The organism is Afipia sp. GW823-FHT06G09 (genome assembly GCF_058794875.1).
Genome location: NZ_JBXAHF010000001.1, coordinates 55939 through 113609, shown reverse-complemented (window position 1 = coordinate 113609; position 57671 = coordinate 55939). Strand labels below are relative to the sequence as shown.

Annotated in this window: 51 protein-coding genes and 1 pseudogene (2 of these 52 only partly in view); 37 read left to right on the top strand and 15 right to left on the bottom strand. The window is 63.2% G+C overall.

The genetic code is table 11. The features are described from left to right. The 3 genes from proS to AC1Q67_RS00520 all read left to right on the top strand — a co-directional run. Positions 1-1098 carry the 3' portion of a proline--tRNA ligase gene (gene proS / locus AC1Q67_RS00530; RefSeq protein WP_492235588.1) on the top strand. 225 nt of this gene lie to the left of the window's left edge, so 1098 of the gene's 1323 nt are visible here — the last part of the coding sequence; its start codon lies off the left edge, out of view; it ends in the stop codon at positions 1096-1098. 96 nt (positions 1099-1194) lie between these two features. After that, a complete protein-coding gene (locus tag AC1Q67_RS00525) occupies positions 1195-2463 on the top strand; it encodes a lipoprotein-releasing ABC transporter permease subunit (RefSeq protein WP_024575309.1) in 1269 nt (422 codons plus the stop codon). Positions 2464-2471: 8 nt separating this feature from the next. After that, a complete protein-coding gene (locus tag AC1Q67_RS00520; RefSeq protein ID WP_492235724.1) occupies positions 2472-3170 on the top strand; it encodes an ABC transporter ATP-binding protein in 699 nt (232 codons plus the stop codon). 9 nt (positions 3171-3179) lie between these two features. On the opposite strand, the gene AC1Q67_RS00515 is transcribed toward AC1Q67_RS00520, so the two are convergent. Next, positions 3180-3449, bottom strand: coding sequence for a DUF3551 domain-containing protein (locus AC1Q67_RS00515; protein WP_492235589.1), 270 nt, complete (start codon positions 3447-3449; stop codon positions 3180-3182). Positions 3450-3986: 537 nt separating this feature from the next. On the opposite strand from AC1Q67_RS00515, the gene dnaE reads away from it, so the two are divergent. The 16 genes from dnaE to lpxB all read left to right on the top strand — a co-directional run bounded on the left by dnaE (position 3987) and on the right by lpxB (position 25170). After that, positions 3987-7514, top strand: coding sequence for a DNA polymerase III subunit alpha (dnaE, locus tag AC1Q67_RS00510; protein ID WP_492235590.1), 3528 nt, complete (start codon positions 3987-3989; stop codon positions 7512-7514). Between the two features lie 104 nt (positions 7515-7618). Continuing rightward, complete coding sequence (locus tag AC1Q67_RS00505) at positions 7619-9958, top strand: caspase family protein (protein WP_492235591.1); 2340 nt, start codon at positions 7619-7621, stop codon at positions 9956-9958. A 246-nt stretch (positions 9959-10204) separates the two neighbouring features. Further along, on the top strand, positions 10205-11197 hold the full coding sequence (locus AC1Q67_RS00500) for a 30S ribosomal protein S2 (RefSeq protein WP_492235592.1): 993 nt from the start codon (positions 10205-10207) through the stop codon (positions 11195-11197). A 131-nt stretch (positions 11198-11328) separates the two neighbouring features. After that, positions 11329-12252, top strand: a complete 924-nt coding sequence (gene tsf, locus AC1Q67_RS00495; protein ID WP_492235593.1) for a translation elongation factor Ts — start codon at positions 11329-11331, stop codon at positions 12250-12252. 95 nt (positions 12253-12347) lie between these two features. Then, positions 12348-13064, top strand: coding sequence for a UMP kinase (gene pyrH, locus AC1Q67_RS00490; RefSeq protein ID WP_024575316.1), 717 nt, complete (start codon positions 12348-12350; stop codon positions 13062-13064). 101 nt (positions 13065-13165) lie between these two features. Further along, positions 13166-13729 (top strand): ribosome recycling factor, encoded by a 564-nt coding sequence (gene frr, locus AC1Q67_RS00485; RefSeq protein ID WP_024575317.1) that lies wholly within the window; start codon positions 13166-13168, stop codon positions 13727-13729. A gap of 10 nt (positions 13730-13739) precedes the next feature. Continuing rightward, a complete protein-coding gene (locus AC1Q67_RS00480) occupies positions 13740-14498 on the top strand; it encodes an isoprenyl transferase (protein WP_492235594.1) in 759 nt (252 codons plus the stop codon). Continuing rightward, positions 14495-15349 (top strand): phosphatidate cytidylyltransferase, encoded by an 855-nt coding sequence (locus tag AC1Q67_RS00475; RefSeq protein ID WP_492235595.1) that lies wholly within the window; start codon positions 14495-14497, stop codon positions 15347-15349. Before AC1Q67_RS00480 ends, AC1Q67_RS00475 begins: the two co-directional genes overlap by 4 nt. A gap of 4 nt (positions 15350-15353) precedes the next feature. After that, positions 15354-16577, top strand: coding sequence for a 1-deoxy-D-xylulose-5-phosphate reductoisomerase (gene dxr, locus AC1Q67_RS00470; RefSeq protein ID WP_492235596.1), 1224 nt, complete (start codon positions 15354-15356; stop codon positions 16575-16577). Between the two features lie 45 nt (positions 16578-16622). After that, positions 16623-17771, top strand: coding sequence for an RIP metalloprotease RseP (gene rseP, locus AC1Q67_RS00465; RefSeq protein ID WP_024575321.1), 1149 nt, complete (start codon positions 16623-16625; stop codon positions 17769-17771). A gap of 172 nt (positions 17772-17943) precedes the next feature. Next, on the top strand, positions 17944-20484 hold the full coding sequence (gene bamA / locus AC1Q67_RS00460) for an outer membrane protein assembly factor BamA (protein ID WP_492235597.1): 2541 nt from the start codon (positions 17944-17946) through the stop codon (positions 20482-20484). A 144-nt stretch (positions 20485-20628) separates the two neighbouring features. Then, a complete protein-coding gene (lpxD, locus tag AC1Q67_RS00455) occupies positions 20629-21714 on the top strand; it encodes a UDP-3-O-(3-hydroxymyristoyl)glucosamine N-acyltransferase (protein WP_492235598.1) in 1086 nt (361 codons plus the stop codon). Further along, positions 21714-22172: a 3-hydroxyacyl-ACP dehydratase FabZ gene (gene fabZ, locus AC1Q67_RS00450; protein ID WP_492235599.1), complete on the top strand. Its 459-nt coding sequence runs from the start codon at positions 21714-21716 to the stop codon at positions 22170-22172. The genes lpxD and fabZ overlap by 1 nt, the downstream gene beginning before the upstream one ends. Before the next feature lie 144 nt (positions 22173-22316). Continuing rightward, the gene (lpxA, locus tag AC1Q67_RS00445) at positions 22317-23147 is read left to right on the top strand and encodes an acyl-ACP--UDP-N-acetylglucosamine O-acyltransferase (protein ID WP_492235600.1); all 831 of its coding nucleotides are present in this window, start codon (positions 22317-22319) and stop codon (positions 23145-23147) included. Then, a complete protein-coding gene (locus AC1Q67_RS00440) occupies positions 23144-23998 on the top strand; it encodes an LpxI family protein (RefSeq protein WP_492235601.1) in 855 nt (284 codons plus the stop codon). The genes lpxA and AC1Q67_RS00440 overlap by 4 nt, the downstream gene beginning before the upstream one ends. Continuing rightward, positions 23995-25170, top strand: a complete 1176-nt coding sequence (gene lpxB, locus AC1Q67_RS00435) for a lipid-A-disaccharide synthase (RefSeq protein WP_492235602.1) — start codon at positions 23995-23997, stop codon at positions 25168-25170. The genes AC1Q67_RS00440 and lpxB overlap by 4 nt, the downstream gene beginning before the upstream one ends. 66 nt (positions 25171-25236) lie before the next feature. Here the strand turns inward: lpxB and gltA are convergent, their stop codons facing one another. Both gltA and gltX read right to left on the bottom strand, forming a co-directional pair. Next, complete coding sequence (gene gltA, locus AC1Q67_RS00430; protein ID WP_024575328.1) at positions 25237-26541, bottom strand: citrate synthase; 1305 nt, start codon at positions 26539-26541, stop codon at positions 25237-25239. Positions 26542-26702: 161 nt separating this feature from the next. Continuing rightward, positions 26703-28133, bottom strand: coding sequence for a glutamate--tRNA ligase (gene gltX / locus AC1Q67_RS00425; protein ID WP_492235603.1), 1431 nt, complete (start codon positions 28131-28133; stop codon positions 26703-26705). Positions 28134-28344: 211 nt separating this feature from the next. Between gltX and AC1Q67_RS00420 the strand changes: the two genes are divergently transcribed. The 5 genes from AC1Q67_RS00420 to AC1Q67_RS00400 all read left to right on the top strand — a co-directional run bounded on the left by AC1Q67_RS00420 (position 28345) and on the right by AC1Q67_RS00400 (position 34575). Further along, positions 28345-30009, top strand: coding sequence for a glutamine--tRNA ligase/YqeY domain fusion protein (locus tag AC1Q67_RS00420; RefSeq protein WP_492235604.1), 1665 nt, complete (start codon positions 28345-28347; stop codon positions 30007-30009). 96 nt (positions 30010-30105) lie between these two features. Beyond that, positions 30106-31041: a LysR family transcriptional regulator gene (locus AC1Q67_RS00415; RefSeq protein ID WP_492235605.1), complete on the top strand. Its 936-nt coding sequence runs from the start codon at positions 30106-30108 to the stop codon at positions 31039-31041. A gap of 145 nt (positions 31042-31186) precedes the next feature. Next, positions 31187-31897: an SDR family NAD(P)-dependent oxidoreductase gene (locus AC1Q67_RS00410; protein ID WP_492235606.1), complete on the top strand. Its 711-nt coding sequence runs from the start codon at positions 31187-31189 to the stop codon at positions 31895-31897. A gap of 11 nt (positions 31898-31908) precedes the next feature. Continuing rightward, positions 31909-32145: a tautomerase family protein gene (locus AC1Q67_RS00405; RefSeq protein WP_006020721.1), complete on the top strand. Its 237-nt coding sequence runs from the start codon at positions 31909-31911 to the stop codon at positions 32143-32145. 135 nt (positions 32146-32280) lie between these two features. Further along, the gene (locus AC1Q67_RS00400) at positions 32281-34575 is read left to right on the top strand and encodes a ComEC/Rec2 family competence protein (RefSeq protein WP_492235607.1); all 2295 of its coding nucleotides are present in this window, start codon (positions 32281-32283) and stop codon (positions 34573-34575) included. A 13-nt stretch (positions 34576-34588) separates the two neighbouring features. On the opposite strand, the gene lexA is transcribed toward AC1Q67_RS00400, so the two are convergent. Together lexA and AC1Q67_RS00390 are read right to left on the bottom strand one after the other, a co-directional pair. Next, positions 34589-35296, bottom strand: coding sequence for a transcriptional repressor LexA (gene lexA / locus AC1Q67_RS00395; protein ID WP_006020719.1), 708 nt, complete (start codon positions 35294-35296; stop codon positions 34589-34591). Between the two features lie 176 nt (positions 35297-35472). After that, complete coding sequence (locus AC1Q67_RS00390) at positions 35473-36393, bottom strand: AraC family transcriptional regulator (protein WP_492235725.1); 921 nt, start codon at positions 36391-36393, stop codon at positions 35473-35475. A 97-nt stretch (positions 36394-36490) separates the two neighbouring features. On the opposite strand from AC1Q67_RS00390, the gene AC1Q67_RS00385 reads away from it, so the two are divergent. Then, the gene (locus tag AC1Q67_RS00385; protein ID WP_492235608.1) at positions 36491-37234 is read left to right on the top strand and encodes an SDR family oxidoreductase; all 744 of its coding nucleotides are present in this window, start codon (positions 36491-36493) and stop codon (positions 37232-37234) included. Between the two features lie 53 nt (positions 37235-37287). Here AC1Q67_RS00385 and AC1Q67_RS00380 read toward each other — a convergent pair whose 3' ends face one another. From AC1Q67_RS00380 to AC1Q67_RS00360, 5 genes are read right to left on the bottom strand one after another with little or no spacing between them, the layout of a single operon-like run. Beyond that, the gene (locus AC1Q67_RS00380) at positions 37288-38496 is read right to left on the bottom strand and encodes a molybdopterin molybdotransferase MoeA (RefSeq protein WP_492235609.1); all 1209 of its coding nucleotides are present in this window, start codon (positions 38494-38496) and stop codon (positions 37288-37290) included. Positions 38497-38506: 10 nt separating this feature from the next. Continuing rightward, positions 38507-39016, bottom strand: a complete 510-nt coding sequence (moaC, locus tag AC1Q67_RS00375; protein WP_492235610.1) for a cyclic pyranopterin monophosphate synthase MoaC — start codon at positions 39014-39016, stop codon at positions 38507-38509. A gap of 3 nt (positions 39017-39019) precedes the next feature. After that, positions 39020-39841 carry an indole-3-glycerol phosphate synthase TrpC gene (trpC, locus tag AC1Q67_RS00370; RefSeq protein ID WP_492235611.1) on the bottom strand — a complete coding sequence of 274 codons (822 nt, stop codon included), beginning with the start codon at positions 39839-39841 and terminating at the stop codon, positions 39020-39022. Between the two features lie 13 nt (positions 39842-39854). After that, complete coding sequence (gene trpD / locus AC1Q67_RS00365) at positions 39855-40868, bottom strand: anthranilate phosphoribosyltransferase (protein ID WP_492235612.1); 1014 nt, start codon at positions 40866-40868, stop codon at positions 39855-39857. A 34-nt stretch (positions 40869-40902) separates the two neighbouring features. Then, entirely contained in the window at positions 40903-42798 is a 1896-nt protein-coding gene (locus AC1Q67_RS00360; RefSeq protein WP_492235613.1) for a peptidylprolyl isomerase, read from the bottom strand. Positions 42799-43029: 231 nt separating this feature from the next. Here AC1Q67_RS00360 and tpiA point away from each other — a divergent pair, with 231 nt between their 5' ends. The 3 genes from tpiA to pyrG all read left to right on the top strand — a co-directional run bounded on the left by tpiA (position 43030) and on the right by pyrG (position 46113). Next, positions 43030-43785 carry a triose-phosphate isomerase gene (gene tpiA / locus AC1Q67_RS00355; protein WP_492235614.1) on the top strand — a complete coding sequence of 252 codons (756 nt, stop codon included), beginning with the start codon at positions 43030-43032 and terminating at the stop codon, positions 43783-43785. Between the two features lie 135 nt (positions 43786-43920). Beyond that, on the top strand, positions 43921-44307 hold the full coding sequence (gene secG / locus AC1Q67_RS00350; RefSeq protein ID WP_024575338.1) for a preprotein translocase subunit SecG: 387 nt from the start codon (positions 43921-43923) through the stop codon (positions 44305-44307). A 174-nt stretch (positions 44308-44481) separates the two neighbouring features. Continuing rightward, the gene (pyrG, locus tag AC1Q67_RS00345) at positions 44482-46113 is read left to right on the top strand and encodes a CTP synthase (protein WP_492235615.1); all 1632 of its coding nucleotides are present in this window, start codon (positions 44482-44484) and stop codon (positions 46111-46113) included. Here the strand turns inward: pyrG and AC1Q67_RS00340 are convergent. From AC1Q67_RS00340 to AC1Q67_RS00330, 3 genes are all read right to left on the bottom strand, one after another. Continuing rightward, positions 46072-46746, bottom strand: a complete 675-nt coding sequence (locus tag AC1Q67_RS00340; protein WP_492235616.1) for a class I SAM-dependent methyltransferase — start codon at positions 46744-46746, stop codon at positions 46072-46074. The genes pyrG and AC1Q67_RS00340 overlap by 42 nt on opposite strands. A gap of 207 nt (positions 46747-46953) precedes the next feature. Next, the gene (locus AC1Q67_RS00335; protein WP_492235617.1) at positions 46954-48330 is read right to left on the bottom strand and encodes a sensor histidine kinase; all 1377 of its coding nucleotides are present in this window, start codon (positions 48328-48330) and stop codon (positions 46954-46956) included. Then, entirely contained in the window at positions 48327-49001 is a 675-nt protein-coding gene (locus tag AC1Q67_RS00330) for a response regulator transcription factor (protein WP_492235618.1), read from the bottom strand. The genes AC1Q67_RS00335 and AC1Q67_RS00330 overlap by 4 nt, the downstream gene beginning before the upstream one ends. Before the next feature lie 205 nt (positions 49002-49206). Between AC1Q67_RS00330 and AC1Q67_RS00325 the strand changes: the two are divergent. Continuing rightward, positions 49207-49311 (top strand): annotated as a pseudogene (locus tag AC1Q67_RS00325) (ClpX C4-type zinc finger protein); the annotation flags it as partial. Positions 49312-49561: 250 nt separating this feature from the next. Next, the gene (locus AC1Q67_RS00320) at positions 49562-50374 is read left to right on the top strand and encodes a COG3904 family protein (RefSeq protein ID WP_492235619.1); all 813 of its coding nucleotides are present in this window, start codon (positions 49562-49564) and stop codon (positions 50372-50374) included. Between the two features lie 11 nt (positions 50375-50385). Here AC1Q67_RS00320 and AC1Q67_RS00315 read toward each other — a convergent pair whose 3' ends face one another. Beyond that, positions 50386-50724: a PAAR domain-containing protein gene (locus AC1Q67_RS00315; protein ID WP_492235620.1), complete on the bottom strand. Its 339-nt coding sequence runs from the start codon at positions 50722-50724 to the stop codon at positions 50386-50388. Positions 50725-50856: 132 nt separating this feature from the next. On the opposite strand from AC1Q67_RS00315, the gene AC1Q67_RS00310 reads away from it, so the two are divergent. The 4 genes from AC1Q67_RS00310 (at position 50857) to AC1Q67_RS00295 (ending at position 54220) form a co-directional block, all read left to right on the top strand. Beyond that, positions 50857-51189 carry an NIPSNAP family protein gene (locus AC1Q67_RS00310; protein ID WP_492235621.1) on the top strand — a complete coding sequence of 111 codons (333 nt, stop codon included), beginning with the start codon at positions 50857-50859 and terminating at the stop codon, positions 51187-51189. Positions 51190-51210: 21 nt separating this feature from the next. Then, positions 51211-52083 carry a VOC family protein gene (locus AC1Q67_RS00305; RefSeq protein WP_492235622.1) on the top strand — a complete coding sequence of 291 codons (873 nt, stop codon included), beginning with the start codon at positions 51211-51213 and terminating at the stop codon, positions 52081-52083. Positions 52084-52151: 68 nt separating this feature from the next. Beyond that, positions 52152-53003, top strand: coding sequence for a 3-deoxy-8-phosphooctulonate synthase (gene kdsA / locus AC1Q67_RS00300; protein ID WP_492235623.1), 852 nt, complete (start codon positions 52152-52154; stop codon positions 53001-53003). Between the two features lie 41 nt (positions 53004-53044). Then, positions 53045-54220 carry an MFS transporter gene (locus AC1Q67_RS00295; protein WP_492235624.1) on the top strand — a complete coding sequence of 392 codons (1176 nt, stop codon included), beginning with the start codon at positions 53045-53047 and terminating at the stop codon, positions 54218-54220. Between the two features lie 55 nt (positions 54221-54275). Here the strand turns inward: AC1Q67_RS00295 and queF are convergent, their stop codons facing one another. After that, positions 54276-54755 carry a preQ(1) synthase gene (gene queF / locus AC1Q67_RS00290; RefSeq protein WP_492235625.1) on the bottom strand — a complete coding sequence of 160 codons (480 nt, stop codon included), beginning with the start codon at positions 54753-54755 and terminating at the stop codon, positions 54276-54278. Between the two features lie 139 nt (positions 54756-54894). Between queF and eno the strand changes: the two genes are divergently transcribed. The 3 genes from eno to AC1Q67_RS00275 form a co-directional block, all read left to right on the top strand. After that, positions 54895-56178 carry a phosphopyruvate hydratase gene (eno, locus tag AC1Q67_RS00285; protein ID WP_024575351.1) on the top strand — a complete coding sequence of 428 codons (1284 nt, stop codon included), beginning with the start codon at positions 54895-54897 and terminating at the stop codon, positions 56176-56178. Between the two features lie 130 nt (positions 56179-56308). Then, positions 56309-57433 (top strand): CaiB/BaiF CoA transferase family protein, encoded by a 1125-nt coding sequence (locus AC1Q67_RS00280; protein WP_492235626.1) that lies wholly within the window; start codon positions 56309-56311, stop codon positions 57431-57433. 104 nt (positions 57434-57537) lie between these two features. After that, a protein-coding gene (locus tag AC1Q67_RS00275; protein ID WP_492235627.1) for an NADPH-dependent FMN reductase crosses the window boundary here: on the top strand, positions 57538-57671 show its beginning. It continues 418 nt past the right edge of the window; only the first 134 of its 552 coding nucleotides appear in the window; its start codon is at positions 57538-57540; the stop codon falls past the right edge of the window.

Here is a 57671-nt window from a genome sequence, read left to right as displayed (position 1 = left end):
CTTGCGGACCTGTGGCGCGAGAGCGGACGCTACGACGCCTACGGGCCGGAGATGCTGCGCATCCAGGATCGCCACAAGCGCGAGTTGCTCTATGGTCCGACCAACGAGGAAATGATCACGGAAATCTTCCGGTCCTACGTGAAGTCTTACCGGAGCCTTCCGCTCAATCTCTATCACATCCAATGGAAATTCCGCGACGAGCAGCGTCCGCGTTTCGGCGTGATGCGCGGCCGCGAATTCCTGATGAAGGATGCGTATTCGTTCGACATCGACGAAGCGGCGGCGCGGCTGTCCTACAACCGCATGTTCGTAGCTTACCTGCGCACCTTCGCGCGCATGGGCCTGAAGGCGATTCCGATGCGGGCCGAGACCGGTCCGATCGGCGGCGATCTGTCCCACGAGTTCATCGTTCTGGCGGAAACCGGCGAGTCCGGCGTGTTCTGCAACAAGGACGTTCTCGATCTGCCGGTGCCGGGCGCGGACGTGGACTACAACGGCGATCTCACGCCAATCATCAAGCAGTGGACCGATCTCTATGCGGCCACTGAGGATGTCCACGACGCGGCGCGCTACGAGAGCGAAGTGCCCGCCGACAAGCGGGTGCAGACCCGCGGCATCGAGGTTGGGCAGATCTTCTACTTCGGCACCAAGTATTCCGAAACGATGAAGGCTCTGGTGTCCGGCCCGGACGGCGCGGAGAAGCCGATCCATGGCGGCTCCTACGGCGTCGGCGTCTCGCGTCTGGTCGGCGCGATCATCGAGGCCTGCCACGACGAGAACGGCATCAAGTGGCCGGAGGAAGTCGCGCCATTCAGGGTCGCGGTCCTCAATCTCAAGCAGGACAGCCCGGAGACCGGGGCGGCCTGCGAGAAGTTTTATGCGGCGCTGAATGCCAAGGGCGTCGACGTACTTTACGACGACACCGACCAGCGGCCGGGGGGCAAGTTCGCCACTGCCGACCTGATCGGTATCCCTTGGCAGGTATTGATCGGCCCTAAGGGGCTCGCCGAGGGCAAGGTGGAAATCAAGCGCCGCAGCGACGGATCGCGCGAGTTCATGAGCCTGGATGAGGCGATCAACCGCTTCACCCAGTCCTGATCCGTCCACTGAATAATCTTCGGTAAGGTCGCGGTCGCAGCGGGCCGCGACTAGAATTAGCCCGATTCGTGTGAAAATCCGGACTATGGAACCAACATGAGCGAGCCAGTTCGGACCCCACCTTTCGCGCCATTCGAATGGATGCTGTCGACCCGTTATCTGCGGGCGCGCCGCAAGGAAGGCTTCATTTCCGTCATCGCCGGCTTTTCGTTTCTCGGCATCATGCTCGGGGTTGCGACACTCATCATCGTGATGGCGGTGATGAACGGCTTCCGCAAGGAACTGCTCGACAAGATTCTCGGCCTGAACGGCCATATCGTTGTTCAGCCGCTGGAATCGCCGCTGACGGACTGGAAGGACGTCGCCGAGCGGATCAGCAAGGCGGACGGCATTCGCCTTGCGGCGCCGGTGGTCGACGGACAGGGCCTCGGGTCGTCGCCGTTCAATGCCGCCGGTGTCTTTATCCGGGGCATTCGCGCACAGGATCTCAACGCGGTCACGTCGATCGCCAAGAACATCAAGCAGGGCACCCTGGAAGGCTTCGACGAGGGACAGGGGGTCGCGATCGGCCGCCGGCTTGCGGACCAGTTGTCGCTGCGCGCCGGGGACAGCATCACGCTGGTTTCCCCGCGCGGCGCGGTCACGCCGATGGGCACGACGCCGCGCATCAAGCCTTACAAGGTGGCGGCGGTGTTCGAGATCGGTATGTCGGAATACGACGCGTCGTTCGTGTTCATGCCGCTGACGGAAGCGCAGGCCTATTTCAACCGCGCCAATGACGTTACCGCCATCGAGGTTTTTACGACCAACCCCGACAGGATCGACGTCTTCCGCAAGTCGGTGACGGAGGCGGCGCAGCGGCCGATCTTCCTTGTCGACTGGCGGCAACGCAATTCCACGTTCTTCAATGCGCTGCAGGTCGAGCGCAACGTCATGTTCCTCATCCTGACGCTGATCGTGCTGGTGGCGGCGCTGAACATTGTCTCCGGCCTGATCATGCTGGTGAAGGACAAGGGGCAGGACATCGCGATCCTGCGCACCATGGGCGCGTCGCAGGGCTCGGTGATGCGGGTGTTCCTGATTACCGGAGCGGCCATCGGCGTGGTCGGAACGCTTGTCGGCTTCCTGCTGGGACTGGTGATCTGTCTCAACATCGAGACCATCCGGCAGTTCATTTCATGGATGACCAACACCGAACTGTTCTCGCCCGAGCTTTACTTCCTCTCCAAGCTTCCGGCTGAAGTCGATGTCGGAGAAACCGCCGCGGTGGTGATCATGGCATTGACGCTGTCGTTCCTGGCGACGCTGTACCCGTCATGGCGGGCGGCCCGTCTCGATCCTATCGAAGCGCTCAGGTACGAATGAGCGCACAGATGGAGCAAGGGGAAAATGGCGTTCCGGTCGTTTATCTGCACGACGTCCGCAGGCGCTACAAACAGGGCGAAGCCACGCTGACCATTCTCGACGGCGCCAGTCTGGCGCTATGGGAGGGTCAGTCCGTTGCGCTGGTGGCGCCGTCGGGCACCGGCAAATCGACGCTGCTGCACATCGCCGGTCTGCTGGAGCAGGCCGACGAGGGCGAAGTCTATGTCGGGGGCACTGCGACCTCGGGGCTGTCCGACGTCGAGCGCACGCAAATCCGCCGCACCGATATCGGCTTCGTCTACCAATCCCACCGGCTGTTGCCGGAGTTCTCGGCGCTTGAGAACGTGATGTTGCCGCAGATGATCCGCGGCCTGCCGAAAAAGGAAACCGTCAAGCGGTCGAAGGAAATCCTGGCCTATCTCGGATTGGCGGAACGCGTGACCCACCGGCCCGCGGAATTATCGGGCGGTGAGCAGCAGCGCGTGGCGATTGCGCGCGCGGTGGCCAACGCGCCCCGGGTCCTGCTCGCGGACGAGCCGACCGGAAATCTCGATCCGCATACCGCGGATCATGTCTTCAACGCCCTGACCCAGCTTGTGAGGGCGACGCGCGTCGCGATGCTGATCGCGACGCACAATATGGATCTGGCTGCGCGGATGGATCGCCGAGTCTCGCTCCAGGACGGTCACGTCATCGAGCTCGACTGATCCCGCAGCTCAGGAGTACGGCCGCGGTGCAGGGCGGCGGCGCGGCTGATAGACCCGCTCTTCGTCATACACGTAGTACGGATTGGCGTAGCAGCCCGCGTAGGTCCCTGCCGCCGTGGCCTGGCACTGCTGATAGGTCGCAAAGCTGCAATCGCCCTGGCCGGTGGAGATGTCACGGCCCTGAAGGCAGAACGGATAATTTCCCCCGGCTTCCGCAGGAGCGGACTGGACGGCGAAGCCGGCGCCGAGCACGGCGAGGGCCAAAAGGTAGCTGCGCATGGTGTTCTCCTGCCGGGTCGATCCCCGGATTTCTTGGTGGTGAAGCCAGACCGTTTCCAGCTGCGTCCGTCAACTCACGTTACTGCGTAGCTGTTGATGGATTTACGAAAGTCGCGGGCCGTTTACGTTTCGTTAGCATTGCTCTTCAGGGCGGATTCCCGACCCTTGACTCTGAGAACAAAAAAGGAACAATGTTCTTATTGCGTTCTCATAGAGTCGATAGAGCGTCGATAGGGAGTTCGGTCATGTTGAAGACATTCGTTGAAGAAGCTGCTGCGCTGACCTCGGTTGTGCTTTTCGTCGGAATGATTGCGATCTGGGCGCAGGTCATTCCTCAGATGTAGGAACTTGCCCGGCTCCGGAACAGCCGGGGCTGGGGAAAACGATGATGGACCCGGCATTGTCGGACGGGTCCGCGTCTTCTGCGTGGACACCCATAGTACAAGGCACCACCATCGACGCTTAATGAGTCGTTCTTTTATCGCAGTCGGTTCATTGGTTCGATGAATCAGACCTGCGAAGGTTGCCAAGGTCCGTATGTCCAAAACCGCTTCGCCGAAGTCGTCCGCACTCGATCCCGGATTCGTGCATCTGCACGTGCATTCGGCTTATTCGCTGCTGCAGGGGTCGATGACCATCGGCAAGCTGCTGGAATTGGCCAAGGCTGACCATCAGCCTGCGCTGGCGCTGACCGACAATGACAACATGTTCGGCGCGCTGGAATTTTCCGACAAACTCGCCGGTTACGGCATCCAGCCGATTACCGGCTGCGCGATGACAACCGATTTCGGCGATCAGGATCCGAGTGCGCGTAATGCACTGGCGCCGGCGCGGCTCGTTCTCCTCGCGACCAGCGAGGACGGCTACCGCAGCCTGATGAAGCTCAACTCCCGTGCGTTCCTGGAAACGCCGGTCAACGAGACCCCGCACATCAAGATCGCGTGGCTGGAAGGCGAGAGCGCCGGACTGATCGCGCTGACCGGCGGACCGGAAGGGCCGATCGGGCAGGCGATCAATGCCGACCAGCCTGCGCTGGCGCAGGCGCGCTGCGACATCCTCGCGAAACTGTTTGGCGACCGCCTCTACATCGAATTGCAACGGCACGGACTTGAGAGCGAGCGCCGCGTCGAGCCTGCGCTGATCGACATGGCCTATGCCATGGGTCTGCCGCTGGTCGCGACCAACCAGCCGTACTTCGCCACCGCCGACGACTACGAGGCGCACGACGCGCTGCTTTGTATCGCAGGCGGGCGGCTGGTGTCGGAAACCGACCGCGATCAGCTGACGCCGGATCACCGTTTCAAGACGCGCGCCGAGATGGCTGTGCTGTTTGCCGATTTGCCCGAGGCGCTGGCGTCCACCGTCGAGATCGCGCGGCGCTGCGCGTTTCGTCCCAAGACGCGCAAGCCGATCCTGCCGCGCTTTACGGTGGCAAGCGATAACTCGGCTGATGGCGAAGGCGGCGAGGCCGAGGAACTGTGCCGTCAGGCCGAGGAGGGCTTGGCCTGGCGTCTGCAAAAGTACGGTCTTGCTCCGGGTACCACGGAAGAAGACTACGCAAAGCGTCTGGCGTTCGAGATCGACGTCATCACACGCATGAAATATCCCGGCTACTTCCTGATCGTGTCGGACTTCATCAAGTGGGCGAAGTCGCACGGCATTCCGGTGGGGCCGGGCCGTGGTTCGGGCGCGGGTTCGCTGGTGGCCTATGCACTCACCATCACCGATCTCGATCCGATCCGGTTCGGCCTGCTGTTCGAGCGCTTCCTCAATCCGGAGCGTGTCTCGATGCCGGACTTCGACATCGACTTCTGTCAGGACCGCCGCGGCGAGGTGATCCGCTACGTGCAGGAGCGCTACGGCCGCGAGCAGGTCGGGCAGATCATCACGTTTGGTACCTTGCAGGCGCGCGGCGTGCTGCGCGACGTTGGCCGCGTCTTGCAGATGCCCTACGGACAGGTGGACCGGCTCACCAAGCTGGTGCCGCAAAATCCGGCGGCGCCCGTGACCCTCGCGAAGGCCATCGAAAGCGAACCCAAGCTGCAGGCGTTTCGCGACGAAGACCCTGTTATCGCGCGCGCGTTCGATATCGCACAACGCCTCGAAGGTTTGACGCGCCACGCCTCGACCCACGCGGCGGGCATCGTGATCGGCGACCGGCCGCTCTCCGAACTGGTGCCGATGTATCGCGATCCGAAATCGGACATGCCGGTCACCCAGTTCAACATGAAATGGGTCGAGCCTGCGGGCCTCGTGAAGTTCGACTTCCTTGGCCTCAAGACTTTGACGGTTCTCGATGTGGCGGTGAAACTGCTCAAGCAGCGCAATACAGATGTCGATCTGGCGCATCTACCGCTCGACGACAAGAAAAGCTACGAGATGCTGGCGCGCGGCGAAGTGGTCGGCGTGTTCCAGGTTGAAAGTCAGGGCATGCGGCGCGCGCTGGTCGACATGCGGCCGGACCGGCTGGAGGACCTGATCGCGCTGGTGGCGCTCTATCGTCCCGGTCCGATGGCGAACATCCCGACCTATTGCGCGCGCAAGCACGGCGACGAAGAGTCGGACTACATGCATCCGATGCTCGAGCCAATCCTGAAGGAGACCTTCGGCGTCATCATCTATCAGGAACAGGTGATGCAGATCGCGCAGGTGATGGCGGGCTATTCGCTCGGCGACGCCGACCTGCTGCGCCGCGCGATGGGCAAGAAGATTCGCGCGGAAATGGACAAGCAGCGCGAGATCTTTGTTGCCGGCGCGACCAAGAACAGCGTGCCGAAGGGGCAGGCGCAGACGATCTTCGAATTGCTCGCAAAGTTCGCGGACTACGGCTTCAACAAGAGCCACGCGGCGGCCTACGCACTGGTGTCGTTCCAGACCGCCTACATGAAGGCGCATTATCCGGTGGAGTTCATTGCGGCGTCGATGACGCTCGACATGAACAACACCGACAAGTTGTCCGAATTCCGCGCAGAAGCGCAGCGGCTCGGCATCAAGGTCGAACCGCCGTCGATCAATCGCTCGGGCGCGACATTCGAGGTCAGCGAGAACACGATCTATTACGCGCTCGCCGCGCTCAAGGGTGTCGGCCAGCAGGCTGTCGAGATGATTGTGGAAGCGCGGGGCGACCGGCCCTTTACCTCGCTTGCCGATTTCGCCTCGCGCGTCAGCCCGCGCGCGATCAACAAGCGTGTGGTGGAAAGCCTTGCGGCGGCGGGTGCATTCGACACCATCGACGCCAACCGCGCGCGCGTGTTCGCCGGCGCCGATGCCATCGTCGCGGCCTGCCAGCGCAGCCACGAAGCCGCCACCAGCGGTCAGAACGACATGTTCGGCGGCATGGCGGATGCGCCGAGCATCGTGCTTCCGAATCTCGAGCCATGGCTGCCGGCAGACCGGCTGCGCCGCGAATACGACGCCATCGGCTTTTTCCTCTCGGGTCATCCGCTGGACGATTATTCCGCCGCGCTCAAGCGTCTGCGGGTGCAATCCTGGACCGAGTTCTCGCGCGCGGTGAAGACCGGCGCGACCGCCGGGCGCGTCGCCGCGACGGTGGTGTCGCGGATGGAGCGCCGCACCAAGACCGGCAACAAGATGGGCATTATCGGACTGTCGGACCCGACCGGACATTTCGAGGCCGTTCTGTTCTCGGAAGGGCTTGCGCAATACCGGGACGTGCTTGAACCGGGTTCGGCGGTTCTGATGCAGATCGGCGCGGAGTTGCAGGGCGAGGATGTGCGCGCGCGGATCCTGCACGCCGAGCCGCTCGACGATGCCGCCGCCAAAACCCAGAAGGGTCTGCGCATCTTCGTGCGCGACGACAAGCCGCTGGAGTCGATCGCCAAGCGTCTGGAAGGTCATCAGGCCGCGGCCGGCGGGGGCAACAAGCTCCAGCCGGCGAGGGCCTCATCCGGGCCGCCCGCGGGCGACGGCGAGGTCACGCTGATCATGATGCTCGATCTTCAGACCGAGGTCGAAATGAAACTGCCGGGCAAGTTCAAGGTGTCGCCCCAGATCGCCGGCGCGCTCAAGGCGGTCGCCGGCGTGGTGGATGTGCAAACGATCTGACGTTTGCTGTTTGGGCATCCGCCTTATTCCGACTATCTTTCGTTCAAACAATGTTCATGCGGCGCAGGGTTGACTGCGCCGTTGGGCTGAACGGGAATGGTGTCATGCGCGGAATGAGCAGGTTCTTCGGCGTCGCGGCGGTACTGGCCTTCACGGCGACGGCGTTGCCGCTTCACGCACAAACCCCGCCGCCCGCACAGGGCCAGCAGAGCCGCATTGCACTCGTGATCGGCAACGGCAACTACCAGAAGGCGCCGTTGGCGACCGCAGCCAACGATGCCGGTCTGATCGCGCAGACGTTGCAGGCGGCGGGCTTCGATGTGGTCGGCGCGCGGGACCTCGACGGTGAGACGCTGCGCCAGACCTTCGGCGACTTCATCAAGAAGGCACAGGCGGCGGGTCCGGATACCGTGGCGTTCGTTTATCTCGCAGGTTACGGCCTTCAGCTCGCGGGCGAGAACTACTTCGCGCCGGTCGACGCCAGCATGGTGCGTGACACCGACGTTCCGGTCGAGGGCCTGCGCGTCGGCGACTATATCCGGCAGTTGTCGTCGCTGCCCCTGAAGGGCACCGTTGTGGTGCTCGACACGGCCTACAATCAGCCGTTCGCGAAAGAAGGCCAGCCGCTGGCAGGTGGCCTTGCGCTCATCGAACCCGACCCCAAGAGTCTGATCGCGTTCAACGCCGCGCCGGGCACGGTGGCGCCGAACTCCACCGGCAACTACGGCCCCTATGCGCAGGCGCTGGCGGAGATGATGCGTACCGGCGGCATTTCGCTCCCAGAAGTATTCAACCGCGTGCGATTGCGCGTGAATGACGTGACCAAGGGCGCGCAGGTGCCGTGGGATGCGCAGAAGTTCGAAGGCGATTTCGTCTTCTTCGAGCGCGCGCCGGACGCTCCGGCGCTTCAAGCCAATCAGGACGCCGCTGCGCGCTCGAAGCCCATTCGCGATTTCAGCGCGCAGGAGGCTTACACGGCGGCGCTCGAACGCGACACCATTGCCGACTATGAAGCCTTTCTCGCGGCCTATCCGGACGATCCGATGGCAAAGCGGGTGAGGGCGATCATCGCCGCGCGCCGCGAGGCGATCACATGGCGGCAGACCTATCGCGCGAACACGCAGCAGGCCTACTGGTCCTATCTGAAGCGCTATCCGCGCGGTCCGCATGCGGCCGACGCGCGCCGCAGGCTCGCCAATATCGCTGCCGCGCTGGAGCCGCCGCCGAGCTTCGACGCGTACGCCTATGATGTGCCGCCGCCGCCGGAATACGAATACGAGTATGTCGACCGGCCGTACCTGATGTTCGACGATCCGGCGTTTGCGTTCGCGGCGCCGCCGCCGCCGCCGATCTTCTTCCTGCCGCCGCCGCCGGAAGACTTCGTCGTGCTCGATCCGCCGATCTACTACGCGGATGCGTACTACCTGCCGCAGCCGGTGTTTGTTCCGATCCCGATCTTCATCCGGCCGCCGATCTATGTGCGTCCGCCGGTGAACCGTTTCCTGTTCACGAACATCCACAACCGGGAGGTCATCAACACCGTCATCAACCGGCGTCCGCCGCCCGGAGCAATCGGAGCGGGCAGGCCCGGCGGCCAGTTCGGGCAAGGCGGTCAGTTCAGGCCGGGACGTCCGGGCACCGGACCAGGTGGCGTCGCGGCGACCCGTCCCGCATTTGCGCCGGCGTTGCCACCGTCGGCGACACGGCGCGCGAATCTGATCAATCAGGGCAAGGTTGCCGCACCTCCGGGCGTTCTGCCGGGAGCGGGCCGTCCGGGTGGTCCGGGACAAGTGCAGCCGGGTCAAGTGCAGCCGGGCGTTGTCAGGCCCGGGAATCTTCGTCCGGACAATGTGCTGCCAGGGCAGGGAGCCGGACCGGGAGGACGGCCGGGCGGTCGGCCTCTGCCGAGTACGTTGCCTGCGCCCGGGGCAACCGGCCCGCAGCCGGGACAGGAGGGCCGACCCGGACGGGGTGACCGTGGTCCGGATGGCCGGCCCGGCCTTGCGCGGCCATCGGTTCAGCCAGGATCTCCGCAGCCAGGGGTTGCCGCTCCATCGGGCCCGGCGGCAAGACCGGGCCGTCCGGAACGGCCTGCCGGTCAGCCTCGGCCGCAGTTCCAGAGGCCCGAACCTCGACCTCAGGCGACCCCGCGTCCGCAGATTCAACGGCCGCAGCCCCAATTCCAGCGTCCGCCGCAAGCGGCGCCTCGGCCGCAGCCGCAGTTCCAGCGGCCACAAATGGCCCCGAGGCCTCAGCCCCAGATGGCACCGCGTCCCCAACCGCAGTTCCAGCGGCCGGCTGCACCGCCTCAGCGGCCTCAAATGGCGCCTCGGCCCCAGATGGCTCCGCCGCGCCCCGCAGCGCCACCGCCACGGGCAGCTCCTCCGCCCAGACCGGCTCCGGCTGCGGTCAAGCGATGCCCGCCGAATGTGCCAAGGTGCTGAACAGGTGGCCGGTCGGACCATGTTCCGGCCGGCGTTTCGCAGGGCCTTGGAGGCCAAGAAAAACGGCCATAAATCCTTGCTTCGACGCGACGCGGCAGTTATAAGCCGCGCATCTCACACGGAAGCATGGCTGTTAAAGGCCGTCCGGTGGCAACCGGGCCGCAAGGTGTTTGCTTTTTTGCGCAGACGTTTTGCCGGTTCGACTTGCTCACACGCTTCCGGAGGAACCAACCGGAGAATTGAACTATGGCGTTACCTGAATTTTCTATGCGTCAGCTTCTGGAAGCTGGCGTGCACTTTGGTCACCAGTCGCACCGATGGAATCCGAAGATGGCGGATTACATCTTCGGTGCCCGCAACAACATTCACATCATCGATCTCGCTCAGACCGTGCCGCTGCTTCACCGCGCGCTGCAGGCTGTCAGCGACACCGTCGCCAAGGGCGGCCGTATCCTGTTCGTCGGCACCAAGCGCCAGGCGCAGGACGGCGTGGCGGAAGCCGCGAAGCGTTCCGCGCAGTACTTCGTCAATTCGCGCTGGCTCGGCGGCACGCTGACCAACTGGAAGACCGTGTCCGGTTCGATCAAGCGTCTGCGTCAGCTCGACGAGATGCTCGCCTCGGGTGAAGGCGCGCAGTACACCAAGAAGGAGCGCCTGACGCTTCAGCGCGAGCGCGACAAGCTCGACCGCTCGCTCGGCGGTATCAAGGACATGGGCGGTCTGCCCGACCTGATCTTCGTGATCGACACCAACAAGGAAGACATCGCGATTCAGGAGGCCCAGCGCCTCAACATTCCGGTCGCCGCGATCGTCGACACCAACTGCGATCCGAAGGGCATCTCCTACGTGGTTCCCGGTAACGACGACGCCGGCCGTGCGATCTCGCTGTATTGCGACCTCATCGCCCGTGCGGCGATCGACGGTATTTCGCGCGCGCAGGGCGGTGCCGGCATCGACATCGGCGCGCTGGCCAATCCAACCGCTGAAGCTGTGCCTGCCAAGTCGGAAGGCTTCCAGGGTCTTGCCGGTCCGCGCGGCGTTGCCGACGACCTCAAGAAGCTCTCCGGCGTGTCCGGCGCGATTGAGAAGAAGCTCAACGATCTCGGCGTTTTCCACTACTGGCAGATCGCCGAGCTCGACCACGACACCGCTCACAAGATCGGCGAAGAAGTCGGCTTGCCGGCGCGTGCCGATGGCTGGGTCGCCCAGTCCAAGGCGCTGACCGCGGACGCGGAATAAGCCTCAAACGCATCTCGCGGCCGGTTCATCCGGCCGCGACATTCCCCGACTAGAAAAATCCTGCGCGTCGAATCCGGCTAGCCAGCACATCGCTGCGCCGCGCGGCCCGCACAGGCAAAGGACATCCGGCAATGGCAACAATCACAGCGGCAATGGTCAAGGATCTGCGCGAGAAAACCGGCGCGGGCATGATGGATTGCAAGCAGGCGCTCACCGAAACCAATGGCGACATCGATGCGGCGGTTGACTGGCTGCGCAAGAAAGGCCTCTCCAAGGCCGCGAAGAAGTCCGGCCGCGTTGCGGCCGAAGGCCTGATCGCAGCCGTCACCGACGGCAAGAAGGGCGTTCTCGTCGAAGTCAATTCCGAGACCGACTTCGTTGCGCGCAATGAGCAGTTCCAGGGCCTGGTCAAGATGATCGGCCAGGTTGCGCTCAAGGCCGGCGCGGACGTCGAGAAGATCAAGGCTGCCAAGGTTGGCGAGTATGACGTCGACCGCGCCATCGCGGACGCGATCGCGACCATCGGCGAGAACATGACGCTGCGCCGCGCGGCCGAGCTTTCGGTCAGCGATGGCGTTGTCGGCAGCTACATCCATGGCGCCGTGATCGACGGCCTCGGCAAGATGGGCGTGATCGTCGCGCTGGAATCCACCGGCAAGAAGGATGAGCTTGCAGCGCTCGCGCGCCAGATCGCGATGCACGTTGCCGCGTCCAACCCTCAGGCGCTCGACGCGTCGGGCCTCGACCCCGCCGTGGTCAGCCGCGAGAAGGACGTGATGGCGGACAAGTACCGCCAGCAGGGCAAGCCGGACGCGATGATCGCAAAGATCGTCGAATCGGGCCTGAAGACCTACTACAAGGAAGTTACCCTGCTGGAGCAGGCGTTTATCCACGACAGTGCCAAGAGCGTGGCGCATGCCGTGAAGGATGCTGAGGGCAAGGTCGGCGCGCCTATCAAGGTTGCCGGGTTTGTGCGCTATGCTCTGGGCGAGGGAATCGAGAAGCAGGAATCCGATTTCGCCGCCGAGGTCGCCGCCGCTGCCGGTCAGGGGTAAAGAGACGACGCGCGCCGATCGGGATCCTGGGCGTATTCAGCAAGGCAGCCTGTTTTGCACTGGAATGCGCTCAATTCGAATGAGTGAGCGATCGTATGGCTGAACCGTCTTATCGACGTGTCGTGATCAAGGTCTCCGGCGAATATCTCGCCGGTGACCAGTCCTTCGGTATTCACCAGCCCACCATCGACCGGATCGCCAGCGATATCATCAAGGCGCGGGAACTCGGCGTGGAGATCGCCGTCGTGGTTGGCGGCGGCAACATCTTTCGCGGCGTGGAAGTTTCATCGCGCGGCGTGTCGCGCACCACCGGCGACACAATGGGCATGCTCGCCACCGTGATGAACTGTCTGGCGCTCGAATCGGCGCTGGAGCGCAAGGGCCAGTCAGCCCGCACGCTGTGCGCGTTCGTGATGCCGCAGATCAGCGAACTCTTCACGCGCGCCGCGGCCCACCGGTATCTCGCCGAAGGCCGCATCGTGCTGCTCGCCGGCGGCACCGGCAATCCGTACTTCACGACCGACACCACGGCGGTATTGCGCGCAGCCGAAATCGGGGCGCAGGCGGTTCTCAAGGCCACCAACGTTGACGGGGTCTACAGCGCCGATCCGAAGAAGGACCCATCCGCCAAGCGATTTGAACGGCTGAGCCATTCGCAGGCGGTGGAAGGCGGTTATAAGGTGATGGACGCGACGGCCTTCGCGCTTGCCCGCGAAACGTCCTTGCCTATCATCGTGTTTTCGATCGCCGAGCCGGGCTCGATCGGCGCCATTCTCAGCGGCAAAGGCAAGGGCACGATTGTCTCCGGCTGACGCAGGGCCGGTGTCGTGAACTTAAAAGTTGTGCCTGAACAATAAGATACTGGATGCGGTGAGGTTATGAGCCGCGTCGGACTTGAAGGGAGTAGCATCGCATGGCGGCCGGGAATTTCGATATCAACGATCTGAAGCGGCGCATGGAAGGCGCCATTGCATCGCTCAAGCACGAACTGGGTGGATTGCGTACGGGCCGTGCAGCGATCTCGATGGTCGAGCCGGTGCAGGTCGAGGCCTATGGCAGCCACATGCCGCTCAATCAGGTGGCCACCGTGAGCGTGCCCGAGCCGCGCCTGCTGTCGGTGCAGGTCTGGGACAAGTCGATGGTGAAGGCGGTCGAGACCGCAATCGTCAATTCGAATCTCGGTCTTTCGCCCGCGACGGAAGGACAGGTGATCCGTTTGCGGATTCCTGAACTCAACGAAGAGCGCCGCAAGGAACTGGTGAAGGTCGCGCACAAGTATGCCGAAGCTGCGCGCGTCGCGGTTCGTCACGTGCGCCGCGACGGACTCGATGTCCTCAAAAAGCTCGAAAAGGATCATCTGATCTCGGAGGACGACGAGAAGCGTCATTCGAACGAGGTTCAGAAGGTGACTGATGCCGCCATCGCCGACGTCGATAAGGCGCTTGCGACCAAGGAAAAAGAAATTCTCACGGTTTAAGAGATCGCGAATGTCGAACGGCGCCATGCCAAAGCCAGGAGAATCGGATCGTGCCGATGCGCCGCGGCACGTCGCGATTATCATGGACGGCAATGGACGCTGGGCGGCGGCGCGGGGATTGCCGCGTGCCGAGGGACACCGCCGCGGTGTCGATGCGCTGCGCAAGGTGGTGCGCGCCTCCCACGAACTCGGGATTTCCTATCTCACGATCTTCTCGTTCAGCTCCGAGAACTGGTCGCGGCCGGCGAGCGAGATCGGCGATCTGTTCGGCCTGCTGCGCCGCTTCATCCGCAACGATCTTGCGACCCTGCATGCCGACGGCGTGCGGGTTCGCGTCATCGGCGAGCGGGAAGGGCTCGAGCCCGACATCTGTGCACTGCTCACCGAAGCGGAAGAACTCACGCGAAACAACACGCGTCTCACACTTGTCGTGGCCTTCAACTACGGATCGAGGCAGGAGATCGCCAACGCAGCGCAGCGGCTCGCGCGTGAAGTTGCCGAAGGCAAGCGCGATCCGGCAACGATCACGCCCGACGTGCTGGGTGCTCATCTCGATACGTCGGACATTCCGGACCCCGATCTGATCATCCGCACCAGCGGCGAGCAGCGTCTTTCGAACTTCCTGATGTGGCAGGCGGCTTACAGCGAACTGGTGTTCGTTCCGATTCACTGGCCGGACTTCGACAAGGCTGCGCTCGAAGGCGCGATTGCCGAATACGCGACCCGCGAACGCCGCTTCGGCGGGCTCGTCGCCAAAACCGGATCGTGAGCGGCGTGGCCCCGGAGACTCCAGCCACATCCAATACCGCGAAAGCGTCGAGCAATCTCTATATGCGCGTCGTCGCCGCGCTGGTCCTCGCGCCGCTGACCATCGCCGTCGCGTGGATCGGCGGTTGGCCGTGGACCTGCATTGTCATCGCGGCCGCGGCCTTGCTGTATTTCGAGTGGCTGATGATTGTCGGTGTCTCGGGCAATCGTCTTGTCGCTGCTGTGGGCATCGTTGCCTTGGCGATTGCCGGCATCTGCCTGATGCTGCGGCGGACCGATCTCGCGTTCGGGATCGCGGCTGCTGGAATTGTGCTGGCCGCGGCACTCGTGCGCGAGCGGCGCGGATGGGTTGCAGGCGGACTGGTCTATGCGACGGCGGCGCTGATTGCCTCGATTGTCGTCCGGCGCGACCCGGAGTTCGGATTTGTCGCGCTGATGTTCGTTCTCCTCATTGTATGGGTGACCGATATCGGCGGTTACTTCGCGGGACGGGGCATCGGCGGGCCGAAGCTCTGGCCGCGCGTCAGCCCGAAGAAGACATGGGCGGGCGCCATCGGCGGGCTGGTGTTGGGCCTGGTGGTCGCTGCCGGATTCGCGCTGCTGGGTTTCGGCAAGATGCTTCCGCTGCTTCTGCTCGGTGCCGTGCTGTCGATCGTTTCGCAGTTCGGCGACCTGTTCGAGTCCGCGGTCAAGCGTCGCTTCGACGTCAAGGATTCGAGCCACATCATTCCCGGTCACGGCGGATTGCTTGACCGGCTCGACGGTTTCGTTGCGGCGATCGTTTTCGCCGCCCTTATTGGCTATATGCGCGGCGGCCTTGATGGCGTCGGTCGCGGTTTCATGGTTTGGTGATGTGATGAACGCTGTTCCGTTGCGTAACAACAAGGCCGCGGCATCATCCGTGCGGACTGTCACCGTACTCGGCGCGACGGGCTCCATCGGCGACAGCACGATGGATTTGCTGCGCGCATCGCCCGAGCGCTATCAGGTCGAGGCGCTGACCGCCAACGGCAACGTCGAGGGGCTGGTGAAGCTCGCGAAGGAATTTGGCGCGCGGTTTGTCGCCGTGGCCGATCCCTCGAAGCTCAATGAATTGCGTGATGCTCTGGCCGGAACCTCCATCGCATTTGGGGCAGGCGAGAGCGCGATCATCGAAGCTGCGGAGCGACCGGCCGACTGGGTGATGGCTGCAGTGAGCGGCGCGGCGGGACTGAAGCCTGCGCTCGCGGCCGCCGATCGGGGTGCCACGATCGCACTCGCCAACAAGGAATGCCTTGTTTGCGCCGGCGACTTCTTCATGGATCGCGCAGCCAAAGCCGGCGCGTGCATTCTGCCGGCGGATTCGGAACACAACGCGCTGTTTCAGGCGCTTGCCTCCGGCAACCGCGAGGAGCTGGTTCGCGTCATTATCACCGCATCCGGCGGTCCGTTCCGGACCTGGAAGGCGGCGGACATCGCGCAGGCCACGCTGGCTCAGGCGCTGAAGCATCCGAACTGGAGCATGGGCCAGAAGATCACCATCGATTCCGCGTCGATGATGAACAAGGGGCTGGAAGTCATCGAGGCGTCATATCTGTTCGCGCTGTCGCCGGATGAGATCGATGTGCTGGTGCATCCGCAATCCATCGTTCACGGCATGGTCGAATTCTCGGACCGCTCTGTGATGGCGCAACTCGGAACTCCGGACATGCGCACGCCGATTGCGCATTGCCTTGGCTGGCCGGATCGCATTAGCGGGCGTGCTGCGACGCTGGATCTTGCCAAGATCGGCTCGCTGACGTTCGAGGCGCCGGATTACGACCGGTTCCCCGGATTGAAACTCGCCTATGACGCGCTGCGCATCGGCAACGGCGCGACCACCGTCTACAATGCGGCGAATGAGGTCGCGGTGGCGGCTTTCGTCGCGCAGAGAATCCGGTTTGGCGGTATCGCGCAGCTGGTCGAAGCCACGTTGAACAACTGGGTGAGGGCAGGGAATCTCGCGCCGCTGACGTCGGCGGATGATGCGATTTCCGTTGACCATGATGCGCGAAATAGTGCTGCCGCCCTCTTGCCTCAAATTGCCTTAAAGGCATCCTAGATCGTTGGGACCGGGCCGGGCAGCCCGCTGGTGAGGGATTGAGTTGTGGATTTTTTCCTGAATAGTTTCAATACGTTGAGTCATGGCCTGATCGGCTACATCATCCCCTTCCTGTTTGTCCTGACCATCGTTGTCTTCTTCCACGAGCTTGGCCATTTCCTTGTCGCCCGCTGGGCCGGGGTGAAGGTCTTAACGTTCTCGCTCGGCTTCGGGCCGGAACTCTTCGGCTTCAACGATCGCCACGGCACGCGCTGGAAGGTCTCGGCGATTCCGCTCGGCGGCTACGTCAAGTTTTTCGGGGACGATTCCGAGGCTAGTACGCCATCCTCCGAAACGCTCCAGACCATGAGCGCGGAAGAGCGCAAGGTCAGTTTCCACCACAAGAAGGTCGGGCCGCGCGCTGCCATTGTTGCCGCGGGTCCGATTGCGAACTTCCTGCTCGCAATTGTCATTTTCGCGGCCCTCTTCACGTTCTTCGGCAAGCCGAGCCAGACCGCGCGTGTCGATTCCATTCAGGAAAACAGCGCCGCAGCGGCAGCCGGCTTCAAGCCCGGCGACGTCGTGACGGCAATCAACGGCGACGCGATCGAGAGCTTCACCGACATGCAGCGGCTTGTGAGCACCAAGGCGGGTACGTCGCTGGTCTTCACCGTGAAACGCGGCGACGAAGTCGTGAAGCTGACCGGAACGCCCCAGCTCAAGGAAATCAAGGACACCTTCGGCAACGTCCATCGGGTCGGCATCCTCGGAATCACCCGCGCTTCGGGGCCGGGCGACACCGTCACCAAACCAGTGAATCCCGCGACCGCTGTTTGGCTGGGCGTCAAGGAGACCTGGTTCGTCGTTGACCGGACCGTTTCCTACATCGGCGGAATCTTCACCGGCCGGGAGAATGCCGATCAGGTCGGCGGGCCGATCCGGATCGCCCAGATATCGGGACAGGTTGCCACGATTGGCCTTGCGGCGCTGATTCACCTGGCTGCGGTTCTTTCGGTGTCGATCGGCCTTCTCAACCTGTTTCCGGTCCCGCTTCTCGATGGCGGTCACCTTTTGTTCTACGCGGTGGAAGCGGTGCGGGGAAAGCCGCTGTCGGAACGATCGCAGGAGCTGGGTTTCCGGGTCGGACTGGCCCTGGTGCTGATGCTGATGATCTTCGCGACCTACAACGACATCCTGCATTTGGCGGCGTCCTGATTGCGGCTTTTTTACAGGCGTGGCCGATCAGCAACGTCTTGTTGGGAAATTAGAATTGTCTTGCGAAAGGTCGTTTGCCCGTTAGGCAAAATTGGCTACAAGCAGTGCAATATTTGGGGAATCTCCCGGCCCGGCAACGGGTCGGCTTTGGAATGACAAGGGCGCCTGGCGCATGATGGTTGGATTGCGAGTGCTACGGGGCGGTTTGGCCGCTGCCCTGATCATGTTTGCTTTGCCGGTTGCCGCGGTGGCGACCGCTTCGCTCGTATCGTCGCAGGCTGTTGCCCAGACCGCGGCTTCCATTGGCGTGGAAGGCAACCGCCGGATCGAGGCCGATACCATCCGTTCCTATTTCAAGCCCGGTCCGAGCGGGCGCCTTGACAGCGCGCGCATCGACGACGGCCTGAAGGCCCTGATCGAGACCGGCCTGTTCCAGGATGTGAAGATCAACCAAGCCGGCGGCCGGCTGGTCGTTGTGGTCGTTGAAAACCCCGTCATTGGCCGGGTCGCCTTCGAAGGCAACAAGAAGGTCAAGGACGAGCAGCTCACGGCCGAAGTGCAGTCCAAAGCCCGCGGAACCCTGTCGCGGGCGATGGTTCAGTCCGACACTGCGCGTATCACCGAAATCTATCGCCGCAACGGCCGTTACGACGTCAAGGTCGAACCCAAGATCATCGAGCAGCCGAACAACCGCGTCGATCTCGTTTTCGAGATCACCGAAGGCGCGAAGACCGGCGTGAAGTCGATCGAATTCGTCGGCAATCAGGCCTATTCGGCCTATCGCCTGCGGGACGTGATCAAGACCCGCGAAACCAACTTCCTGAGCTTCCTGGGCTCCAACGACGTTTATGACCCGGACCGTATTGAGGCCGACCGCGATATCCTGCGCCGGTTCTACCTCAAGAACGGCTACGCCGACGTTCAGATCGTTGCCGCGCTGACCGAGTACGATCCGGAGCGCAAGGGCTTCCTCGTGACCTTCAAGATTGAGGAAGGCCAGCAGTACCGCGTCGGTTCTGTCGACTTCCAGTCCAGCATCGCCTCGCTCGACGGCAATTCGTTCCGCAGCCTTTCGCGCGTCAGCGTCGGTTCGGTCTACAACGCCGAAGCCGTGGAAAAGTCGGTCGAGGAGATGACGGTCGAAGCGTCACGGCGCGGCTATGCCTTCGCGTCGGTGAAGCCGCGTGGCGACCGCAACTTCGAGGCGCACACCGTGTCGATCGTGTTTGCGATCGAAGAGGGCCCGCGCGTCTACATCGAGCGAATCAACGTTCGCGGCAACACGCGAACACGCGACTACGTCATCCGCCGCGAGTTCGATATTTCGGAAGGCGACGCATACAACCGTGCGCTGGTCGATCGCGCCGAGCGCCGCCTCAAGAACCTCGACTACTTCAAGACGGTCAAGATCATCTCCGAGCCGGGCTCTTCGTCCGATCGCGTTGTTCTTAATGTCGATGTTGAAGAAAAGTCGACCGGCGACTTCTCGGTGTCCGGTGGTTATTCGACGGCGGACGGCTTCCTCGGCGAAGTCAGCGTCTCGGAGCGTAACCTGCTGGGCCGCGGCCTTTATGCGAAGGCATCCGTACAGTACGGCCAGCGCACGCAGGGCTACTCGCTGTCGTTCGTCGAGCCCTATCTGCTCGGCTACCGCGTCGCGCTGGGTCTCGACTTCTATCAGCGCAAGCAGCTCGCTTCGAATTACGTGTCGTATGACTCCAAGACGATCGGTTTCAGCCCGCGTCTCGGCTTCCAGCTCCGCGAAGATCTGAACCTGCAGCTGCGTTACTCGATCTCGCGGCAGGAAATCACGCTGCCGGACTATCTCAAGAACTGTAATAACTTTGACGGCACGCTCGGATACTTCCCAACCCCAGGCTACATCAATGCCGGTGGATCGACGGCGTCTATCCCGGGAGCGACCTATGGCGGTCCGTTCAGCGGAGTGCTTGGCGGAAACAACTGTTTGGTTGACGGCGAAGCCTCGGTTGCTGTGAAGCAGGGACTTGCCAAGGGCGCGGTTGTTACATCGGCGGTGGGTTACACGCTCGCTTACAACACGCTCGACAACAACAAGGATCCAACCAGCGGTCTTCTCGCGACCCTCAATCAGGATTTCGCGGGTGTTGGCGGCGACGTGGGCTACCTGAAGACGACCGGCGACGTGAAGCTCTACACGCCGATCGTATCCGACATCGTCGGCGTGCTGCGCCTGCAGGGCGGCGTGCTGACCGATACCGGCAAGGGCATCCGCATGCTGGATCACTTCCAGATGGGTCCGAACCTCGTCCGCGGCTTCGCGCCGGTGGGCATCGGTCCGCGCGACATCACCAACTTCTCTCAGACGGGGTATGGTGATGCGCTGGGTGGCACCAAGTACTGGGGCGCTTCGGCTGAATTGCAGATGCCGTTCTGGTTCCTGCCCAAGGAAATTGGCTTGAAGGGCGCTGTCTATGCCGACGCTGGTTCGGTGTTCGGCTACGAAGGTGTGACGTCGCTTATTGGTGGTTGTAATGGTGCTCCTATCGATAACGCTCGAAATCAGTGTCTCACCGTTGGAGCGGACAATGGGTTGATCCGCACCTCGGTCGGTGTGGGCCTGATCTGGCAGTCGCCATTCGGACCGCTGCGCTTCGACTACGCCATCCCGCTGACCAAGGATAAGTACGACCGGACGCAGGAATTCCGGTTCGGTGGCGGTACGTCATTCTGAGCTCATAAAGAGCTCGCACTTCGAAACAGCGGGTTCCAGCCATCCGGTTGGGACCCGCTCGACTATTTTGTTGCAGGCATTTTCCTTCTGCGGTCCGGAGTTGGTGTCGCGGGAAAATGCATTTTCCTGACCGCGGCGGATCGAATGACGCAGAGGACATTCTTTAAACGTCCTTCACCGGTGACGCTGGCACAGCTTGCCGCGCTGACCGGAGCCCAGCTTGCCGATGCATCGCAAGCCGAAAGGGTCATTGCGGGAGCGGCGTCGCTGGACCGGGCCGGGCCCGGTCACCTGACATTTTGCGAAAACAAGAAGTACGCCGCCCAGCTTGAGCAGACCCACGCTGGTGCCTGTCTGGTCAACGAGCGGCTGGAGGGCAGCGTTCCCCCGCATGTCGCCGTTCTGCGCGTTGCGGAGCCTTACAAGGCCTTTGTTACGGCCATGCGCGCCCTTTATCCCGATACGCTGCGGCCCGCCTCGTGGTTCGACAACAGCGGGGTCGCGGCCGCGGCCGTTGTGCATCCGTCGGCGTATCTCGAGGACGACGTCATCGTCGATCCGCTGGCCGTGATCGGGCCGGACGTGGAAATCGGGGCCGGAACCGTGATCGGGTCGGGTGCGGTGATCGGCGCGGGTGTCCGGATCGGCCGGGATTGCAATATCGGCGCGAACGCGTCGGTGCTGTGCGCCCTGATCGGCAACGACGTCATCGTCCATCCGGGCTGCCGGATCGGCCAGGACGGGTTTGGCTACCTGATGGGCGCGAAGGGGCATGTAAAGGTGCCGCAGGCGGGCCGGGTGATCATCCAGAACGGGGTCGAGATCGGCGCGGGCTGCGCCATCGACCGCGGGGCGCTCAATGACACCGTCATCGGCGAGGGCAGCAAGATCGACAACTTGGTCCAGATCGGCCACAACGTGGTCATCGGCCGCAACTGTGTGGTGGTCAGCCAGAGCGGGATCGCCGGCAGTTCGATGCTGGGTGACGGCGTGGTCCTTGCCGCGCGCATTGGCGTGAGCGATCACGCCACCATCGGCGACGGGGCACAGATCGCGGCACGCAGCAGCGTCGTCGGCGAGGTGCCGGCCGGCGCGCGCTGGGGTGGCTCTCCGGCCAAGCCGATCAAGCAGTTCTTCCGCGAACTGTTTGAGGTGGAGCGCCTCGGCCGGGAAGGCATTGCGAAATTGAAATCGAAGCCGTCCGGTTCGGGCGACGAGGAACAGAGATAATGGACGAGAAGGCGCCAATCACCATCGAGGCGGTGGACATCGGGCAGATCCTGAAGACGCTGCCGCATCGCTATCCCATGCTGCTGATCGATCGCGTGATCGATATCCGCAAGGACTTCAGCGGTATCGGCATCAAGAATGTCTCGGTCAACGAGCCCGTATTCCAGGGGCACTTTCCGAACCGGCCGATTTATCCGGGCGTGCTGATGATCGAAGGCATGGCGCAGACCGCGGGCGTCATCGGCATGCTGTCGACCGAAACCGATCGCCCGACGGCGGTCTATTTCCTCACGGTCGACAAGTGCAAGTTTCGCAAACCGACGGGGCCGGGGAATATCATCGAGTATCACATGCGGCTGGTCACGCGCCGGCGCGACATGTGGTGGTTTCACGGCGACGCCAAGGTCAACGGTGAAATCGTCGCTCAGGCCGATGTCGGTGCGATGCTGGCCGACTGACCCGTCTGTCATTGTGCGTAACAATTGATGACCGCGCCCGTGCCGCCTTTCACTCCTTATGCCGGACGGGCTTGCATTATAACGGCGTTTTATCGTCTGCACGCGTCCCTCGGCGGGTGAAGGATATGCAGGCAAGAGGAATTGATGAGCAAGATCGATCCAACTGCGCGAATTGAGGATGGAGCCGTCATCGGCGACGGCGTCACCATCGGTCCTTACTGTGTGATCGGGCCGAACGTGACGATCGGCGCGGACTGCACGTTGCAGGCTCATGTCAGTATCAGCGGCCACACCACGCTCGGCACAGGCTGCAAGGTGTTTCCATTCGCCTCGCTTGGCGGGGCTCCGCAGGATCTCGGCTATCGCGACGAACCGACCACGCTCGACATCGGCGAGGGCTGCATCATCCGCGAAAGCGTGACCATGAATGTTGGCACCGTCAAAGGCGGCGGCAAGACGCGCGTCGGCAAGCACGGTTTCTTCATGGCTTATTCCCATATCGGTCACGACTGCCTCGTCGGAGACAATGTGATCTTCGCCAACAGCGCGACGCTGGGCGGTCATTGCGAGATCGGCGACTTCGTCTATTTCGGCGGCCTCTCGGCGGCACATCAGTTCGTCCGGATCGGGCATCAGGCCATGATCGGCGGTGTCTCCGGTCTACGTCACGACGTCATTCCATATGGACTTGCGAGCGGCCAGTTCGCGCATCTCGAAGGCATGAATGTGGTCGGCATGCGCCGCCGCGGATTCAGTCACAAGCGATTGCAGGTGGTGCGTGACTTCTACCAGCAGCTGTTTCATGGCGGCGGTATCTTCGCCGAACGGCTTGAAGCGCTGCGGCCGATGGGAAGTGCCGATCCGGCGATCGCCGAGATACTGACCTTCATCGACAACGGCATCAAACGGCCGCTCTGCATGGCGCACAACAATCCCAACAAACCCTCAGAGCGCGCTCACCTCGAACAGCGATGATGACCCCTCCCGCATTGTCCTCGACAGTCGGCATCGTTGCGGGAAGCGGAGTGCTGCCGTTTTCGGTCGCAGAGCTGTTGCAGGCGCGGGGGATCGCGCCGTTTCTGTTCGCGATCCGCGGCTTCTGCGATCCGGTGCGGGTCGCGCAATATCCTCATCACTGGGTCGCACTCGGTCAGGTCGGGCGGCTGACGCGCCTGATGCGGTCCGAAGGTTGCCGCGAGATCGTATTCATCGGTGGTCTGGTCAGACCCGCGCTATCCGAGATTCGTCTGGACTGGGGCACGCTGCGCGCCATCCCGGCGATTGCTGCGGCATTGCGAGGCGGCGACGATCATCTGCTGACGGGTGTCAGCCGCATCTTCGAGCGCCATGGAATTCGCGTCGTCGGCATTCAGGACGTCGCGCCCGAACTGCTGATGCCGGAGGGCAGCCTCACACGCCGCACGCCCGATGCCGAGGCCGTCGCCGATATCGCCAAGGCGCGCGACCTGATGCGCGCGATCAGTCTTTTCGATGTCGGTCAGGGCGTGGTGGTGATCGATGGCCATGTGGTCGCCGTTGAAGACATCGAGGGGACGGACGGGCTTCTGGCGCGGGTGGCGCGGCTGCGTGCGGAGAAAAGAATTCGCGCCAAACCGGGGCGCGGCGTGCTGGTCAAAATGCCAAAGGCGCAACAGGATTTGCGCTTCGATCTTCCCACGCTTGGTCCGAAGACCATCGACGGCGTCATTGCCGCCGGGCTGGCAGGTATCGGTATCGTTGCCGGACGCACCCTCGTTGCCGAGGTGGATGTGATGACCGCGAAGGCGGATCAGGCGGGGCTCTTTGTCACGGGATTGCCGCTGTGAGCGCGAGCGGGAGCGATGCGCGCAAGTCTCCGACGATATTTCTGATCGCAGCCGAGGAGTCCGGCGACCGGCTCGGCTCGGGCCTGATCAAGGCCTTGCGCGCGCGGCTTGGACCGGCGGCGAAGATTGTCGGAGTTGGCGGCCGTCACATGGCCGAGCAGGGCGTGCCGTCGTTGTTTCCCACCGACGAGCTGTCGATCATCGGTCTTGCGGCGATTCCGAAACGCCTTCCCATGATCCTGCGCAGGATTCGCGAAACGACCGATGCCGTCCTGAAGGAGCGGCCCGACATTCTGGTCATCATCGACAGTCCGGATTTCACCCATCGCGTGGCGCGCCGCGTTCGTGCCCGCAATCCATCGATCCCGATTGTCGACTACGTATCGCCCACGGTGTGGGTGTGGCGGCCAGGACGCGCGCACAAAATGCGCGCGTATGTCGACCGGCTTCTGGCCGTCCTGCCGTTCGAGCCGGAGATCCATCGCAAGCTGGGCGGCCCGCCGTGCACCTATGTCGGTCATCCGCTGCTGGATGAACTCGATACGTTGCGGCCCAACGATGATGAACGGAAGCATCGCCTGGCGCAGCCGCCGTCGTTGCTGGTGTTGCCTGGCAGCCGGCGCAGCGAGATCAAACGCAACATGGCGATTTTCGGCGATACGTTGCGCTTGTTGCGGGCGCAGGGTGTTGCGTTCGAGCCCGTGCTGCCGACGATCCCCGGTTTGCTGGACAGGGTTCGCGCCGCTGCAGCGGATTGGCCGGTGCAGCCAAGGATCGTTGTCAGCGATGACGACAAGAAAGCCGCGTTCCGGAGCGCACGCGCCGCTTTGGCGAAGTCCGGCACCGTGACGCTTGAACTGGCGCTCGCTGGCGTGCCGATGGTGACCGCCTATCGGGTGACCGAGGTCGAGGCCTTCATCGCCCGGCGCGTCATCAAAACCTCCTCGATCATTCTGGCGAACATCATTCTCGGAGAGAATGTGATTCCGGAATTTCTGCAGCAGGATTTCACCGCAGAGAAACTTGCACCGGCGTTGCGGGACATTCTGGCGGATACGCCCGCACGGCAGCGGCAGGTGGATGCGTTCGCCCGTCTGGAAGCGATCATGTCCACGGGCGGTAAGCCGCCCAGCGAACTGGCGGCGGACGGGGTTATCGCGATGCTGCGCTGACGTCCTGCTGTTCAACGAAAAGGCCGGTGCATTGCACCGGCCTTTTGTCTGTAATGGCGTTTGCGCTTACTTGCGCTTGTCGATCCCGACGTAGTCGCGGGACGTTGCGCCAGAGTAGAGCTGGCGCGGACGGCCGATCTTCTGCTGCGGGTCCTGAATCATCTCGCTCCACTGGCTGATCCAGCCGACGGTGCGGGCGACAGCGAATAGCACGGTGAACATCGAGGTCGGGAAGCCCATCGCCTTCAGGGTGATGCCCGAATAGAAATCGACGTTCGGATAGAGCTTGCGCTGAATGAAGTATTCGTCGCTCAGCGCGATCTTCTCGAGTTCCATGGCGACATGGAGCAGCGGGTCGTTCTGGTGGCCGGTTTCCGCCAGCACCTTGTGACACATCTTCTGCATGATCTTCGCGCGTGGATCGTAGTTCTTGTAGACGCGGTGACCGAAGCCCATCAGGCGGACGCTGGAGTTCTTGTCTTTCACCTTGGCGATGAATTCCGGAATCTTGTCCACGGTGCCGATCTCGGCCAGCATTTGCAGCGCGGCTTCGTTGGCGCCGCCGTGAGCGGGGCCCCACAGGCAGGCGATGCCGGCGGCGATACAGGCGAACGGGTTGGCGCCGGACGAGCCGGCGATGCGCACCGTCGAGGTCGATGCGTTCTGTTCATGGTCGGCGTGGAGAATGAAGATCTTGTCCAGCGCCTCGGCCATCACCGGGTTCACCTTGTACTCTTCACAAGGCACGCTGAAGCACATCTGCAGGAAGTTCGACGCGTAATCGAGCGAGTTCTTCGGATACACGAAGGGCTGGCCGACGTTGTACTTGTAGGCCATCGCCGCGAGCGTCGGAATCTTCGCGATCATACGCATCGAGGCAATCATGCGCTGCGTCGGATCGGAGATGTCGGTGGAGTCATTGTAGAACGCGGCGAGGGCGCCGACCGAGGCGACCATCACGGCCATCGGGTGCGCGTCGCGGCGGAAGCCCTGGAAGAAGCGGGCCATCTGCTCGTGAACCATCGTGTGACGGGTCACGCGGTTGTCGAAATCTTCCTTCTGCGCCTTGGTCGGCAGTTCGCCGTACAGCAGCAGATAGCAGGTTTCGAGGAAGTCGCCCTTCTCGGCGAGCTGTTCGATCGGATAGCCGCGATAGAGCAGGATACCTTCGTCGCCATCGATGTAGGTGATCTTGGATTCACAGCTGCCGGTCGACGTAAAGCCAGGATCGTAGGTGAACATCCCGGTCTGGGCGTAGAGCTTGCTGATGTCGATAACATCAGGTCCGACCGTGCCGGACAGAACCGGGAAATCGACGGTCTTCCCTTCGACCGTCAGCGTGGCTTTTTTGGTGTTGGTCTTTGCATCCATCGTGAAGTCCCCGGTAAGTGTGGCTCAGGGCGAGTGACGCTTACGGCCATATAGGGGCGTAAGCGCTTTATTCCAGAAGTGTGGCCCGAATGGGTAGCTTATTGCTGTGTGCGCTGCAAGATAGGTGGGCTGCACCTAAAGTTTGGGCAGCCCTGCGTTAGCTATGAAGGGCTTTCAGCCTGATCCTGCAGGCGGTCCAGACAGGTTTGCCGCCCCAGCACCGCCAGAACGTCGAAAATGCCCGGGGAGGTGGTCCGCCCGGTCAGGGCGACACGTAACGGCTGCGCGATCGCCCCGAGCTTGAGGCTGTTTTGCTCGGCGAACTGACGCATGGCCGCCTCGGCGGCCTCGGCGGTCCACGGATTGACCGCCTCCAGCGCCGAACGGAGTTCCCCGATCAGCTTGCGCGTCTCGGATGTGAGCACCGCTGCCGCCTTGGGCTCCATCTGGAGCGGACGGTCGGCAAAGATAAAATTGGAACTGTCGACCAGTTCGAGGAGCGTCTTGGCGCGCTCTTTCAGGCCGGGCATGGCGGCCAGCAATTGGGCGCGGGTCGTGTCGTTCAGCTTGGCCCGGATGGCAGCGCCGTCAGGAATGAACTGGAGCACGTCTTCGAAGCTGGCCAGCAGCGCCTTGTCGTCGGCGTTGCGGATGTAATGACCGTTGAGATTTTCGAGCTTGGCGAAATCGAACCGCGCGGCAGAACGCCCGATCGCGGGCAGGTCGAATTCCCGGATCATCTCTTCGGTCGAGAAGATTTCCTGGTCGCCATGGCTCCAGCCGAGCCGCACCAGATAGTTCCGAAGCGCCTCGGGCAGATACCCCTTGGCCCGGTAGGCATCGACGCCAAGCGCGCCATGACGCTTGGAGAGTTTCGAGCCGTCGGGACCGTGGATCAGCGGAATGTGAGCCATCACCGGAACGGTCCAGCCGAGCGCGTCGTAGATGTGCTTCTGCCGGGCGGCGTTGATCAGATGATCGTCGCCGCGAATAACGTGGGTCACGCCCATGTCGTGATCGTCCACCACCACGGCGAGCATGTAGGTCGGGTTGCCGTCGGAGCGCAGCAGCACGAGGTCGTCGAGATTTTCGTTCTGCCAGACCACGCGGCCCTGGACCTGATCCTCGATCACGGTTTCGCCGGTCTGCGGTGCACGAAGCCGGATGACGGGCTTGGCGCCGGCCGGTGCTTCCGACGGATCGCGGTCGCGCCAGCGGCCGTCGTAACGGATCGCGCGGCCCTCGGCCTTGGCGGCCTCGCGCATCTGCGTCAGTTCCTCGGCGGTCGCGTAGCACCGGTAGGCCTTGCCGTCGGCCAGCAATTGTTCGGCGACCTCACGATGCCGTGCGGCGCGGGTGAACTGATAAACCGTCTCGTCGTCCCATTCGATGCCGAGCCATTTCAATCCATCGAGAATGGCCTCGATGGCCGCATCGGTGGAACGCTCGCGATCGGTATCCTCGATCCGCAGCAGCATCTTGCCGCCACGCTTGCGCGCATAGAGCCAGTTGAACAGCGCGGTGCGCGCGCCGCCGATGTGGAGGAAGCCGGTCGGGGACGGCGCGAAGCGGGTAACGACAGTTTCGGTCATTTCAGGCGGTTCGATCTCGGGAAGGGTTATCGGCGGGGCGTTTATCATAACAAAGGCACACTGTCTCAGCACGAATTAACGGGGACTTGAGACACTTCCCGGTGCCCGAATGCGGGCCTCGCCACGTAAAAGCCCGGTCTGCCCGGCACCGGGCAGCCCTTGGCGTGGCCTCCCGGATTTGGCACATAGAGCCCAACTTGAAAGGGTACCAATGTCTGACGAATCGCCGACCGCGGGCCGTGATTTTATCCGCGATATAGTTGCCGAGGATCTTGCCTCGGGGCGCGAAAAAGGCGTGGTGACGCGCTTTCCTCCCGAACCCAATGGATATCTGCATCTTGGCCACGCAAAGTCGATCTGCCTGAACTTCGGGATCGCCGAGGAGTTCGGCGGGCGCTGTCATCTGCGCTTCGACGACACCAATCCGACCAAGGAAGAACAGGAATACATCGACGCGATCGAGCGCGACGTGCGCTGGCTCGGCTTCGACTGGGGTGAGCATCTTCATTTTGCGTCGGATTATTTCGAGCAGCTTTACGCCTGGGCGCAGCATCTGATCCGCACCGGCAAGGCCTATGTCGACGATCAGACGCAGGAAGAGATCCGCCTGACCCGCGGAACCCTGACCGAGCCCGGACAGAACAGCCCGTTCCGCGACCGGTCGGTTGAGGAAAACCTCGACCTGTTCACCCGCATGCGCGCGGGCGAGTTTCCGAACGGCGCGCGCGTGCTGCGCGCCAAAATCGACATGACGTCGGGCAACATCAATCTGCGCGATCCGGTGCTTTATCGTATCCTGCACGCGCATCATCCGCGCACGGGCGACGCGTGGAAGATTTATCCGAGCTACGATTTTGCGCACGGCCAGTCGGATGCGATCGAGCACATCACGCATTCGATCTGCACGCTCGAATTCGAAGATCACCGTCCACTTTATGACTGGTGCCTTGAAAACCTGCCGGTTCCGTCGCGGCCGCATCAGTACGAGTTTGCCCGGCTGAACGTGACTTACACGCTGCTGTCCAAGCGTGTGCTCACCGAGCTGGTGCGCGGCGGCCATGTGTCCGGCTGGGACGATCCGCGCATGCCGACGCTTGCGGGCTTGCAGCGGCGCGGCATTCCGGCGGAAGCGCTGCGCGAGTTCGTCAAGCGCATCGGCGTCGCCAAGGCGAACAGCACTGTCGACCTCGGCATGTTCGATTTCGTGGTGCGTGAAGTGCTGAACAAGACCGCGCCGCGCCGCATGGCCGTGCTCAATCCACTCAAGGTGGTGATCGAGAATTATTCGGAAGGGCAGAGCGAAACGCTTGAAGCCGTCAATCATCCCGACGATCCGGCGCAGGGCTCGCGCCAGATTCCGTTCGGCCGCGAGCTTTACATCGAGCGCGACGACTTCATGGAAGACCCGCCGAAGAAGTTCTTCCGCATGGCGCCGGGCCGCGAGGTGCGGCTGCGCTATGGCTATTTCATTACCTGCCGCGATGTCATCAAGAATGCCGCGGGCGAAGTCGTTGAGCTGCGCTGCACATACGATCCGGCGACCAAGGGCGGCAACGCCCCTGACGGACGCAAGGTGAAGGCCACGATCCACTGGGTGAGCGCGGCGGACGCCGTGCCGGCGGAGGTGCGGCTTTACAATCTGCTGTTCACGACACCGCAGCCGGAGGCCGCGAACTTCGCCGCGCAGATCAATCCGCAGTCGCTCGAAACCGTCACCGGAATGCTGGAGCCCGCTCTGGCGAGCGACAACTTCGGGGGCGCCATTCAGTTCGAGCGGCAGGGTTACTTCGTTCGTGACAAGGATTCCGCGCCCGGCAAGCCGGTGTTCAACCGCACCGTCGGCCTGCGCGACAGCTACGCCAAGGCTGCGGGCTGATCGAAGCTCGCATTCCGCATCCGTTCCGCTGTTCATCACCGGATCGCTTCCGCTACCATTGTGGGAGCGATAACGAAGCGGCACGGAAGATTGCGGATGGATCGTCTCGAAGCAATGAAGGTGTTTGTCACGGCGCTGGATGAGGGAAGCCTCGCCGGTGCAGGACGACGGCTCGGGCGGTCACCGGCAGCGGTCAGCCGGGCCATTGCCTTTCTTGAGCAGCATGTCGGTGCTGAACTGCTTCATCGCACCACCCGCACGATCAAGCTGAGCGAAGCCGGCGAGCGTTATGCCGCGGCGTGCCGGCGCGTTCTCGTCGAGCTTGAAGAGGCGGATCTGTCCGCGGCGGGAGAGCGTGCCGCTCCGCGAGGCGTGCTGACGATCACGGCGCCGCCGATCAGCGGCGAAGAAATCCTGCGCCCAATCATCACCGCCTATCTCGACGCGTTCCCGGGTGTCTCGGTGAATCTGCTGCTGCTCGACCGCCATGCCAACCTTGTGGAAGAAGGTATCGACATCGCGCTTCGTGTTGCCGAACTTCCGGACTCTGCAATGGTCGCGGTACGGGTCGGGGGAGACGTCAAGCGGGTGGTCGCCGCGTCGCCGCGTTATCTCGCCGCCCATCCTCGCATCGTCGAGCCCGCGGATCTGACCAAACACAGCATTGTCACCACAACACACATGGGGCAGGACACCTGGGTATTTCCGCCAGCTCCGGGGAGTTCGATCGCGCGATCTGTCCACTTCAAACCCCGGTTTCTCGTGAACAGCGTACGGGCAGCGCTTGGCGCTGCGGTGGATGGCCATGGTGTGACGCGTCTGTACACCTATCACGTTGCCGAGCGCGTTCAGGACGGATCGTTGAAGCTCCTGCTGCGCGATGCCGAACCCGCAGTCCTGCCGGTCAATCTCGTGATGCCGCAGGGGCGGCTGACGGTGCCAAAGGTGCGCACATTCGTTGATTTTGCAGCGCCCCGCCTGAAAGCCGAATTTGCCCGGCTGTCTGCCGAAGCCGGAACGATGGATTCCTGAGCTCTCGCTATTCTTTCGGCCGGCGGAAGGATGTCTGCCGAACGTCGGCAATTCTGCCGCCTCATGGAACGCCATAGAACGATGAGCAACGGCCTGCGGGCCAGCCAGCAGCAATATCGCTGTTGGGACATCATCGAGGCACACCATGAGCAACGCACAGAAGGTCGCAATTATCACCGGCGCATCGCAGGGTATCGGCGCCAGCCTGGTCAAGGCCTACCGGGATCGCAACTATCGGGTCGTCGCGACATCCCGCTCAATCAAGCAGGGCAGCGATCCCGACGTTGTGGCCGTCGCCGGCGATATCGGCGATCGCGCCACAGCCGAGCGCGTCGTCAAGGAAGCCATCACGCGCTTTGGACGGGTCGACACGCTGGTCAACAATGCCGGCATCTTCATCTCCAAGCCGTTCACCGAATACACGGCCGAGGACTTCAATTCGAAGATCGCGACCAATCTCGCCGGCTTCTTCCACATCACGCAGCAAGCCGCGGCAGAAATGCTGAAGCAGGGCTCCGGTCATATCGTCAGCATCACCACGAGCCTGACCGACAACGCGACCGCCATCGTGCCGACGGTGCTCGCCAACCTCACCAAGGGCGGCATCAATTCGGCGACCAAGGCGCTTGCCGTTGAATACGCAACCAAGGGCATTCGTGTGAACGCCGTGTCGCCCGGCATCATCAAGTCTCCGATGCACGCTCCGGAGACCCACGAGTTTCTTGCCGGCCTTCATCCGGTGAAGCGCATGGGCGAGATGCGCGATATCGTTGACGGGGTTCTGTACCTCGAATCCGCTGGCTTCGTGACCGGCGAAATCCTGCACGTCGACGGTGGCCAGAGCGCCGGTCACTAACGGAGGCTGTCATGCCGATTGTCACGATCCAGGTTACGCGCGAGGGATCCGGCCCCGGCCGGACCTCCGTCACGGCGGAAGAAAAGGCGCGTCTGATTGCCGGCGCGAGCCAGCTTCTGCTCGACGTCCTCCACAAGCCGCTTGAATCCACCTTCGTCGTTATCGAGGAGGTCGACACGGACAACTGGGGATGGGGCGGCCTGCCCGCGCTCGAATACCGAAAGCAGCGCGCCGCCAGCGGCAAATAACCGGGACGGAGGCCGCCATCACTTGGCGGCCTCTGTTTTTCGGCGGTTAAAATCGAACAGCGCATTCTGCATCCGTTCCGCTATCCAGCCTGGTCGCTTCCGCTAGCATTGTCTCGGCGATGCCGGAGCAACGCGATGGCGGGCGGGGGCGGCGAAGACCGAGAGAGATCCAAAGGCCGGGCGGGGCGCGCCATCGGCCGAGCTATTTCTTGGCCGCCCCGCAGTGCTGAGCCTGCCGCCGCCGGCTTCACGGAAAGCGCATCGTCATTCCTCATCGGAAAAGCCCGAAGCTGGATCACGGCGGAAGCCGGACCGGGCCGGTTGCTGCCCTGGGTGCCGGTCGCGTTCGGCGCGGGCATTGCGATCTATTTTGCGGCGGACCGCGAGCCCGTGGCACTGGTCGCCGCCGCGACGGCATTCGCGTTCTGTGTTGCGGCCTTCGTTGCGCGGCGCGGCCGCGTCTTTCCCCTTGTGGTGATTCTGGCCGCGTTATCAGCAGGATTTGCCGCAGCTACTCTGAAGACCGCGCGCGTCGCTCACGGTGTTCTCGCGCGTCCGATGTTCTCGGTGGCGCTGAAGGGGTTCGTTGAGACCCGTGACGAGCGCGAGCGCACGGACCGCTTCGTGCTGCGCGTCGAAGAGATGGACTCGCCGCGCGGCGGGATCAAGCTCGAACGCGTGCGGCTGTCGGTCAAAAAGGGGACAGCGCCGGCCGTCGGCAGCTTTGTCGAACTGAAGGCGCGATTGCTGCCGCCGCTCTCGCCGCTGCGTCCGGGAAGCTACGACTTCGGACGCGACATGTACTTCCAGGGCATCGGTGCGTCTGGCTTCGCGATGGGGGCGATCAAGACGGTTGATGCCCCACGCAGCGGCGGCGCATATCTGCGCTACGCTGCTACGATGCAGGGCATGCGCGACGCCATCGATGCGCGCATTCGCGGTGTGCTCAGTGGCGACAACCGCGCCATCGCGACGGCGCTGCTGACCGGGCGGCGTGACGCGATTTCCGCGCCGGTCAACGACGCGATGTTTGTTTCGGGACTCGGCCATGTGCTGTCGATCTCGGGCTATCACATGGCGGTGGTGGCGGGCGTGGTGTTTTTCGCGGTGCGCGCGCTGCTTGCGCTGTTTCCAGCACTCACTGTGACGTTCCCGATCAAGAAATGGTCGGCAGTTGCCGCGCTGATTGCCGCAGCATTTTATCTGCTGCTATCGGGCGCGGAGGTCGCCACCCAACGCTCGTTCTTCATGACGGCGGTGGTGCTGATCGCGGTGATGGTGGATCGCCGCGCGATTACGTTCCGTACGCTGGCGGTTGCGGCGATGATCGTGCTCTTGATCGCGCCGGAAGCACTCGTGCATCCGAGTTTCCAGATGTCGTTCGCGGCGACGCTGGGACTCGTGGCGTTGATCCAGATCGGCATGCCGAACCTGTTCGCATCGCCCGACAATTCGCAGGTTGCGCGTGCGGCGCTCTGGGGAGGGCGCGAGATCACGATGCTGGCGCTGGCGTCGCTGGTGGCCGGGTTCGCGACCATGCCGTACGCGGCGTTTCATTTTCATCGCGTGACGCCTTACGGCGTGTTGGCCAATCTCGCGGCGATGCCGGTGGTCTCGATACTGGTGATGCCCGCAGGGCTGCTCGGGTTGCTGGCGATGCCGTTCGGCTTCGACGGCGTGTTCTGGCGGCTAATGGATGTCGGCATCGGATGGATGGTGGCGGTGTCGCAATGGGTGGCAGCGCTGCCTGGCGCCATCGGCCAGATCGCGTCATTCGGTGCCGGCCCGCTGGCCGTGATGAGTGCGGGGATCATTGTACTCGGTCTGCTGCGGACGCCGCTGCGTTGGGCGGGTGCAGGGCTCATCGCATTCGCAACGGTCTGGGCACTGACGGCGCCGCAGCCGGATATTCTTGTGGCGGGAGACGGCCACACCGTTGCGGTGCGAGGGAAGGACGGCAGACTGCGCCTGATGCGCACCGGAAAGGACGTCTTCCTGTCGCGCGAGTGGCTCGCGGCCGACGCCGACATGCGCAAGGCTACCGATGTATCGCTCAGCGATGGCGTCTCGTGCGACACGTCCGGATGTGTGGTGCAGACAGCGGACGGCTCGACAGTTGCGCTGACACTGAAACCGGAAGCATTCGGGGACGACTGCGTGCGGGCCGCTGTGATCGTGACACTGCGTCAGCCGCCCGCCGACTGTGCGGCCATGGTGCTGGATCAGGAAATGCTGCGCAGGCGCGGCACACTCGCTCTGCGCAAAACCGCTGACGGCTACGCGATCAGCGCCAACCGCCGCGGGGTGGGCCGTCCATGGGCGCCCGCGACCCGCGATGATGGAGCAGATACACCCGCCGTACCGGCAAATCGCCCGGTGCAGCCTGTCGATGCTACGCCGGCGGAGAGCGATCTCCAGCCGGACGATTGATCTCGAGTCGAACTCAGTACTTGCGGACCAGGCCGATCAGCTTGCCCTGAATCCGCACGCGGTTGGGCGGCAGGATTCGGACTTCGTACGCTGCGTTGGCAGGCTCCAGGGCGATGGACGCACCGCGCCGCCGGAAGCGCTTCAGGGTGGCTTCTTCCTCGTCGATCAGCGCCACCACGATGTCGCCGGTGTCGGCGGTCTCGTTGCGCTGGATCAGCACGGTGTCGCCATCGAGAATACCAGCCTCCATCATGGAGTCGCCGCGCACTTCGAGGGCGTAGTGTTCGCCGGACCCGAGCATGTCGGGCGGCACGCTGATGGTGTGGCTGCGGGTCTGCAGCGCCTCGATTGGTGTACCGGCCGCGATCCGGCCCATGACCGGTACGGCGACAGGGAAGCTTGCATCTTCGTCGGGGCCGAGCGACGGCGCCGAGCGAACCTTGCCCAGGTTGCCCTCGATGACGCTGGGCGTGAAGCCGCGGCGTGCGCCGCCGGGGCTGGCACTCGTTTCGGGAAGCTTGATGACCTCTATGGCGCGGGCTCGGTTGGCGAGCCGCCGGATAAAGCCGCGCTCCTCGAGAGCAGTGATGAGCCGGTGGATACCGGACTTCGACCGCAGGTCCAGCGCATCCTTCATCTCATCGAAGGAGGGCGGAACACCAGCTTCCTTGAGCCGCTCGTTGATGAAGCGCAGAAGCTCATACTGTTTGCGTGTCAGCATCTGAATTGGTCCCCGATCCCAAGGATCTCAAGAATTCCCGTGTCTGATCCGAAGCTGCGCCTCTCTGGATCCCCACTGCGAAACAATGAAAAGGGACACTCAGGAGTTGCGAGTCACTCGAAACAAATCATGAACGAACACTATCTGTTCCATATGTGTTCCGCAACCCCTTAATTTCACGTCAACGCGCCGACAGCTTCTGCCGAAGCGCGCGCGTAGCGGCCCGGGGACTGCCCCACATGCCGGCTGAAGGCAGTGCTGAAGGTGCTTGCCGAGCCGTAGCCGACCCGCTCGGCGACTTCGCCAAGCCCGATGTCCTGACGGCGGAGCAGATCCTTGGCGACGGCCATGCGCCAGGCGAGCAGATACTCCATCGGCGGCAGACCCACGGTCCGCGTGAAGCGCTCGAAGAATGCCGAGCGCGACAGCGCGGCTTTCCCGGCCAGTTGCGCCATCGTCCACGGCCGCGCGAGATGACCGTGCATCTGCTGCATCGCCGGAGCGAGCCGCGGATCGGCCAGTCCGCGAAGCAGTCCGGGCGGCGCGCCATCAGCCGGCGCCAATCGAAGTGCTTCAATCAGGAGCACCTCCACGAGGCGCGTGAGCACGAGATCGCGGCCGGGTCTCTGCGCGCGCGATTCCTCTCCGACGAGTTGCACCAGCACGGAGAGCCGCTCGACCCCGCGCACGTGGATCAATCCCGGCAGCAGCGATACGAGCAGGGATGCGTTGGGGGAGTCGAAAACGAAATAGCCGCCAAGTAAACGTACATCCGGCCGCCCGCCGCGGGTGCCGTGGCGGACTTCGCCCACCGGGGAAAGCATCACCTTCGGGTCGATGCGTTCGGGCCGCACCGGCTCGAAACCGGACATGGTGAATCCAGGTGTCGCGGGCAGAAGCACGAAGTCGCCGGCTTCCAGCGTCAGGGCCGGGTGACCGTCGACCGCGAGGCGGCAGCTTCCCTCAAGTACGGCGCAGAAGCTGGGCTGGCCGAAGTCCGAATAGCGCACGCCCCAGCGTCCGGCACCGCTGATGCGTTTGGAGAACACCGTGCGCGGCTGAAGCAGGGCGATGACTTCGGAGAGGGGATCGGTCACATCCGGACGCTCGCAAAGGAAATATGGACTTTCCATTGTAGATCGTCCGGACAGCGTCCGCCATAGCAACCGTACCAAAATCATCGGGAAAGTGATCATGAAGACTATTCTTATTACGGGATGCTCGTCCGGCTATGGCCTCGAAACCGCCCGGCACTTTGATGCACAGGGCTGGAAGGTGATCGCCACCATGCGGACGCCGCGCGAAGACATATTGCCTCGCAACGATACGCTCCGCGTGTTGCCGCTCGACGTGACCAGACCGGAAAGCATTGCGGCTGTCATCGCAGCGAGCGGTCCCATCGACGTGCTGGTCAACAATGCCGGCATCGGACTTTTCGGCGCGTTCGAGGCGACGCCGATGACAACGGTGCGCGAGGTGTTCGAGACCAACACGTTCGGCATGATGGCGATGACGCAGGCGGTGCTGCCGCAGTTCCGCGCGCGAAAGTCGGGCGTGGTGGTGAACGTGACCTCGAGCGCCACGCTGGCGCCGATGCCGCTGGTCGCGGCGTACACCGCGAGCAAGACCGCCATCGAGGGATTTACCGGCTCGCTGGCGCATGAACTCGCCGCGTTCAGGGTGGGCGTAAAACTGGTCGAACCCGGTTATGGGCCGACCACGCGCTTCAGCAGCAATTCGGGAAACCGGATGGAGGGGTTGATCCCGCAAGCCTACGCGCCCTTTGCGCAGCAGGTCTTTGCCGCGTTCACGCAGCCGGCCGCGGTCACGACAGAATCCGATGTGGCGGAAGCGGTCTGGCGTGCCGCCAACGATGCGACCGGGCAACTGCGCTTTCCGGCGGGTGCCGACGCCGTGGCGCTGGCTCAGGCGAGATAGACAGCACAGCCGCCGGTTTGCGATGGATCGTGGATCGGCGCAGGTGGCTTTTTCTACGCGGGAAGCCGCAGGATCGTGCAGGGCGAGCCGGCGGCGGCTGCCGGAGCGAACGGCGGCCGGACGATCAGCGCATTCGCCTCGACCAGTTTTGCCACCAGCGAACTGTCCTGCGCGCCCACCGAGGTCGCGACGGGCACCCCGTCGCGGCCGGGCGCGACACGCGCGCGCAGATAGTCCTGCCGCTTGTCGTTCTCGGGCAGTTCGTGTCCCAGCACCGCATGTTCAAGCGGATGATCGACGCGCGTTCGCCCGGAGAGCGAACGGATCAGCGGCACCAGAAACAGGAAAGCGCAGACGTAGGACGACACCGGGTTGCCGGGTAGACCGAGCACGCGCATCGCTCCGAGCCGTCCGTTCATCATCGGCTTGCCGGGCCGCAGCGCGATTTTCCAGAAGGCCATGTCGAAGCCTTCGGCTGTCAGCGCGGCCTGAACCAGGTCGTGATCGCCGACCGAGGCGCCGCCGGTGGTGATGAGAATGTCCGCGCCGAGATCGCGCGCACGCTTGATTCCGTTCGAGGTTGAATCGAGCGTGTCGCGTGCGATGCCGAGATCAATCGGTTCGGCACCTTCGTTGCGCACGAGCGCGCTCAGCGCAAAGAAATTGCTGTAGACGATCTGTCCCGGGGCGGGTGTTGTGCCCGGCGCGACCAGCTCATCGCCGGTGGCAAGGATCGCGACCTTGGGACGGCGATGGACCGGCAAACGCGGATGGTTCATCCCCGCCGCCAGCGCGAGGGCGCGGTCGTTGAGCAGAGAACCGCGCGGCAACAGCACGTCGCCTTCGCGAAAATCGATGCCGGCGGGACGGATGTTCTTTCCCGCCGCGATGGCTTCGTTGACGATGACAAACTCGCCGTCGCGCGTGGTGTCTTCCTGAATGACCACGGCATCCACGCCACCGGGAATGACGCCACCGGTGAAGATCCGCGCCGCCTGTCCCGCACCGATCGTCTGATTGAAGGGCCGGCCTGCGGCGACTTCGCCGATTACCTTCAGCCGCGCGCCGGTCACTGCGTCGATGGCGCGTACCGCGTATCCATCCATTGCCGACATGGCGGCGGGGGGCTGGGTGCGAAGCGCCGCGACGTCGCGGGAGAGTGTGCGATGAAACGCTTCGCCGAGCGCAACCGTTTCTTCGGGAAGGGCGCTGGCGTCCTTGAGAACGGCGGCATAGGCCTCGGCGACCGGCATCAGCGCCATGGTGCAATCCTTAATCGTCTGCCAGATAATGGCCAGACTTGCCGCCCTTTTTCTCGACCAGACGGACGGCCTCGATCTGAATGCCGCGCTCCACAGCCTTCACCATGTCATAGATGGTGAGGCACGCGACCGACACCGCGGTCAGCGCTTCCATTTCGACGCCGGTCGGGCCCTTGACCTTCACGGTCGCGCGCACGCGGCAGCCGGGCAATTTGGTGTCGGGCGTGATGTCGAGCGTTACCTTCGACAGCGCCAATGGATGACAGAGCGGAATGAGGTCGCAGGTGCGCTTTGCCGCCATGATGCCGGCGACGCGCGCGGTGCCGAGCACGTCGCCCTTGCTGGCATTGCCCTTCACGATCAGATCGAGCGTCTTGCGGGTCATGATGACATGACCTTCGGCCACGGCCACACGCTCGGTGTCCGGCTTGGCGGAGACGTCCACCATGCGCGCTTCACCCTTGGCGTCGATATGGGTGAGGGCGGCGCCTACCTTCTTCTTTGATGTCTTTTTGGCCACGGCTCAGCGCGTCCCGGTGGCGCGTTGTGCATCGCTGCGGGCAAGCAACGTACGCGTCGCAGCCGTCACGTCGGCCTGGCGCATCAGGCTTTCGCCGACGAGGAACGTGTTCATGCCCACACCCGCAAGCCGTGCAAGATCGTCAGGCGCGAAGATGCCGCTTTCGCCGACGCTGATGCGATCCTTCGGGATCAGCGGTGCAAGCTCTTCGCTGGTCGCAAGCGTGACCTCGAATGTCCGCAGATTGCGGTTGTTCACGCCGAGCAGCGGCGATTTCAGCTTCAACGCGCGGTCGAGTTCCTCACGATTGTGCACCTCGAGCAGCACGTCCATGCCGTGGGCGAAGGCGGCATCCTCGATGTCCTTTGCTGCCGCGTCGTCGAGCGCCGCCATGATGATCAGGATACAGTCGGCGCCGTGCGTCCGGGCTTCGGTCACCTGATAGGTGTCGTACATGAAGTCCTTGCGCAGCACCGGGAGGGAAACGGCTGCACGCGCGGCGACCATGAATGCGAGCGAGCCCTGGAACGAGGGCGTATCGGTCAGCACCGAAAGACACGCCGCTCCACCGGCTTCATAAGCTTTGGCGAGAAGAGGCGGATCGAAGTCGGCGCGAATGAGTCCCTTCGACGGCGAGGCCTTCTTGATCTCTGCGATCAGTGCATAGTCGCCGTTGGCGTGCTTCGCGCGAATGGCGTTGACGAAACCGCGCGGTGCGGGCGCTGCCTTGGCACGCGCCTCCATCTCGCTGAGAGGAACAGCGCGCTTGGCGGCGGCGATTTCCTCGCGCTTGTAGGTTTCGATTTTATCGAGGATATCCGACAAGGGTATTGGCTCCTCAAGCATTGGAGACGGCGACAAGGCGCTTGAGCCTGTCCGCCGCCGCACCAGTGTCCAGCGCCTTGGTGCCGAGCGCAATGCCTTCCTTCAGGTCCTTGGCCTTGCCTGCAACCACGAGCGCAGCCGCGGCATTCAATAGCGAGACATTGCGGTAGGCGTTCTTCTCGCCCTCCAGCACGTCGCGAAGCGCCCTGGCATTGGCCTCGGCGTCGCCGCCCTTGAGTTCCGCAGCCGTCGCGCGCGGAAGTCCGCCGTCCTCGGGCGTGACTTCAAATGTGCGGATGTTGCCCTTTTCGAGAGCCGCGACGAAGGTCGGGCCCGTGAGGGTGATCTCGTCGAGGCCGTCGGAGCCGTGCACGACCCAGACGGATTCAGCGCCAAGATTTTTCAGTACCTGCGCCAGCGGCTCGACCCAGTGCTTGGAGAACACGCCGACCATCTGCCGCTTGACGCCGGCCGGATTGGACAGCGGCCCGAGCAGGTTGAAGATGGTGCGGGTGGCGAGTTCGACGCGGGTGGGACCGACGTTCTTCATCGCCGGGTGATGCGTCGGCGCGAACATGAAGCCGATGCCTGCCTCGGCGATGCAGCGGCCAACGCCTTCCGGCGCGATGTTGATGTTAACGCCGAGCGCGGCCAGCGCGTCGGCCGCGCCTGATTTCGACGACAGCGCCCGGTTGCCGTGCTTGGCCACGGGAACGCCGGCGCCGGCAAGAATGAACGACGCGCAGGTCGAGACATTCACGGAGCCGGAGCCGTCCCCGCCGGTGCCGACGATATCGACCGCGTCGGCAGGCGCCTTCACGGTCAGCATCTTGGAGCGCATCGCCGAGACCGCGCCGGTGATCTCGTCCACGGTTTCGCCGCGCACACGCAGGCCCATCAGCAGGGCGCCCATCTGCGAGGGCGTTGCTTCGCCGGACATCATGCGATCGAACGCGGAGGCTGCCTCGTCACGCGACAGGGCCGCGCCGGTGGCGACTTTTCCGATAATGGCTTTCAGGTCGTCCATATAACTTCCGCTCAAATGAGCTTTTATCCCAACATCACTGAGCGGCTGAGGCGCCGGTCGCCACGGCAAACGCGTTCTGGTTGATGGTCACGCCGATATCGGTTTCGAGCTTTGCGATATAGGCCGTCAGTTGCTCTTCCATCTGCGCGCGGCGAAGGCTCTCGGTCAGCTTCTTGACGTCCTCGGATGCCATGTCGACCGGCGGCACCACGACATCTGTGACCTTGAACACGATCCATTCGCTCGCACCGCTGCCTTCGGTCTGACCGACGCCGTCCTTCGGGGTGCGGAACACAGCCGCCACCAGCCGCTCAGGAATATCCTTGGCGTCGGTGTCGCGCTTGAACAGCTTGGCCGTCTCGACCTTGAGTCCTGCAGCCGCGGCCTCGGCGTCGAAGGCCGCGCCCTTTTCCAGCTTTCCGACGATCTCGGCGGCCTTGGCGCGAAGGCGGGTCGAGATTTGTTCGTCGCGCCAGCGCGCTTCGACCTGATCCTTCACTTCGTCCAGGGTGCGGTCGCGCGAGGGCGTGACACCGAGCACGTCGAACCACAACTCGCCGCCGTTGTACTGCACGGGCTCGTTCTCGACGCCGATGTTGCTGGCGAACGCGGGCGACACGAGATCGATGCCCTGCGGCAATCCGGTGACCGGCTTGCCGTCCGGTCCGCGGCCGGAGCGGTCGATGGCTTCAATCGTGGTGGCCTTCAGCCCGAGCTTCTGGGCGGCTTCGGCGATATTCGATCCGCCGCCGCGTTCATCCTCGATCTTGTTGTGCAGGTCCTGCATCTGGGCCCGCGCACGCTCCAGCGCGATCTCGCGCTTGATCGTCGGTGCAACGGTCTCATAGGTCGGGTTGGTGCCGGGTTCGACCTTGGTGACTTTGAGCAGCGCTGTGATGAGGGTGCCTTTGACCGGCTGGCTCACGGTGTCCGGCGCGAGCGCGAATGCGGCGTCGGCGATCGCGGAATCGCCGATTGAGGCCTTCGCGACATTGCCGAGATCGGTGTCGGCCGTGGTCAGCTTGCGTTCCTTGGCGATGTCCTCGAACGACGTTCCGGCGGCGATGCGCTCGCGCGCCGCCTTGGCTTCGTCGGCATTCGGGAACGGAATCTGGAAAATCTGGCGCTTCTCCGGCGTCGCGTACCGTTCGCGGCGCTGCTCGAAGACCTTCTTTGCGTCCTCGTCGGACACCGTGATCGACTTGGCGAGTTCGTCCGGTGTGAGAGCAAGCACGGCGATCTTGCGATACTCCGGCGCCCTGAACAGTTGCTTGCGTTCGTCGAAATAGGTCGCCAGCGCTTCGGGCGAGGGCGGCGCGATGGTGCCGGCCTGCGCGGCGGTCAGCTTGACGTAGTTGGCCGAGCGCTGCTCGTTCTGGAAACGGACCAGCGCTTCGACCTGGGTCTTCGTCGGCTCGAGGCCGGCGACGATGGTGCCTGTGAGTTGGCGGCGCATCGCCACGCGGCGCTGTTCGGCGATGAAGCGCTGTTCGGTGTAGCCGGCCTGGCGGATCGTCTGCACGAACCGCTCATGGTCGAACTTGCCGTCGAGCCCCCTGAAGGTCGGGTCGCTCGAAATGGCGCGCACGATATCCGCGTCGGACTGTCCAAGCCCCATGCGGCGCGCGGTCTCGTCCAGGGCAGCATCGGAGATGACCTCCTGAAGCACCTGACGGTCGAGGCCGAAGGTGCGCGCCTGCTCCATGGTCAGAGGCCGGCCAAAGCGGCGGCCGATCTGCTGGACCTTGTCGGTGAACAGATTCCGGAACTGTTCAGTGGTGATTTCGGTGCTGCCGATCTTGGCGAGCGATGCCTGTCCGAATCCCTTGAAGATGTCGGCGATGCCCCAGATGCCGAAACTGATGATCAGCACGCCGAACATGACGGACATCACCGTCTTGCCGAGCCAATTCGATGAGGCTTTACGCATTCCTCGGAGCATGGGTCCAACTTGATGTTCAGGGGGTGGGGCGGTCCGCCGCAGAGGCATTACCGCGTTGTTTCGCCAACATATAAAGGGGTGCCGGTTCCCTAGCAACCATACAGACGGCGGCGCTTCAGCGCGGTTAACCTTCTGCAATGTGGAAACGGCGCCGGGGAACTGGCGTCTGTGGGCACCCTCTGCTAGCGCAAATCGACCAATTACAAGGTGAGATCAACGATGACCGACACGCGCCGCCCCCTGATCGCCGGGAACTGGAAGATGAACGGCCTCAAGGCTTCGATGAGCGAGCTTGGGGCCATCGCGCAAGGCGCGGGGGATATCTGGCGCAAGGCCGATCTCCTGATCTGTCCTCCCGCGACGCTGATGTTCACGTCCGCGGCGGTGGTGATCGGATCGAAGGTCGCAATCGGGGCGCAGGATTGTCATCCCGCGCCATCCGGCGCTCACACCGGCGATATTTCGGCGGAAATGCTGGCGGATGCCGGAGCAACGGCGATCATCGTCGGGCATTCCGAACGCCGCACGGATCATCACGAGAGTGATGCGCTCGTGCGTCAGAAGGCCGAGGCGGCCTGGCGCGCAGGCCTTGTCGCCATCGTCTGCGTCGGTGAAACGCAGGCCGAGCGCGATGCCGGACAGGCGCTGGATGTGGTCGGGCGTCAGCTTGCCGGATCGCTTCCGGACGGGACGACGGCAGTCAACTTGGTGGTCGCCTACGAGCCGGTTTGGGCCATTGGAACCGGACGCACCCCGACGACGAAAGATGTCGAGGAAGTCCATGGGTTTATCCGGGCCAAGCTGAAAGATCGGTTCAAGGGTGAGGGCGGCAATTTGCGCATTCTCTACGGAGGTTCCGTAAAGCCGTCGAACGCGGCCGAATTGATGGCCGTCGCCAACGTGGACGGTGCCCTGGTGGGTGGCGCCAGCCTGAAAGCAGCTGATTTCCTTGCGATTGCGGCGGCGTGCCCCTAAATCTCCCGCAATCCTGAGCGGTCTGTCGGGGGTGACAATCACCCCCGCAATCGTGTACAGACCGCGCAACTTCAACCCCCGCAAGCACCGACGCGACCGGCTCCCGGCGCTGGAGGCTTGTGACGGAAGGTAACGATGCAGACTGTCATTATCGTCATCCATCTCATGCTCGTCCTTGGCCTGATCGGCGTCGTGCTGTTGCAGCGCTCGGAAGGCGGCGGCCTCGGCGTCGGAGGTGGTGGTGGCGGCGGCTTCATGTCCAGCCGCGGTACGACCAACCTGCTGACCCGCACCACGGCCATTCTGGCGACGGGCTTCTTCATCACCAGCCTGTTCCTGTCGTGGCTCGCGAGCTACGAGCGCAAGCCCGCGTCGATTCTCAACACCAGCCCTGCGCCGATCTCGCAGCCGGGTGGCGCGCCGCAGGCTCCGGTCGGCGGTCTGCTCGACTCGCTCAAGAAGCCGGATGCACCGGCTGCTCCTTCGGCTCCGGCCGCACCGCAGGCGCCGCAGTCCAAGTAATCCAGACAAATGCTGTGCAGTCATGCGTGAGCCGCTTGCCTGCACATCTGAGAATTGCCTTCCAAGTTACTGACTGAACTTCCATATCAGGGCTACCCACAGCGCATTGGAATCCCGATGCGCGCGTGGGTTTCGTTTTGCGAATCACACCGGCGGAGCTAAAGGTAGAATCCCATGACGCGGTATATTTTCATCACCGGCGGCGTGGTCTCCTCGCTCGGCAAGGGTCTGGCTTCAGCGGCGCTCGGCGCTGTTCTGCAGTCACGAGGCTACAAGGTCCGCCTTCGCAAGCTCGATCCCTATCTCAATCTCGATCCCGGAACGATGTCGCCGTACCAGCACGGCGAAGTGTTCGTGACCGATGATGGCGCCGAGACCGATCTCGATCTCGGTCACTACGAGCGCTTCACCGGCCGTCCCGCGACCAAGCAGGACAACATCACCACCGGGCGCATCTATCAGGACATCCTGAACAAGGAACGCCGCGGCGACTATCTCGGCGCGACCGTGCAGGTGATTCCCCACGTCACCAATGCCATCAAGGAATTCATCCTCGGCGGCAACGAGGGCTACGACTTCGTGCTCTGCGAAGTCGGCGGTACTGTCGGCGACATCGAGGGCCTGCCGTTCTTCGAGGCGATCCGCCAGGTGAAGAACGACCTGCCGCGCGGCGAGGTGATCTACATCCACCTGACGCTGCTGCCGTACATCCCGAGCGCCGGTGAACTGAAGACCAAGCCGACCCAGCATTCGGTCAAGGAACTGCGCTCCATCGGTATCCAGCCGGACATTCTTCTGTGCCGCACCGACCGCGAAATTCCGAAGGAAGAGCGCCGCAAGCTGGCGTTGTTCTGTAACGTGCGCGAATCCGCCGTGATCGAGGCGCGCGATGTCGACAACATCTACGCGGTGCCCGAGGCCTATCACGCCGCCGGGCTTGACGACGAAGTGCTGGCCGCGTTCGGCATCGTTGATATCAAGCCGCCCAAGCTGGAAAGCTGGCACACCATCAACGAGCGCATCCGCAATCCCGAAGGCCAGGTGACCATCGCCATCGTCGGCAAGTACACCGGCATGAAGGATGCCTACAAATCGCTGATCGAGGCGTTGTCGCACGGCGGCATCGCCAACAAGGTGAAGGTCAATCTCGACTGGATCGAGTCCGAGGTTTTCGAGAACGAAGATCCCGCGCCGTTCCTCGAACACGTCAACGGCATTCTGGTGCCAGGCGGCTTCGGCCAGCGCGGTGCGGAAGGCAAGATCAAGGCGGCGCGTTTTGCGCGCGAGCGCGATGTGCCGTATTTCGGCATCTGCTTCGGCATGCAGATGGCGGTGATCGAGGCCGCACGCAATCTGGTCGGCATCGAGGATGCCAACTCAAGCGAATTCGGCCCCACGAAGGAGCCGCTGGTCGGCCTGATGACTGAGTGGCTGCGCGGCAATGAGCTCGAAAAGCGCAGCAAGGCAGGCGACCTCGGCGGCACCATGCGGCTCGGCGCCTATCCCGCCTCGCTGAAGAAGGGCAGCCGCGTCTCGGAAGTTTACGGCGGGGCGCTGGAAATTTCCGAGCGGCATCGTCACCGCTACGAGGTCAACACCGCCTACAAGGATCGCCTCGAACAGCACGGCCTGCGCTTCTCGGGCATGTCGCCGGACGGCGTGCTGCCGGAAATCGTCGAGTACGAGGACCATCCGTGGTTCATCGGGGTGCAGTACCACCCCGAACTGAAATCGCGTCCGTTCGAGCCGCATCCGCTGTTCGCGTCATTCGTACAGGCGGCGATGGTCCAGAGCCGGCTGGTCTAAGCCTTCACCATTTTTGAGCGCATCGCTTTTGCTCGATGTAACGGCGCTGTTGCCAGTCAGCCTGCACTGCGGCCGTCGCGTCAGGCGATAGACCGCAGCCGGCGGCACATTCAGCATGGCCCGGTCGAGCAATGTCGCCTTCAGGCCGAGCCTGTCGAGAATGGGGCGCGGCACCGGGCAGGTCATGCCGTAGGTGAACTGGTAGAATGCGCCGCCGGGGCGGATGTAGCTGAACGCGCCGCCGACAATCGACACGATCTTTCGGGTCGACATGTTCAGAAGCGGAAGGCCGCTGACGACTGCGCCCACAGGCGCGCCCTCGAACAATGCACTGCCCGCCAGCCGGCCCGCGTCCATCCAGAGCACCCGCGCGCCGGGGAAGCGGACCTGCAGCAGCCTCATGAAGTCGGAGCCGTATTCGATCAGCGTAAGGTTCTCCTGACGCACGCCGCGTTCTAGCAGCTTGTAGGTGAATGCGCCCGTGCCCGGTCCAAGTTCGATGATCGGACCGGTCGATGGTGTGATCTCGCTGGTGATCAGGTTGGCCAGCGCCTCGCCGGACGGGGCGATTGCGCCGACACGGCCGGGGGCGGACATCCAGGCGAGAAAGAACGACAGAAAATCTTGCGGCATTGATGCTCCAGAACGAATTGACGAGCGGGCGGTGCCGCTCGTGTGCCGTCCCGAATCGCAACCGATGACGGGACGCGCGCAATATCGCGGCCGTGCATTGCGACAACATTGCGTGACGTCTTGCGGAGGAGTGACTCGAGGATCGAGTGAGGCGGACGCATTCGCGCGCGATGCGCCGGCGCGGAGGTTGCGTGTGTGACTGTCGTGCTACGGAGAAAAAATGGCCGGCAGTGTTATCCTGAAACAGGCGCCGCCGTGCTGATTGTCGAGCACGGTCACGTATCCCCGATGCAGGTGAACGATTTCGCGGACGAGATTAAGTCCGAGCCCTGCGCCGCGGTCGAGCGGCTGAATCCTGTAGAAAGGCTCGAAGATGCGTGCGCGCTGTTCCGCAGGTATGCCCATTCCCTGATCGATGACGTCGATGGTGCAGGGGAATGTAACCCTGACGCTGATTGTGCCCTGGTGACCCGCGTGTTCGATCGCATTCTGCACCAGATTGGTGATTGCTCGCTCAAGCGCGGTCTGGTCTCCAAGCGTTTCAACCGGCTCGGCCGCGGCCTCGAATGATATGTCGTAGCCCGCAGCGATTGCGAGCGGCGCAAGGTCGGCAACGACGCGCCGCCCGACCGCCACGAGATCAACCCGGGAGAATGGCGTTCGGTTCTGGTCGAGCCGCTGAATGTCGAGCAGTTGCTCGGCCAGCGTTGCCAGGCGGGCTGCATCCTCCATCAGGCGCGTCTTGTCCGGGCCCTGCGGCAATGACTCGAGCCGCGTGCTCAGGATGGCGATCGGTGTGCGAAGCTCATGGGCAGCATCAGCGGTAAAACGCTTGTGGCGAGCATATCCCTCGTCGAGCCGCACGAGTGCATCGTTCACGGCGTTGACCAGCGGTGCGACTTCAGCGGGAACATCCTCGAGCGGCAATCTGGCGCCGCGCTTGTCAATATCAATGCGACGGGCCTGATCGGCTGCGGCGTCCAGGCCGGTAAGGGCGCGGCGAACCACGATCGGTGTTGCGATGACGGTTGTCAGGGTCATGAGCAACAGGCTCGGCAGTGCGAAGCCGACGAACACCATGAACGCTACCAACGCAGCCTTGCCGGCGGACATGTCGCCCTGCGTCGCCGTCAGTATCTGCACGTTGCCTGCGGCGGTTTCGACGCGCTTCAACCGCGCAGCGGGTTTGCGCGGATCGTCATTCAACATCTGCCAGCCAAGCCGGGCCTGACTGATGTGGTCAAGCGCGCCGCCGATCTGCGCGAACTCGAGCGGGACGGACCCCTCCGACAGGGATTGTCCCTGCCGATCCCGGATGACGAACCAGAGATCGGGAACATCGGACCGCAACTTCTTAAGTTGCGGCGTCGAGACCAGATCAAGCTTGCCCTCTGCGTCGCGCTCGACAGCCTTTTGAAGGACATCGATGGCATGCTCTTCGTCGCGGTTGTCGAGAAGAAGACCCGTGCCCCACAACGTACCGACGATCAGCAGAACGAGAAGCGCCAGCAGCGCGGCCTGCAACGGCACCAAGCGCCAGACCAGCCGCGATTTCAGGGAAGGCGAGGTCGATTGCAGCGTCATGTCTGCTGCTTCAACAAATAGCCGACGCCGCGAATGCCGTGAATTTCGACGCCGGCGTTCGCGTCGGTGAGTTTCCGCCGAAGCCGCGATACATGCGTGTCCAGCGCATTCGACTGAATCTCGTCATCGAAGTTGTAGACGGCCTCTTCAAGGGTCGGCCTTAGCACGGTTCGGCCCAGACGCCGCAGCAAGGCTTCCAGAACGAGCAATTCACGGCGCGGCAACTCCAGCAAACGCCCCTCAACGCTGGCCTCGCGGTGGCTGAAATCGAAGGTGAGGCGACCGGCCCGCATGTGATCGGACTGAAGGCCCGCAGGCCGGCGTAGTACCGCGCGCAGCCTCGCCAGCAGTTCTTCGACGGAAAACGGTTTCGTCAGATAATCATCCGCGCCGCTGTCGAGACCGGCAATGCGGTCCGCGAGATCGCCGCGCGCGGTCAGGACGATGATGGGGATGCCGTCGGCTCGGGCCCGAACCTTTGGAATCAGCGAGAGACCATCGCCATCGGGCAACCGGCGGTCGAGCAGAACGGCGGCATGGACATCGGCCGCGATGGCTTCTTCTGCGTCGGCAAGGGTCGGCACATGGTCGACCACCATGTCATAGCCCTTCAGCGCGGCGGACAGGGCGGCAGCCATTTCCGGTTCGTCTTCCACCAGCAGGATTCGCATTACGTGCACTCGCTCATGAGAGATGTCCTAGAGCACGTGCATTGCGGCTGCATTGCGGGAACTGGATAACGGCTATCGACAACACCGCCAAACCGCCGTCAAGCGATCCTTGACGGATTTATAAAGGCGGACATACTGTCAAGATATCCTTGACGGAGGCCATGCCGTGGCTGGAAAGTCTGAAGCCGCTGCTCCAAAAGCGCCCATAGACATTTTATTCTGCTCATTCTGCGGCAAGTCGAAGGACGCCGTCAAAACGCTGATAGCCGGTCCGACCGTTTTCATCTGTAATGAGTGCGTCGCTGTCTGCACCAAGTTTATCAGCGGCGAGGCGTCGCCCGAGCAAACGGATTGGGACAAGTGTTCCGACGAATTCCTGCTTGAACAACTTCCGCGCACATCGGCCATCGCGGACGCCGCCGGCGATCACTTGGCGTCGCACGTCGCAACGCTGCGCAAGCGGGAAGTGACATGGGAGGCGATCGGCAGGGCGCTCGGGGTTTCCCGGCAGGCGGCATGGGAGCGGTTCTCCTGAGACGAGAATCGGGATCGGGTCGAGTATGACTCCCAAAATAAAACCGCCGCCTCTTCAATCGACGGACGATCCGGTGCGGCCATGGGGAGAACGTCCGGCTGACCGGCAGCCGGACGTGCCGGGTGACCAGCCACCCGTTCCTGTCAGGAGGCGCGGGCGCGGCTCGGGGATGTTGGCGTCCGTGATCTTCGCGGGTCTTCTGTTGGCGGGCGTCCTCCTTCCTGCATATCGGGATATCTCGTCGCCGGGCGCATGGTCCTATTGGAGAGAGTTTTTCGGTTCGCCCAGCATGACCGCTTCGACGGTCAGCGTGGCCGACGGCCGGAGGGGGCTCGCCATCGACGGGCGGATCGGACCTGCGTCCGCGAGCTGGTTTCGTGAACAACTCGACGCGGCCAAGCTCACCAGCGGCGATGTGGTCTTCCTGTCGTCGCCGGGCGGCGCGCTCGATCAGGGCCTGATCATGGGGGCGGTGGTCCGTTCGCGCGGACTGACGACGGTGGTCGGGAGAGTCGATTCCAGCGGGCGTCCGCAACCAGCGCGCTGCGCCAGCGCATGCGTGTTTGTCTTCGCAGGCGGCAAGGTCCGCGAGGCGATGCCGCGTTCCATGCTCGGCGTTCACCAGTTCAGCAGCACAGGGGCGAAAGGCGATGAATCGGCGGGCGATCTGGTCTCGCGGACTCAGCGCACCACCGGCATCATTCTCGACTACATGACACAGATGGGTGTTTCGCCGTCGATCATGCAGGCGATGACGGCGAGCAAGGATATCCGCTGGCTTACCGAGAAAGAGGCATTCGAGATGAACCTGGTCACGGCGCGTTACGCAGGAAGCTGAGAACGCAAAGCCTACTTCGGACAGCCCGAGGTCTGATCGCCGGTGCGCGCCGCGGGCTTGCCGTTGATATAGATGCCACCTGCGCCGCCAACCACAACGCCGCCGCATCCGGTCTTGCCGCTCATCACAGCCGCAGGCTTGCCGTTGATGAAGACGTTTGGAGAGCCTTCGACAATCACGCTGCCGTCGCTGGTGGTATCGCCCTGCCGCGCGGCGGGCTTGCCGTTGAAGGTGACACCGCCTGCGCCACCTGTGACCACGCCGGGCGCTCCGGGTGACTGCGCAGGAGCGGATGTTATCAAGCCGGATGCCGCGATGGCCAGCGTCAGGCCAAGCAAAGTCTTTTGCATGAATAGTTCTCGCATTGGTCCTCGAGAAGCGCTTGATAACGGATCGCTCAGGCCACTATATGCCGTTCCCTGAGAGCCTGCATAATCCAGTCGGCGTAATTCGTCCGCCGGTTCAATCAACAAGAGGGGCCCATGAGCAAAATCTATGAAATGCGCGTTTATCGCTGCCTTCCGGGACGGCTTCCCGATCTGATGAATCGTTTTCAGAACCACACGCTGAAGATTTGGGAAAAGCATGGCATTCGTCAGGCCGGTTTTTTCACCACGGTGGTCGGCCAGTCCAATCAGGAACTGACATACTTCCTGGCGTGGGACTCGCTTGCGGAGCGCGAGCAGAAATGGACTGCATTTTCGACTGATCCGGTCTGGATATCCACCCGCGCCGAGACCGAGAAGAACGGTCAGATCGTCGAGAACATCGTCAGCCAGTTTCTGGCGCCGACGGCATTTTCCTCGGTGAAGTGAGGGCGCCTCCGCGCATCGGTCATGTCCCGCGGTCTCGATCACATCGTCCATGCCGTCCGCGATCTCGATGCCGCGGCGGATTTCTACCGCCGCGCCGGCTTCACGGTCGGCGCGCGCAACCGGCATCCGTGGGGCACGCACAATCATGTGGTGCAGTTTCCCGGTTTCTTCATCGAGATTCTCACGGTCGCCGAACCCGAGAAGCTCGGAGACGACGGCCTGTCGCTGCATTTCGGCACTCCCAACCGTGAAGCGATCGCGCGCGGCGATGGCTTCTCGATGCTGGTGCTTGAGAGCACCGACAGCGAGGCCGATGTCGCCGACTTCGCGCGACATGGCATTGGTGCATCGAAGTCGTTGCCGTTTTCGCGCGAGGCGAAGCTGCCTGATGGAAGCGCTACGACCGTCGGTTTTTCGCTCGCCTTCGCGCGTGATGCACTGTCGCCCCACACGACGTTCTTCACCTGCAAGCAGCACAATCCGGCCGCGTTCTGGAAACCGGACTATCAGCAGCATGCCAATGGCGCGAGCAGCGTTCTCGGCGCGGTCCTTGTCGCAGACAATCCCGCTGATCATCATATTTTCCTCGGTGCACTGACCGGGGTGCGCGATCTCCATTCCAGTTCGATCGGCGTCACCGCAAACACCCCGCGCGGCGATGTCGAGATCATCGAAGCGGTGTCGTTCCGCGACCAGTTTGGAACCTTGCCGAAACTGGATGGCGAGGGCGCTTCGATCAAAGGGCTGCGCCTCGCGGTGCCAGACATCGAGGCTACCGAACGGGTCCTCAAAAGCGGCGGGGTGGCCTCGAACCGGCACATCGGCCGGCTGGTGGTGCCGCCTAAGGCAGCCTTTGGCGCAACCCTGATATTCGAGACACCGGCCGGGATTTGACGGGCCGGACTTGATCGGGCACTCCCTCACCGGCATGGTCCAACCGATTTTCTGAAAAGGGACACCCTTTGAACGCCAAGATTTCCGCGGCCCCGGTGGTTTCCGCAGGCAACGTCAAGTTCGGCAACGCGCTGCCTTTGGCGGTGATCGCCGGGCCGTGCCAGTTGGAGAGCCGCGCGCACGGGCTTGAAGTGGCTTCCGCGCTGAAGGAGATCGCCGCGCGCCTCAAGATCGGGCTCGTCTACAAGACCTCGTTCGACAAGGCCAACCGCACCAGCGCGTCCGGCGCGCGCGGCATGGGCCTCGAGAAGGCGCTGCCGATCTTTGCCGAAATTCGCGAAACACTCGGTCTGCCGGTGCTGACCGATGTCCACGAAGCCGAACAATGCGCGCCCGTGGCCGAGGCGGTCGACGTGTTGCAGATCCCGGCGTTCCTCTGCCGTCAGACCGACCTGCTGCTGGCGGCCGCGGCGACCGGCAAGATCGTGAATGTGAAGAAGGGCCAGTTCCTCGCGCCGTGGGACATGGCCAACGTCGTCGGCAAGGTCACCGGGGGCGGCAATCCGAATGTCATGGTGACCGAACGCGGCGCATCGTTCGGTTACAACACATTGGTCTCCGACATGCGGGCGCTGCCGATCCTTGCGCGCACCACCGGTGCGCCGGTGATCTTCGATGCGACCCACTCGGTGCAGCAGCCGGGCGGCAAGGGGACTTCATCCGGCGGCGAACGGGAGTTCGTGCCGGTGCTGGCGCGCGCTGCCGTGGCCGTTGGCGTCGCGGGTGTGTTCATCGAGACGCATCCCGATCCCGACAACGCGCCGTCGGACGGGCCGAACATGGTGCCGCTGAAGGATTTCGAGGCACTGGTGAAAAATCTGATGGGATTTGATGCGCTCGCAAAGAGCGGAGCGCGCTAGGCCTGCGCCGGCGCGGCGTTAAAGGAACGAACGAAGTCCTGATGCTGCCGATCCTCAATGTCATCGCCGCGACGACGTTCGCATCGGCCCTTTCGTCGCGTGCGATGGAGCCGGTGCTGCCGCTCGTGGCTGGCGATTTCGGCGTCACGGTCGCGACCGCAGCGAGCCTGTCGGCAGCCGTCGCGCTGACATTCGCCATTGTGCAGCCGATCCTCGGTGCCGCGGCCGACATGTTCGGCAAGCCCCGGTTGATGATCGCGTGTCTGGTTCTGCTCGGCGCTGCCAACATCGTCGGGGCGATGGCGACCTCGTTCGAAATGCTGTTCCTGTCCCGCATCCTCTGCGGCATCGCCGCGGGAGGTACATTCCCGATCGCATTCGGATTGACCGGCGATCTGGTGCCGACGGCGCAAAGACAAGTGGCGCTGAGCCGTGTGCTGGCAGGCGCCATGACCGGAAACCTTCTGGGGGCGTCGGCGGCCGGGGTGATCGGCGACTTTCTCGGATGGCGCGGCGTTCTGGCAGTTCTCGGCGTGATCATGGTGGTTGCGTCGGTGGCGGTGTTCATGGGCTTCCGGCGCGGCGGCGTGACCAGTCCGCGAAGCGGAGTCAGCTTCAAGTCGCTGAAAGACGGCTATCGCACGATCCTGCACAATCCCAATGCGCGGGTGTGTTTCACCGCGGTCTTTATCGAGGGAATCTGCGTTCTCGGTCTTTTCCCGTTCGTCGCCGCGTTTCTGTTCGAACTCGGCGAAACCCGCGCGTCGATACCGGGCGTCGTGATCGCCGCATTCGCGCTGGGCGGGTTGCTTTACAGCATGAGCGTCGCGCGGCTGCTGCCGCGATTTGGCGTCAACGGCTTGATGATCGGCGGCGCCGTGGTCGTGGCGCTGCAGTTCGTGATTATCGCGTTCGGGCCGCGGTGGGAGATCCAGGCGATCTCGTTCCTCATCATGGGCTGGGGGTTCTATTCGCTGCACGGCTCGTTGCAGGTGTTCTCCAGCGATCTCGCGCCCGAGGCGCGCGCCTCGGCGATGTCGCTGCATGCGTTCTGCTTCTTCATGGGGCAGGCGGTGGGGCCGATCGTCTACGGCTTTACGCTGGCGCATGCCGGCAAGCAGGCGACGCTGATCATGAGCGCGATGGTCATCCTCGTGCTCGGCATCGTGGCCGCGCGGCTGCTGCATCAGAAGCCGGGGGAGATGGCGGATATCTAGCGCATGATCCAGAAAAGCAGGAACCAGTTTTCCGACCAGATCATGCGCAAGTAGATCATCCCCGTCCGCGATAGGGCGGGACGCCCTGATCCGGCATCCATACATTCGCCGGAAGTTTTCCAGCCTGCCAGAACACATCGATCGGCATGCCCCCGCGTGGATAGAAATATCCGCCGATCCGAAGCCAGCGCGGCGCCAATAGTTTCGTCAGCCGCTTGCCGATGGACACCGTGCAATCTTCATGGAACGAGCCGACGTTGCGGAAGCTGTTGAGATAGAGCTTCAGCGACTTCGACTCCACGAGCCATTTATTTGGCACGTAATCGATGACGAGAATGGCGAAATCCGGCTGGCCGGTGACCGGGCAGATCGAGGTGAATTCCGGCATCGTGAAACGTGCGACATAATTCGTGTCGGTATGCGGATTCGGCACCCGGTCGAGCTGCGCCTGTTCGGGCGAGGCAGGTGTTTCGACCTGCTGGCCGAGCTGCAACGAGGGCGCGGCGGTCTTGGTGATGCGGGGCTTTCTGGACATCGGTATCTCCATTTATCCCCTGATAGCGATTCCTGATCAAAACGTCACGGGATCAAAGACTTCGGTTGGCCTTTTCGAGCGCGGCGCGTTCCTGTAGAAGCTGCCCCAATCTTCAATCCCACGCCCTGAGAGGATGCACATGACCGCCATCGTCGACATCATCGGCCGCGAAATTCTGGACAGCCGCGGCAATCCGACCGTTGAGGTCGATGTGGTGCTGGAAGACGGTTCGCTGGGCCGCGCCGCCGTTCCCTCGGGCGCTTCCACGGGCGCACATGAAGCTGTCGAACTGCGCGATGGCGACAAGGGCCGGTATCTCGGCAAGGGCGTGCAGAAGGCTGTCGAGGCGGTCAACGGTGAGATTTTCGACGCCATCGGCGGCATGGAGGCCGAGCAGCAGGTTCAGATCGACCAGACCATGATCGATCTCGACGGCACCCCGAACAAAAGCCGGCTTGGCGCCAACGCCATTCTCGGTGTGTCGCTCGCCGTTGCCAAGGCCGCGGCTGAATCGCTCGGCATGCCGCTCTATCGCTACGTCGGCGGAACCTCGGCACGGGTCCTTCCGGTGCCGATGATGAACATCGTCAACGGTGGTGTGCATGCGGACAATCCAATCGATTTCCAGGAAATCATGGTGATGCCGGTCGGCGCCAAGTCGTTTTCCGAAGGCCTTCGCGCGGGCGCGGAAATTTTCCACACCCTCAAGGGCGAGTTGAAGAAGGCCGGTCACAATACCAACGTCGGCGACGAAGGTGGCTTCGCACCGAACCTGCCGTCGGCGGATGCGGCGCTCGATTTCGTCATGAGCGCCATCGGCAAGGCCGGATACAAGGCGGGCGGCGACATCATGCTGGCGCTGGACTGCGCCTCGACCGAATTTTTCAAGAACGGCTCGTATGTCTATGAGGGCGAGAAGAAAACCCGCTCACGCTCGGAGCAGGCCAAGTACCTTGCGGATCTCGTGTCGCGCTATCCGATCGTGTCGATCGAAGACGGCATGGCCGAAGACGACATGGACGGCTGGAAGGAACTGACCGACCTGATCGGATCGAAATGCCAGCTCGTCGGCGATGACCTGTTCGTCACCAACGTCACGCGCCTTGCAGACGGTATCAAGAAGGGCCTCGGCAATTCCATTCTGGTGAAGGTCAACCAGATCGGCTCGCTCACCGAGACGCTTGCCGCCGTCGAGATGGCGCACAAGGCAGCCTACACCGCCGTGATGTCGCACCGTTCCGGCGAAACCGAAGATTCGACCATCGCGGACCTCGCCGTTGCCACCAACTGCGGGCAGATCAAGACCGGGTCGCTGGCGCGCGCGGATCGCACCGCGAAGTACAACCAGTTGCTGCGCATCGAGCAGGAGCTCGGCAACCAGGCGGTCTACGCTGGCAGGTCGGCGCTCAAGGCGCTGGCGTAAACCGCTTTCTACCGGAAGGCGTGCCGACGCAACGCTGGGTTTCGTTTCACATCGCGCTTGCGGCTTGCCTTGGCGGGCCGCACTCGCTTGAGTGGCGTCCGCGAAAATCAAGCTGCGGGAGACATACGCCATGAATGGTCCGCTTGCCGGAATTAAAGTCATCGAAATCGGGCAGGCGCTCGCGGGTCCGCTGGCCGGCGCAATCATGGCCGACATGGGCGCGGACGTCATCAAGATCGAGAAGCCCGACGGCGGCGACGACGCCCGCAGCTGGGGACCTCCCTTTATCGAAGAAGCCTCGATCATGTTTCACGTCACCAACCGCAACAAGCGGTCGGTGACGCTCGACATGAAGAACGCGGATGATATCGAGAAGCTCAAGACCCTCGTTCGTGATGCCGACATCCTGATCCAGAATCTGCGCTCGGGCGTGGTCAACGATCTCGGCATCGGCCCCGAGCACATGCGCGCGATCAATCCGCGATTGATCTACTGTTCGATCTGGGCGTTCGGGCCGAAGGGGCCGCTGTCGAAGGCGCCGGGTTTTGATCCGCTGCTTCAGGCCTTCGGCGGCGTGATGATGCAGACCGGCCGTCACGAAGACCCGCCGACGTTCTGCGCGCCCGCGATCAACGACAAGGCGACAGCTCAATGGTGCGTGATTGGCGCACTCGGCGCGCTTCAGCAGCGTCACGTCACCGGCAAGGGATGTGTGATTGACACCTCGCTGCTCGACAGTGCGGCGTCGTGGGTGGATTCATCGCTGGCGACCTATCACGTCACGCAGGAGCTTTCGCCGCGCACCGGCGCGGCGACGCCGACCATTGTGCCATATCAGGTGTTCGACACCGCCGATCACCCGCTGGTAATCGCCGCAGGCTATGACCGGCTGTTTCACAAGCTTGCGACCGTGCTCGGATTCCCCGAATGGTGCACCGACCCGCGGTTCGCGAGAGGCAGGGACAGGTTCGTCCATCGCGACGTTCTGATCGGATTGCTGAAGCCTGTATTGCTGACAAAGACGCGTGCGGAGTGGCTCGCCGCCTTCGAGGCGGTGGGCGTGCCGTCCAGCCCGGTGAACACCATCGCGGAGTTGCAGCAGACCGAACAGTTCAAGGCGTCCGACCTGATGCGCACGCTGCCGGGCAGCGAATTGCCGGTGGTGGGCTTGCCGATTTCGTTCGACGGGCAGCGTCCGCATCCGCACTCAGGCGCACCCCGGCTGGGGCAGCACAACGACGAACTGCTGGGTTAGCCGGCAGAACACGATCCCGCGATCTGAGTTAATGCACTTGCATCCTTTTTAGGGCGCGGCTAAGCCCGCTTACGGAATTTCTTTGCCGTTGAAAGGATGTCCTCATGGCCCATACCGTTGCCGTTATCGTCGGCAGCCTCCGCAAGGAGTCGTTTTCGCTCAAGATTGCCAATGCCTTGGCGAAGATTGCTCCGCCATCTCTCAAGCTTGAGATCGTGACGCTTCACGGGCTGTCATT

What these genes read in the sequence shown, in the direction of transcription:
- AC1Q67_RS00440 (WP_492235601.1), top strand. Translation starts at nt 23,144, where the DNA reads ATGATGACCCCTCCCGCATTGTCCTCGACAGTCGGCATCGTTGCGGGA.
- AC1Q67_RS00520 (WP_492235724.1), top strand. Translation starts at nt 2,472, where the DNA reads ATGGAGCAAGGGGAAAATGGCGTTCCGGTCGTTTATCTGCACGACGTC.
- AC1Q67_RS00295 (WP_492235624.1), top strand. Translation starts at nt 53,045, where the DNA reads ATGCTGCCGATCCTCAATGTCATCGCCGCGACGACGTTCGCATCGGCC.
- AC1Q67_RS00415 (WP_492235605.1), top strand. Translation starts at nt 30,106, where the DNA reads ATGGATCGTCTCGAAGCAATGAAGGTGTTTGTCACGGCGCTGGATGAG.
- lpxD (WP_492235598.1), top strand. Translation starts at nt 20,629, where the DNA reads ATGACGCAGAGGACATTCTTTAAACGTCCTTCACCGGTGACGCTGGCA.
- trpD (WP_492235612.1), bottom strand. Translation starts at nt 40,868, where the DNA reads ATGGACGACCTGAAAGCCATTATCGGAAAAGTCGCCACCGGCGCGGCC.
- AC1Q67_RS00400 (WP_492235607.1), top strand. Translation starts at nt 32,281, where the DNA reads ATGGCGGGCGGGGGCGGCGAAGACCGAGAGAGATCCAAAGGCCGGGCG.
- AC1Q67_RS00330 (WP_492235618.1), bottom strand. Translation starts at nt 49,001, where the DNA reads ATGCGAATCCTGCTGGTGGAAGACGAACCGGAAATGGCTGCCGCCCTG.
- pyrG (WP_492235615.1), top strand. Translation starts at nt 44,482, where the DNA reads ATGACGCGGTATATTTTCATCACCGGCGGCGTGGTCTCCTCGCTCGGC.
- frr (WP_024575317.1), top strand. Translation starts at nt 13,166, where the DNA reads ATGGCGGCCGGGAATTTCGATATCAACGATCTGAAGCGGCGCATGGAA.
- gltX (WP_492235603.1), bottom strand. Translation starts at nt 28,133, where the DNA reads ATGACCGAAACTGTCGTTACCCGCTTCGCGCCGTCCCCGACCGGCTTC.
- AC1Q67_RS00305 (WP_492235622.1), top strand. Translation starts at nt 51,211, where the DNA reads ATGTCCCGCGGTCTCGATCACATCGTCCATGCCGTCCGCGATCTCGAT.
- tsf (WP_492235593.1), top strand. Translation starts at nt 11,329, where the DNA reads ATGGCAACAATCACAGCGGCAATGGTCAAGGATCTGCGCGAGAAAACC.
- AC1Q67_RS00405 (WP_006020721.1), top strand. Translation starts at nt 31,909, where the DNA reads ATGCCGATTGTCACGATCCAGGTTACGCGCGAGGGATCCGGCCCCGGC.
- AC1Q67_RS00500 (WP_492235592.1), top strand. Translation starts at nt 10,205, where the DNA reads ATGGCGTTACCTGAATTTTCTATGCGTCAGCTTCTGGAAGCTGGCGTG.
- queF (WP_492235625.1), bottom strand. Translation starts at nt 54,755, where the DNA reads ATGTCCAGAAAGCCCCGCATCACCAAGACCGCCGCGCCCTCGTTGCAG.
- AC1Q67_RS00505 (WP_492235591.1), top strand. Translation starts at nt 7,619, where the DNA reads ATGCGCGGAATGAGCAGGTTCTTCGGCGTCGCGGCGGTACTGGCCTTC.
- AC1Q67_RS00280 (WP_492235626.1), top strand. Translation starts at nt 56,309, where the DNA reads ATGAATGGTCCGCTTGCCGGAATTAAAGTCATCGAAATCGGGCAGGCG.
- AC1Q67_RS00310 (WP_492235621.1), top strand. Translation starts at nt 50,857, where the DNA reads ATGAGCAAAATCTATGAAATGCGCGTTTATCGCTGCCTTCCGGGACGG.
- AC1Q67_RS00380 (WP_492235609.1), bottom strand. Translation starts at nt 38,496, where the DNA reads ATGGCGCTGATGCCGGTCGCCGAGGCCTATGCCGCCGTTCTCAAGGAC.
- lpxA (WP_492235600.1), top strand. Translation starts at nt 22,317, where the DNA reads ATGAGCAAGATCGATCCAACTGCGCGAATTGAGGATGGAGCCGTCATC.
- AC1Q67_RS00360 (WP_492235613.1), bottom strand. Translation starts at nt 42,798, where the DNA reads ATGCGTAAAGCCTCATCGAATTGGCTCGGCAAGACGGTGATGTCCGTC.
- pyrH (WP_024575316.1), top strand. Translation starts at nt 12,348, where the DNA reads ATGGCTGAACCGTCTTATCGACGTGTCGTGATCAAGGTCTCCGGCGAA.
- gltA (WP_024575328.1), bottom strand. Translation starts at nt 26,541, where the DNA reads ATGGATGCAAAGACCAACACCAAAAAAGCCACGCTGACGGTCGAAGGG.
- AC1Q67_RS00315 (WP_492235620.1), bottom strand. Translation starts at nt 50,724, where the DNA reads ATGCAAAAGACTTTGCTTGGCCTGACGCTGGCCATCGCGGCATCCGGC.
- dxr (WP_492235596.1), top strand. Translation starts at nt 15,354, where the DNA reads ATGAACGCTGTTCCGTTGCGTAACAACAAGGCCGCGGCATCATCCGTG.
- fabZ (WP_492235599.1), top strand. Translation starts at nt 21,714, where the DNA reads ATGGACGAGAAGGCGCCAATCACCATCGAGGCGGTGGACATCGGGCAG.
- lexA (WP_006020719.1), bottom strand. Translation starts at nt 35,296, where the DNA reads ATGCTGACACGCAAACAGTATGAGCTTCTGCGCTTCATCAACGAGCGG.
- bamA (WP_492235597.1), top strand. Translation starts at nt 17,944, where the DNA reads ATGATGGTTGGATTGCGAGTGCTACGGGGCGGTTTGGCCGCTGCCCTG.
- tpiA (WP_492235614.1), top strand. Translation starts at nt 43,030, where the DNA reads ATGACCGACACGCGCCGCCCCCTGATCGCCGGGAACTGGAAGATGAAC.
- secG (WP_024575338.1), top strand. Translation starts at nt 43,921, where the DNA reads ATGCAGACTGTCATTATCGTCATCCATCTCATGCTCGTCCTTGGCCTG.
- AC1Q67_RS00335 (WP_492235617.1), bottom strand. Translation starts at nt 48,330, where the DNA reads ATGACGCTGCAATCGACCTCGCCTTCCCTGAAATCGCGGCTGGTCTGG.
- eno (WP_024575351.1), top strand. Translation starts at nt 54,895, where the DNA reads ATGACCGCCATCGTCGACATCATCGGCCGCGAAATTCTGGACAGCCGC.
- AC1Q67_RS00410 (WP_492235606.1), top strand. Translation starts at nt 31,187, where the DNA reads ATGAGCAACGCACAGAAGGTCGCAATTATCACCGGCGCATCGCAGGGT.
- AC1Q67_RS00525 (WP_024575309.1), top strand. Translation starts at nt 1,195, where the DNA reads ATGAGCGAGCCAGTTCGGACCCCACCTTTCGCGCCATTCGAATGGATG.
- AC1Q67_RS00385 (WP_492235608.1), top strand. Translation starts at nt 36,491, where the DNA reads ATGAAGACTATTCTTATTACGGGATGCTCGTCCGGCTATGGCCTCGAA.
- AC1Q67_RS00480 (WP_492235594.1), top strand. Translation starts at nt 13,740, where the DNA reads ATGTCGAACGGCGCCATGCCAAAGCCAGGAGAATCGGATCGTGCCGAT.
- AC1Q67_RS00515 (WP_492235589.1), bottom strand. Translation starts at nt 3,449, where the DNA reads ATGCGCAGCTACCTTTTGGCCCTCGCCGTGCTCGGCGCCGGCTTCGCC.
- AC1Q67_RS00340 (WP_492235616.1), bottom strand. Translation starts at nt 46,746, where the DNA reads ATGCCGCAAGATTTTCTGTCGTTCTTTCTCGCCTGGATGTCCGCCCCC.
- dnaE (WP_492235590.1), top strand. Translation starts at nt 3,987, where the DNA reads ATGTCCAAAACCGCTTCGCCGAAGTCGTCCGCACTCGATCCCGGATTC.
- AC1Q67_RS00420 (WP_492235604.1), top strand. Translation starts at nt 28,345, where the DNA reads ATGTCTGACGAATCGCCGACCGCGGGCCGTGATTTTATCCGCGATATA.
- AC1Q67_RS00320 (WP_492235619.1), top strand. Translation starts at nt 49,562, where the DNA reads ATGACTCCCAAAATAAAACCGCCGCCTCTTCAATCGACGGACGATCCG.